Below are 54,561 nucleotides of genomic sequence, written 5' to 3'. Positions count from 1 at the left end.
GCCCAATCAAAGGGCGCTGTCGCACGGTAGGGTGTCATTTGCGCGGCAATCCATCGGCCAGATGCAGCCACGGCAGCATCTCATCGGTGTGGACGTGGCTTTTAGCGGCATAGATCGTGGGGTCGTCCAGCAAAGCGGCATAGAAATGAATCTCTCCCGGGTAGCGATCCGACCGATAGGCCACTTGGGAGCCGCAGGTCGCGCAGAAATCCCGCCACACGCCGGACGATGAGGCATAGGTGGCGGGCGCGGCCCCTGTCCATGCCCAAGCCCCATGCGCCACGCCAAAGAATGAGGTGAACGCCGAGGAACACGCCCGCCTGCAGCTTTCACAATGACAGTGGCTTTGCCACAACGGCGCGGCGGTGCAGCGAAACCGCGTGGCACCGCAAAGGCAATGGCCGGAATAGGGCGGGGTCATGGGCAGGCTCCTTCACGATGAATTATTCCGTCTCACCGCGCACGGGTCAATGGCGCAGAGTTGATCTCGTCGACCAATATCTTGGGGATAAGCGCCCATCCTATGCCATATCCAGCGGCCACAAGTTGACACGCAGCATCCCCGGCCCGAAACTGCCCCTCCAACGGAATCAGGACAAACGCCTTTGCGCTTTACCAAGCTGCGGCTGAATGGCTTCAAAAGTTTTGTGGACCCGACCGATCTGGTCATCCACGACGGGCTGACCGGGGTGGTCGGCCCGAACGGCTGTGGCAAATCCAATCTCTTGGAAGCGATGCGCTGGGTGATGGGCGAAAACCGCCCCTCGGCGATGCGCGGCGGCGGGATGGAGGATGTGATTTTCAATGGTGCCGCCACCCGGGGGGCGCGGCATTTTGCCGAAGTGGCGCTGGTGCTGGACAATTCCGACCGCCTCGCGCCCTCGGGTTTCAACGATGCCGACACGGTTGAGATCACCCGCCGGATCACCCGCGATGCAGGCTCGGCCTATAAGCTGAACACCAAGGAAGTGCGCGCGCGCGACGTGCAGATGTTGTTTGCTGATGCCTCGACGGGGTCCCACTCGCCTGCTTTGGTGCGGCAGGGGCAGATTTCTGAACTGATCAACGCCAAGCCGAAAGCCCGGCGGCGGATTCTGGAGGAAGCCGCTGGAATCTCGGGCCTTTATGCCCGCAGGCATGAGGCGGAACTGAAGCTGGCCGGTGCAGAAGCCAATCTTCTGCGTGTCGATGACGTACTGGAATCGATGGCCCAGCAGTTGTCGCAGCTGACCCGCCAGGCCAAACAGGCCGCGCGCTATCGCGAGATCGGCGAAGAACTGCGCCGCGCCGAAGGCCAACTGCTCTACCGCCGCTGGCGTGAGGCTGAACTCGCCCGCGCCGAGGCCGATGGCCTGCTGCGCCAGCGCTTGACCCAAGCTGCCCAAGCCGAGGCCGCCGCGCGTCTGGCCGCCAAGCAGCGCGAGGCCGCCGAGGATGCGCTGCCGCCGTTGCGTGAGGAGGAGGCGATTGCCGCCGCCATCCTGCAACGGCTTATGGTGCAGCGCGACCAGTTGGGCGACCAAGAGGCCCGCGCCCGCGCGATGATCGAAACGCTGCGAGGCCGCATCGCCGAACTTGACCGCGATGCCGAGCGCGAATCCAGCCTGAACCGCGACGCAGGTGAGACGATCGGGCGGCTGGACTGGGAAATCGAGCAGCTTTTGCGCGTGCATGACGGCCATGAGGATCGGCTGACCGAAGCCGCTGAGGTGGCGCGCGAGGCTTCGGCGATTCTGACCGACCGCGAAGGCGTTTTGTCTCAGGCCACCGAGGATGCTGCGCGGTTGGCGGCGCGGCATCAGTCGATACAGCGGATGTTGGCGGACAGCAAAGCCACGGTGCAGAAGGCCGAACACGAGGCCGCGCGGGCGGCAGAGGCGGTTCTGGCGGCAGAAGCCGCGTTGGAAGCAGCCACGGAAGCCTTTGAAGCGGCGGAGGAATCGCAGGTTTCCGCCGCTGAAGCCGCTGAAGCTGCCGAGGAAGCTCTGCTTGCCGCCGAAGATGCGCGGGGTGAGGTGCAGGGTCGCGAGGCCGAGGCCCGTGCGGCGCGCTCCGAGGCCGAGGGTGAGGCGTCTGCTCTGCGCGCTGAAGTTGCGGCCCTGACTCGTCTGGTGCAGCGCGAAGCACAAGCGGGGCATCAACTGCTCGATCTGCTGGTGGTCGAAGCGGGCTTGGAAAAGGCCATCGGGGCGGCTTTGGCAGATGATCTGCGCGCACCGGAAGTGGCGGCCGATAAACCCTCGGGCTGGGTTGCTCTGCCCGATTACGCCACGCCGCAAAGCCTGCCCGTGGGCAGTGCGCCGCTGTCAAACCATGTGCAGGCCCCTGATGTTCTCGCCCGTCGTATGGGGCAAATCGGCCTTGTGAACCGCGCCGACGGCCCGCGTTTGCAAGCCGATCTGCAACCGGGCCAGCGCCTCGTTTCCCGCGAAGGTGACCTCTGGCGCTGGGATGGCTTTCGAGCGGGAGCCGAAGATGCGCCCTCCGCCGCCGCTTTGCGCCTGCAACAGCTGAACCGGTTGACCGCCTTGAAACGCGATCTGGAGGAAGTTGCTGCGCGTGCGGAAGGGGCATCGCAGGCCCACGCCCTGCTGCAAACTCGCCTCGCCGACCTCGCCCGTGCCGACCAGACCGCCCGTGATGCCCGCCGCACCGCCGATACCCGGGTGTCCGAGGCCAACCGCATGGCCGCCCGCGCCGAAGCCGACAAATCCATTTCTGGCGGTAAGCTAGACGCCGCCCGCCTGTCAGTGGATCGCTATGAAGGTGAGGTCGCTGAGGCGCGCGAACGGTTGGAATCCGCGGTGGCTGCCGAGGAAGACCTGCCCGATCTCGACACCGCTCGTGAGGGCGTCGAGGCCGCCAAGCTGGCGGTGGAGGCCGCCCGCATCACCATGATGTCGCGCCGCTCTGCTCATGATGAGTTGCGCCGCGAAGGCGAGGCGCGCGTGCGTCGGCGTCAGGAAGCGGTGAAGGAACTGTCAGGCTGGAAACATCGGCTGGACACAGCGGCGAAGCGCATCGCGGAGTTGGCCGAACGCAAAGCCGAGACGCAAGAGGAGCTGTCAGAGGCCTCTGCCGCGCCGGAAGAAATCGCCATCAAGCGTGAAGAACTCAGCGATGCGATCACCGAGGCCGAGGTGCGTCGCGCGGTGGCCGCCGATGCGTTGTCCAGTGCCGAGGCCGCCCTGCGCAGCGCCCGCGACACCGAACGCGAGGGCGAGCGGTTGTCAGGGGACGCCCGCGAAGCCCGCGCCCGCGCCGAGGCGCGCACCGAAGCCGCGCGTGAAACCGTTAACCTTGCCGCCGAACGTATCGCAGAAGAACAGGGCGCTACCCCCGATCAGCTTCTCGACACGCTGAAAGTCGACCCCGACAAGATGCCGGATGCCGAGATTTTGGATACCGACGTGCAACGCCTGAAGCGGCAACGCGAGGCTTTGGGCGCGGTCAACCTGCGCGCCGAAGAAGATGCGAAATCGGTTTCCGATGAATACGACGCGCTGGCGCAGGAAAAAATTGACCTCGAAGAAGCGATCAAAAAACTGCGCTCTGGCATCGCGGGCCTGAACCGTGAAGGCCGCGAACGCCTGCTGACCGCGTTCGAACAGGTTAACGCCAACTTCGCGACTTTGTTCACCCATCTGTTCAATGGCGGTGAAGCGCGGCTGGTTCTGGTTGAATCCGACGACCCACTAGAGGCTGGGCTGGAGATTATGTGCCAACCGCCCGGCAAGAAACTCGCTACCCTGTCGCTGCTGTCGGGGGGCGAGCAAACCTTGACCGCTTTGGCCCTGATATTCGGCGTCTTCCTCGCCAATCCCGCGCCGATCTGCGTGCTCGATGAGGTTGACGCGCCGTTGGACGACGCCAATGTCACCCGGTTCTGCGATCTGCTGGATGAGATGACGCGGCGCACCGAAACCCGCTTCCTGATCATCACCCACCATGCGGTGACGATGGCGCGGATGGACCGCTTATTTGGTGTTACCATGGCAGAACAAGGTGTTAGCCAGTTGGTTTCGGTCGATCTGAAGCGTGCCGAGGCATTGGTCGCCTGATGGAACAGCTGCTGCGCGAGGCTGGTTTTACCGGGGTAGAGGTGGTGGACGGCGTGATTTACGCCCGCAGCGACCCGACGTTTCCCGAATTTACCGCCACGCAGAGCGGTCGCGATTGGCTGTTTGCGCAGGCGTGGCCGCTGCGCGCAACGCCTGCGCAAATCGCGCAATGGACCGCCCAGCACCCCGATGCACCGATGGATATTTACCAAGGCGAGACCCGGATTACCCTCCGCGCAACCCCAGAAAACCTCACACTTTGGGCCGATCTGACCCGCGCCATGGTCGCTCAATGTGTCGCATGGCGGCGCGCCACCCGCCAACGCGATGAGGGCATGTAGCGCTAAAGGTTAACGCAGCACCTGCAAACGATCCCCCAAAGCCACCTCGCCATCGACCTCAACCGAACACAGAATCCCGCGCAACCGCAGGGTCGGGCTGGCGCGCACCCAATCATAGGCATCGGTGCCGTAGCGCACCTTCCACTTCGCGCAAGAATCGTTCCACACATCCGAGACCCGCAGCACCGCCGTGCCCGCCCGAATAAGCGTCCCAACCGGCAGATTGGCCTCTGACATCTCCAGATCCGCCACAATCGGATCGCCCGGATGCGGCTGGTTGCGGTCCTGCCAGACCAGATCCATCACCCGGCTTTGCAGAATCGAGACCTGAATCCGCGGATCGGGGCTGCCATCCGCCATCCGCATCCAGGGCGTCGTCATCCAGCGTTCGCCCGGAATGCCATCGGCTTTGGTCATGCGGATCCGATCCGGAAAAGTCCGCTGGCCAAGCGCAGGCCGCAGACAAAGGCCGCGAATCGGGGCATCGGTCTTCGGTGCCGCCTGCACGTGCGGCAGAGCATCCTGCAATTCGGTCAAAGTAATCATGCGATGCTCCATATCTCTGCGCCCCGAAGTCCCGCGTGTAGGGCTCTTTTCGTCCTATCGGCCTGCCGTTTGCGACATTTTCGCAACGTAAGCGGGGCATTTCTACATCGTATTCTCAGCGTGTCACAAAATTAAGCAGTTCGCAGGCAATCTTAACAGCAGTGATGGAGGCGATGATGCTGGAGTTCTTGCCGCAGGATATTCGGGACGGGTTGGATGCAGCCCGCAAACGTGAGTTTGCCCGGAAATCGCGCCTGCGCGTGCAGGTCGGCGAGGCGGTATTTCCGGTTACGCGCTTCTGGCATGACGGTTTCGCCTTGGATGCAGCCCTCACCCCGCATCTGCGCGGTCTGGTCGATGTCTACGATGGCTCGCGGCATATTTTCCAATGCCTGATCGTGGCTTCACTGGTCGAGAATGGTGATTTAGTCTGCGATTTCAAGAGAATGACCTTGGTGTCAGATCGCGCCCCACTGGATTACTATCGCGAGGAAAACGCACCCGTGGCCCTGCTGCCAAGGGCCTGAGGTCTGGTGCGGCGCAGCCGCCGCACCCTTTGCGTGACAGTTCCGCTATTGCAGATCGGCAAAGGCCGCTTGCAACCGCTGCACCGCCTCAACCACCACCGCGCGCGGGGTGGCGAGGTTAAAGCGCAGAAACGACTCACCGCCGGCACCGAAGGGCGTGCCATGATTGCTGGCGATTTTTGCCTGCTTTTGCACCCGATCAATGAATTCAGATTGCGCCATGCCGGTGCCGGCAAAATCCACCCAAGCCAGATAGGTCGCCTCCAGCGGCATCGAATTCAGGCCGGGGATCTGGTTAATACCCTCGTTGAAAATCTTGGCATTGCCGTCAAGGTAAGCACAAAGTTCGTCCACCCAGGCCGCACCTTCGGGCGAGTAGGCGGCCGTCGCCATGAACATCCCGAACGAGTTAGGCGAGATCCCCATCGCGTTCATCCGCTCGGCAAAGCGGGCGCGCAGTTTCGGGTCTGCGATGATCACGTTGCCAGAATGTGCGCCCGCGATGTTGAAGGTCTTAGTGGTCGCCGTCATCATGACCAAACGTTCACTTATCTCCGGTATTGCTGTCATCACCGTGTGTTTCTGCCCCGGCATCACAAGATCATGGTGAATCTCATCCGACACCAACAACAAGTTGTGGCGAATACAAAAGTTCGCCACGCCTTGCAATTCGGCCAAAGTCCAAACCCGCCCGCCCGGATTATGCGGCGAGCACAAGATCAGCATGGTTTCAGCGCCGGTCATCTGGGCATCCCAGGCGGCGAAATCCATTTCATAACGCCCGTTCACATTGGCGAGCTTGCACTCAACCACCTGCCGCCCCGCGCCTTTGATCACCCGCGCGAAGGCGTGATAAATCGGGGTGAACAGCACCACGCCGTCGCCCGGTTTTGTAAAGGCATCGACGCACATCGCGGTGCCATTCACCAATCCATGCGTGGTGAAAATCTGATCCCGCTCCACCGACCAGCCGTGCCGGGTCTGCATCCACCAGCGAATCGCATCAAGATAGGCTGCATCATCACCGTAATATCCGTAGACGCCATGCGCCATCATGCCTTCGAGGGCCGTTTGCACGCAGGTCGGCGGACGGAAATCCATATCCGCCACCCACATGGCGATGCCGTCCTTGGCCGGCACGCCGTAGAAGGCCTCCATCGAATCCCATTTGACAGAATGTGTTCCAAAGCGATTGATTGGGGTGTCGAAGGTCATGGCTATCCTGCTGCGTTTCGGTATTTCGTTCTAGTTAAATTAAACTAATCAGAAAATCATCCCTACTTGTTGGTATAAATCGGAAATATATGCCAATAAATCATAATTTATCGGGAAAAATTACCACTGCATAGGCTTGGATGCCATTTTCAATGAATCCCCACCGCCCTCTTGCACGATTTGCCCCCGCGCCGTAAATCCCAAAGATGATCCGCGATATCCTGATCCATCCCGATCCGCGTCTGAAGAAGCCCTGCGAGCCAATCGCAGCGGTGAGTGCCGAGATTTCTGCGCTTGCGTCGGACATGTTTGAAACCATGTATGAGGCGCCGGGAATTGGTTTGGCCGCACCGCAAATTGGCGTGATGAAGCGTCTGATTGTGATGGATTGCATCAAAGATGGCCCGCCCGAGCCGATGGCGCTGCTCAATCCGCAGGTTTTATGGTCGTCGGAAGACCTTGGCAGTTACGAGGAAGGCTGTCTGTCGATCCCCGATCAATATGCCGAGGTGAAGCGACCGAGTTCGGTGAAAGTCGGCTGGATGGACCTTGATGGCGTCCCGCAGGAACGGTTGTTTACCGGCCTATGGGCAACCTGTGTGCAGCACGAAATTGATCACCTGAATGGCAAACTGTTCATTGACTATCTTGGTCCGCTGAAGCGACAGATGATCACCCGTAAGATGGAAAAGTTGAAAAGAGAACGCGCGCGGTCAGGTTCGGAGTACTGATGGCGGTGCTGCCAATCATTTGCTGGCCAGATGCACGGTTAACGACTGTTTGTTCAGAAATTAACGGCGATGTATCGGCTTTGGCTGCTGATATGTTGGAAACCATGTATGCCGCACCCGGTCGTGGGCTGGCGGCACCGCAAGTCGGAGTATTACTGCGGCTTTTCGTGATGGATAGCACATGGAAAGACGGCACCTACGCCCCGCGTGTTCTCATTAATCCGGAACGGCTCTGGACCTCGCCGGAAACTACAATTGGGCCCGAAGGTTGTCTGTCTTTGCCGGGCATCACCAGCCAAATTTCACGACCAACTTCGGTGCGGATGCGCTGGCTTGACCTTGCCGATGTCGTTTGTGAAGAAACGTTCATAGGCTTTGCGGCGATCTGTGCTCAGCATGAGCTGGACCATCTGAACGGTGTTTTAACGCTGGATCACCTCGATCCAGCCGCCCGCGCCTTAGCTGAAAGTGCCCTGACATGACGGCTCGAGCCTGCCTACCATACCCGCATCCCTGCCTGCGCACACCAGCCCATCCCGTCGCCGAGATCACCGATGAGATCCGCGCGATCTGGGCCGATATGGTGGATACGATGGATACGATGCCCGGTTACGGGCTGGCTGCGGTGCAGATTGGCATGCCGCACAGCTTGGCCGTGGTTGATTGTTCCGAGCAGCGTGGCCAGGCCATTCTGATGGCAAACCCGCAAATTTTACACGCCTCAGGACAATTCCGTGAGCATGAAGAAGCCTCGCCAAATCTGCCCGGTGTATCGGCTGTTGTGCGCCGCCCGCGCGCCGTGACGGTGCGGTTTCTCAACGCGGAAAATCAGCTGGAAGTTCGTGATTTCGTCAACCTTTGGGCGACTTCGGTGCAGCATCAGATCGACCATTTGGCGGGCAAAATGTTCTTTGACCACCTCTCCGTAGTGAAGCGCAAAATGCTGATCGCGCGGGCCGAAAAGCTGCGGAAACGCTCATGAAAATCATCTTCATGGGCACACCAGAGTTCTCCGTGCCGATCCTAAAGGCACTATACCTACACCATCAAATCATTGCGGTATATTGCCAGCCACCCAGACCTGCTGGACGTGGCAAAGCCGACCGTGCGAGCCCAGTGCAGCAATGCGCCGAAGCCTTGGGGCTGCCGGTTTTCCACCCCGTATCGTTGCGCTCTGCCGAGGCGCAACAGGCCTTTGCCGCGTTAGATGCGGACCTCGCCGTCGTTGTCGCTTATGGGCTGATCCTGCCGCAAACTGTACTCGATCAGCCGCGCCTTGGTTGTCTGAATATCCATGCCTCACTGCTACCACGCTGGCGCGGGGCCGCCCCTATTCACCGCGCAATTATGGCAGGTGACACCGAGACCGGGGTTTGCATCATGCAGATGGAGGCTGGTCTTGACACAGGCCCTGTTCTCGCGCGCGAAGCAACCGCAATCGGTACAGAGGAGACGACCGCAGATCTGCATGATCGCCTGTCAATGATCGGAGCCAAGCTGATTGAAGCCGCGATTGATCAGCTGCCCCTGCAGGGCATCCCGCAATCCGAACAGGGAGTCACATACGCGACCAAGATCGACAAGGCCGAAGCACGGGTTGATTGGTCTAAGCCCGCCGCAATGGTTGATCGCCAAATCCGCGGTCTGTCGCCGTTCCCCGGCGCTTGGTGTGAGATCAATGGCGAGCGGATCAAGCTGCTGCGCTCACGCCTCACCACAGGTTCGGGCGGAGCTGGGCAGGTGCTGGACCGGCTGCGGATCGCTTGCGGTGATGGAGCCGTCGAAATCACTCTGGCGCAGCGCGAGGGCAAACGACCGATGTCGGCAGCTGACATCCTGAATGGGCTAAAAATGCCCGAAACGCTCACCTGATCCTGACAGAAACTGGCGGGAGCCTTGGTTTATGCTGGCGAGACAGGGGAGCTTGCTATGGATCATGAACAAAAATTCTGGATCGTCACAGTCTCGGCGGATCATGCTGAAAATGGTATGAACTGGGGGATCGTTCAGGCCTGTCATGGTAAATCGGCACCTCTGCGACGGATGGCGACCGCTGATGGCGTGGTGATCTATTCCCCCAGAACCAAATTTCATGGCGGCGAAAGCCTGATGGCATTCACAGCGATCGGCCGGGTGACGGGTGATATGCCCTATCCCTATGAGATGCCGGGCGGCTTTGTGGCGTGGCGACGCGGTGTGCAGTGGCAACCTGCCGCAAAGATCCAGCCCATTCGTCCGCTGCTCGGTCATCTGGAACTGACGCGCAACCAGCCGAGTTGGGGCATGGTGTTTCGCTATGGTCTGGTCGCGTGCAGCCGCGCGGATTTTGTGCAGATCGCCCGTGCGATGGTTCCGGCAGAACAAGCCATTCCATTTTCGCCAATCGTCCCCATATAGACGGTATGGGCGAAGGAGGCGGGTATGGGTTTGGTGTTCTTGCTGATCATCGGAACGGCTGCTGGTTTTTTGGCAACCCGGATGATGCGTATTGATGCGGATGTGCCGACGACGGTGGTGATTGGCATCGCAGGCGCATTGATTGGTGGATTTTTGTTGCGCAGTCTGGTGGTGATCACCGGCTGGTTGGCAGGGTTTGTTGGGGCGATCCTTGTCGCTATCGTGCTGATATGGCTTTATAAAACCTATATCGTGAAATAGTTAGCCAAGTCGCTTGATCGCCTCGCCCAACCGAAAGCCCTTGCCGCCGCCTGCATCCCACAACATCCGACCCTGCCACGCCGCAAAGATCAGCGCCGCCGTTTCTTTCGCCTTGGCGCTGACGTCCAGACGCGCTGCAATCGCCTGCTCAACCTTATAGCGCCACGCTTTTGCACGCCCGATCAGGTCCGGATCGCGCAAGCTCAGCGTCAGCAACGCGCCCGGATCAATCGGACCGACAAGTGATTTCAGCAGGCCCGGCAGACCTTTGTTTAAGGCTGCGGCATCCAGAGTTGCGGCTTCAACCAAGCCATCTAACTCCTGCCAAGCTTGAGCAATCGCGCTTAAGATCATCTCATTGCAACTGCCAAAACGTTGCACCAAAGTGGTTGGCGCAAGCCCGGTCGCCGCAGAAACTGTCGAAAACGTCACCGCCTTTTCGCCATTTTGCAGCAACAGGGTCAGTACCTGCTGGAAAACATCTCGGTCCGATATCAGCTTTGTGCGTGCCATAATCTCAATATGACTCAGACATCATGAATTGCAAGTGAAACGCGAATGGCTATTCATCATCGTTCGGGTCTTCCCCCGCTTTGTCGATCCGCTTCACCCCAGCTTGTCGCTTCAACATCTTCCGGCTTGTCGCGGTCAATCCGGTTTCCTTCAGGACCTTCAACTGGCGATAATGCACCGTGAAAATCTCACGATCCTCAGGAAGGGCGTCACCTCGTAGCTTTCCGCCAAGGATAAAGTGTTGTTCTTCTGGTAGAATATTCCATTTCAACCCCGATTGCTGGATCGCGAGCGGCATCGAGATTTGGTCAAGATAGGGCCGCTTTCCCGGCACATCGGGATGCGCGTCGATGGTCTGCGCGATGTCCATCCAGACCTGCGGAAAACTGCGGCCATCTGGACTGCGATGTTGTTCGGGGAAGCTGAACAAACCAGAACTAAAATACGGTATGCGCTGACGCTCCCCGGATTGTCGCATCAATTTGATACGCTCCTCTGGAATTGCCATGCCGCAAACCGAATAGATCAGGTTCCAATCGTCGGTTTTCCCCCAGTTCATCGAAGCTGCGGGCGTCAGAGAAACCGATCCCGCTAGGGTGATATTCTCAACCCGGTTCGGGCGCAGGCAAAGAATATCGCTGTCGAAGAACGCCGAAAACTCGGTATCGCGCGGTTCCATCGTAGCGAGGATTTTGTTGCCATGCGGATAGGCCGGGGAAAATCGCCCCTCGACCACGAAGGGGCGCACCTCGCAACCCATCCGGCGCAGCACTTCTTTGACATTCGGCGAGACTTGATCAAGCTTAACATCAGGGCAATAGCCGACCAGCGCGATCTGATCGCCAAACTGTTCGCGCAGTGACGCCGCAAGATAACATGCCATCACCTCATAGTCGGGTGGCTCAACGATGAAAAATACGGTCAGTTTCGGGGTCATATACCTGCTCTGCGGGTGAGAATGCGACGGTTTTGGCAGATTAAGCCGCATCACATCGCAAAGTCACGCGTTTGAGCTGAGTTTTGCTGCAAATTCCTCGGGTTTCGTTGCTAAGATGGAAACAATTGTCTGCTAAGACACAGTTCTACGCAGTTTTCTGCATTGGCCTTGCTGGCAGATTCCGGCTTGACCTATGGTGATCTGCAATCGGAGAGGAGCGGCGGGCCAGAGGCTTCGCCGCGTAGCGGCAGGGCAGGGCGTGACGTCGAAACAAGCTAAACAGCCAGAAGGCATTATGCCGCTCGCCGGGCGTCCGAAGGGGGCTGGTGCGCGCTGGGGCAGTGTTGAATTTCCGCTGAAACGCCATGACAGCCCGCATGGTCAAGTGACCGCAGTTTCGATGATGAAGGACGAGGGCGCTTATGTGATCGAATGGGTTGCGCATCATCTGGCGGTCGGGTTTTCTGATCTGGTGGTCTATACGAACGATTGTTCAGATGGCACCGACGACATGCTGATCCGGCTGGAGGAATTGGGGCTCTGCCACCATCGCCGTAACGTGATTCCCGAAGGCATCCGCCCGCAACCCTCGGCGCTGAACTATGCGCAGGACGAACCCGTTGTGCAGCAATCCGACTGGGTGATGGTGTTTGACGCCGATGAGTTTCTGTCGATCAGATACGGCGATGGCACCCTCGACAGCCTGCTGGCGGCCACCAAAGCTCAGGGGGCCAATGGTATCGTGGTGACCTGGCGAATATTCGGCTCTGGAGGGGTGGTGGATTGGTCGCGCGCCCCGGTGACGGAACAATATCTATGGGCAGCACCGCAGGAATGGAACAAGGGCTGGGGGGTGAAGACGCTGTTCACTTTCAGCGCCGATAAGTGGAAACTGGGCATCCACCGCCCGAAAATGAAGACGAAATGGCATGAAACCGCGTTTCCGGACGAGGTGAAATGGCTGAACGGCTCGGGCCGCGAGATGGAGGATTACTTCAAATTTCGCGGCTGGCGTTCGATCACCCGGACTGTCGGTTATGACTGGGTCCAGCTCAATCATTACGCGGTGAAATCGGTGGACAGCTATGCCATTCGCAAGATGCGCGGCAATGTGAACAATAAGGCGGATAAGTACAATTCCGACTATTGGTCGCTGCAAGATCGCAATGAAGTGCGCGATGACACGATGCTGCGCTACACCGAACAGCGCAATGATATCATCACGCAACTGCTGCAAGATCCGGTGCTGAACCGGTTGCACCACGCGGCGATTGCCCGGGCCGAAGGGCGTTTGGCCGAGCTGCGCCAGACCGAGGCCTATCACCAACTGGTTGTCGATCTGGCCAAAGCCTCTGACGTGCCGATCAGCCAGATCGTCGCGAAACCGCCGCAGGCACGCGACAAGGAAAAGATCGCAGCCCTGATGTCGGATGTGGAAAAGCGACGCGGTGCCAAGGCGAAGACCGAACGGCAGGCCGTCCCGAAAGACCCGGTTGAGGCGGTGCCGATGGGATCGTATCGGTCGGGAAGGATTGATCTTTCGCAAGGTGCGAGCGCCGAAGTTTACCCTAATCACAGCATGAAGCTGCCCTCGGATCGGCGGGTCTTCACGGATTCGGCGCTGGCTCTGATCCAGTCCGGCAAGTTTGAGCGCGGTCTTGCGCGCCGGATGCCACAGGTCTTGGCTGAGCAGGCCAAGGTGTTGGAGATTGGCTCTGCGGTGGGCTTTCTGGCCGGGCATTGCGCCAACATAAGGCCAGACCTGAGCCTCTATCTGCAAGAGGATAACGATGGCCTGCGGCAGATGCTGGGTGTGGTTTGCGCGCTGAGTAACCGCACTTTCAGCAATCGCTTTGTCTTGATGGAACAAGGCCTTGGTTCTGATCCGGTGGTAGGCGCACTGGCGCTGATCACGGCGTTGCGCCCGGATGCTTTGTTGCTTTCAGACTCGCAACTCGGCACAGAAGTGCTGCAAAAATTGCTGCCGATGTTGCCGGTTCCGGCCCCGACGCAAATCTTTCTCTACGGGCGGCTGTTGGAGCAACATCACGCGCGTTTGCTGGAAGTAGAGGCCGTGCTGGCGGCACTTGGCTATGTGCCGGACTACGGATTTGATGCCAATATCGCGCGCGGTTTCCGGCTCGGCGCACCAGTCGATCCAGACGACCCAAGTTAACCAACGCCCGCCGCTGGACAGAGGCGCGACCCTGCGGCATTGTTCCATAAAACGAAACAAACGAGGCAGTACCCATGTCCACCCACGTTCGCAGACCCGTCGCCTCGCTTTGGATTGGCGAAAAGCTGCATTATCTGAACCAGCTTTGCCTGCTCAGCCATGTCGCACAAGGCCATCCGACCACGCTTTATTGCACCGATAAGGTGACGAATGTGCCCGATGGCATCATCGTCAAGCCTGCGACAGATATCATGGCGATTGACATGGATATTGTGCGGCAGACCTCGGAAAGTTTTTTGTCGAACGTGTTTCGCTACAAGATGATCGAGAAAACCGACGCGGTCTGGATTGATTGCGATGCGTTTTGCCACAAGCCATTCCCGGATGAGATGCAGAATATTTATGCAGGGCATGGCTTTAGGGGGGCTTTGAACTGTGGCGTTGTCTATATTCCACCGCAAGGCAAACTGATCAAGCAGTTGCTGGATTACTACGAAAACCTGCCCGCCGCCCCGGCGTGGTTCAACAAACAGCAGCGCAAGCGGATCGAAAAGCAAGACAGCAGCCTGCCGCAAGCCGTGCGGATTTATAATGTCGAGCGCACCGCTTTTGGCCCGCAGGCCTTCACCTATTTCGCGCAACAGACCGGCGATTTTGAAAAGGCGTTGACGTCGGATTACCTTTACCCGGTGCCGTTCCAGTTGAACGACGTGTTCTACGACCCCTACGGTCGGGTTGAGGGGCATTTCACCGACAACACGCTGTCGGTGCATCTCTATACCAATGGCACCAAGCCCTATTGGCGGAAAAATCCGCCGATGCCGAACTCTTATGCGGCGCGGATGTGTGCGCAGATTGGCGTCGATGCATCCAAGGCGCTGGAGGAATGAGCGAGGCGGATGAAGCGCTAGAGCCGCAGGTCAAGAAGGGCAAAAAAGACAAAGCGGTCAAGCCCTTACCTTCAACCCCCGATGAGATTGAGGCGCTGATCCGCCGTCAAAAACGTAACCAGCGCAAGGCTTGGGCGGAAGGCTATATGACCGCGATCACCGCGATGTTGCGGCCCGGCGATCTGGTGATGGATTGCGGTGCGAATATGGGGGTGGTGACGGCAGTGCTGGCGGCGACAGGGGCGGATGTTCTGGCCTATGAGCCTGATCCCTATGCGTTTTCTGTTCTTGAACAAAAATTCGGAAACACCCCGAACGTCACTTTGATCAATGCCGCTGTTGGGGTGGGGGCGGGCACCATTCGCCTGATGCGGGCGGATAATTTCGGCGACAATCCCGATGGTGCTTCGGTAAAAAGCACGATTCTGGACGGTGGGCGGCGGATTGATACGGAAAACGCGGTGGAGGTGACTTTGCTCGACTTCCCGACGCTGGTGCGAGAGCATGTAGCGGCGCGTGGCGAGATTGCTTTCATCAAGATGGATATTGAGGGCGCAGAACTCGACATCCTCGAAACGCTGGATCGTGAAGATTTGTTCACAAACATCCGCGCGCTGGTGGCGGAAACCCATGAGCGCAAGTTCAAGGACCTGCGCGACCGCTACAAAGCCCTGCGCGAGGTAGTGGCTGCGAAGTATCCGGCGGGGAAAGTCAATCTCGACTGGATTTAGCCGCAAGAAAAGCACCTTCAAAGTTCGGTAGATGTTAAAATGATTTCAAGGTATTAGGCTGGGATGCAGACGGCTTGGCAAAACTTCGTTGCGCGTCAAGAAGTGCTGGTGGCCCTGCGGTTTTCTTATTTCGGCACTTCGGGCTGGAAAAGCGATTTTTCAAAAGATAAGGCGCTGCTGTTTGATCAGGATAGGCTGATCATGCGGCTGGGCCTGTTGCAAAGTCTGCCCCTGCCCGCGCTTGCGGCGCAGACGGATCAGAATTTTCACCTGATGATACTGTCGAGTTACGCCATGCCGCGTTGGGCGCAGCGCAGTCTGGCCGAGATTTGCGCCGAAACTCTGCCCGCTGGCCAGTATACCATCACCCCGCGCCGATTTGGTGTCGCCCACAAGCATCTCGCGCAGTTTATCGCGGCGCGTTATCCGGCAGGTTCGGATCAGCCGACTGCGGTGCTGCAAACCGTTCTGGATGATGATGACGGATTTTCCACCGATCTGATCGCCACAGCGCGGCGTGGGATGGCAGAATTGCCGCCGCTCATTGATCCCGACGATCTGCGTTTCGTCTCGTTCAGTCGAGGCTATGGCCTTGATCTGTCATCGAAACGTGCGGAGACCTATGCGCTTTACCATCATCGCTATCCGTTCATCAATTTGGGCCTGACGATGGCGGGGGATCGTAAGGGCCGCAATATCTTTGCAATCCGCCACCGCAAGACACCGCTGGACTATCCGCATCGCCTGATCGGCGGTCAGCCGATGTTTGTGCGCTCGGTGCATGAGGCGAATGATTCCCGCGTTGAGGTCAGCGCGAAATGGCGCGCAGTGCCCGATTGGCGGCAGGATGCCGATGTGCGCGCCCGGTTTCCCTATCTGCCGGCGCTATAGTTTCACTGGCTTGAACGGTGCCATCCCAGCCCGCGCCAATTCATCCGCGCGCTCATTCTCGGCATGTCCGGCATGGCCTTTGATCCAGCGCCAGACCACTTTGTGCTTGGCTTGCGCCGCGTCAAGCCGTTGCCACAGATCGACATTTTTCACCGGATCTTTGCCGGAGGTTTTCCAGCCGTTACGCTTCCAGCCGTGAATCCATTCGGTCACGCCGTTCTTCACATAGGCAGAATCGGTCACAATCGTCAGCTCGGACACCCGCGTCAAAGCCTCTAGGGCCGAGATCGCAGCCAGCAATTCCATCCGGTTGTTGGTGGTATGCGCCTCGCCGCCCGACAGCGTGCGTTCCTTGATCACAGCGCCGCCTTCACGCGCCAGCATCAAAACACCCCAGCCGCCGGGGCCGGGGTTGCCCGAACAGGCCCCATCGGTATAGGCAAACAAATCCGGCATGTCAGACACTTTCCCGCAAGATGCGCGGCACTTTGAATTCGATGTTTTCTTGTGCGGTTTCAATCAGTTCAACGGTGGTGTCAAACCGTAAACGGAAGGCATCGATCACCTCGTTTACCAAGACTTCCGGCGCAGATGCCCCCGCTGTGACGCCCACCGAAGTCACACCTTCCAACGCCCGCCAGTCAATCTCAGACGCCCGCTGCACGAGTTGCGCATAGCCACAGCCTGCCGAGCGCCCCACCTCCACCAACCTGCGCGAGTTCGACGAATTCGGCGCGCCAATCACCAAAAGCGCGTCAATTTTGCCCGCAATCGCCTTCACCGCCGCTTGCCGATTGGTGGTGGCGTAACAGATGTCTTCCTTATGCGGCCCGACGATTGCCGGGAACCGTGCCTGCAAGGCCGCGACAATCCCCGCCGTGTCATCGACCGACAAAGTGGTCTGGGTGATATAGGCCAACCGCGCCGGATCGCGCACCATCAGCCCCGCCACATCCCCGGCGGTTTCCACCAGCAGAACCTCGCCGTCCGGGAGTTGTCCCATCGTGCCAATGGTTTCCGGGTGGCCTTGATGGCCAATCATCACCATTTGCAGGCCCGCCTCGGAATGACGCTGCGCCTCGTTATGCACTTTCGTCACCAGAGGGCAGGTGGCATCCACCGCGATCATCTGACGGGCTTCTGCTGCCGCTGGCACCGATTTTGGCACACCATGCGCCGAGAAGATCACCGGGCGGTCGACCGGGCAGTCATCCAGTTCCTCGACAAACACCGCGCCCTGCGCCCGCAGCGCATCGACGACGAATTTGTTATGCACAATTTCATGCCGCACATAGACTGGCGCGCCCCATTTTTGCAGCGCGAGTTCGACAATCTTGATGGCGCGGTCAACACCAGCGCAAAAGCCGCGCGGGGCGGCGAGGTAGAGGGTTAACGGCGGCAGGGTCATCGGGCTACTCATGTTTGGGCTAGACCTAAGCTGCCACGCGGGCCTCGTCTAGTCTTGCGCCTCAAAGTAATACGGCCCCGCCGCAAGATCGCGCAGATGTTGCGCCATCCGCGCCGCTTCCGCCCGGTCGGCGAAGGCCCGGACCGGAACCACAATCGCGGAGTCAAAGTTCAGCACGAACAGATGCGTCGGGGTTTCCAACACCTGCCCGATCAACTCGGGCGACAGATACCAGCACTCAAGCGTCAAAAGATCGGTGCCCGCGACGCAATCTATCCATTCCTCAAACTCTGCCTGCATTGGCGCGGGCACCATCCGCCGTGCCCGCCTGTGCTGCCACAGGTTTATCCCCAGCAAAACCAGCGCCCATTGCAGTGCCATCACAGCGAGAAATACCGTCCAAGATCGCCAAGACGCCTCAACGCCTTTGATTCCTTCCGGCAGCAGGCCAAACACCGCCCCACCCGCGATAAACCACGCCCCCAACGCCCATTTCGCCCGGCCCGACCATTCCCGCTTTAACCGCAGATAGGCCAAAGCATCCGCTGCACTCAGCGTGTAGGTCCACCGCTCCAACAGCCCGCCATCGAAATCCCGGCTTGGCCGCATAGCGAAAGCCGAGGCAGTTTCCCGCCCCGGCTTTTCATCAACCACACCAGAAGTCTGGGGAACTTCCGTCACTTCACTTCACGTCAACCGCCACTTCGTCACGCTCAAGCCGCGGCTCGCGCGGTGGGCGGCCGATCACGTCGCGCAACTCATCCAGCTCGATGAAATTGTCGGCCTGGCGGCGCAACTCATCGGCAATCATTGGCGGTTGGCTGCGGATGGTCGAGACCACCGAAACCCGCACGCCTTGGCGCTGCAGACTTTCCACCAAGGGCCGGAAATCGCCGTCACCCGAAAAGATCACCACATGATCCACGCGCGGTGCCAGCTCCATCGCATCGACTGTCAGCTCGATGTCCATGTTGCCTTTGACTTTGCGGCGACCTTGGCTGTCGGTGTATTCCTTGGCCGGTTTGGTGACCATGGTGAAGCCATTGTAGTGCAGCCAGTCGACCAGCGGGCGGATCGGCGAGTAATCGTCATTCTCCAGCAGGGCGGTGTAATAGAACGCCCGCAGCAACTTGCCGCGCCGCATGAACTCTTGACGCAGCAGCTTGTAGTCGATGTCAAACCCAAGCGCCTTGGCGGCCGCATAAAGGTTCGATCCATCTATGAACAGCGCAAGCCGTTCGTCCTTGTAAAACATAAGTCTTCCCCTCGAAAACAAATCGCCTATCGCGCTATCGTGAGTGGTCTACCTAATGTAGATGGTCGGCGGCGAATAAGATTGAATAGCAGGGTCGCCAACCGACGAGCAAGCCAATCTGTTGTGAGGATAGCAGCAACCATGTTAACAGAAAAGCACGCTCTGGTTGCATTTGGCGCAAACCTGAATTTCGGCGAGATGTCGCCAAAGTCAACAATTCTTGCCGCTATAGCGGAACTTGACCGTGTGGGGCTGCCCGTGACGCGGCTGAGTACCCTGTATCAAACGCCATGTTTCCCCGCCGGGGCAGGGCCGGACTATGTGAACGCCGCAGCCGTCGTGACGTTGCGTCATTTCATGTCAGCGTCCGACATATTAGCTTGTTTGCATACGGTAGAAGCAAAATTCGGCCGCGAGCGCGTGCAGCGTTGGGGGATGCGCAGCCTTGATATTGATCTACTGGCCTTGGGCGAATCAGTTTTGCCGGATGCCGAAACCTATCTGAAATGGAAAAATCTTCTTCCCGACGATCAACGGAGCCTTGCGCCCGATCAGTTGATTCTGCCGCATCCGCGTCTGGCCGAGCGCGCTTTCGTTCTGGTGCCGCTTGCCGATGTGGCCGCCGACTGGCAGCATCCGGTCACCGGCCTGACCGTGGCGCAGATGCTGGCAGCCCTTCCCGCGAAAGATCGTGCCGAAGTTATCCCCCTGCCTTTAGACTGATCTGGGCATCCGCTTGATTATCCACTTGTCAAGCCGCAGCATCGCGCCTAAATAGACCGCTTCAAAGCCCCTCCCCTACTGGAGTCTTTCATGGCCCGCGTGACGGTTGAAGATTGCGTCGATAAAGTTCCGAACCGGTTCGAACTTGTCTTGCTTGCGGCCCATCGGGCCCGCGAAATCCAGGCCGGCTCTGCCGCGACTGTGGATCGTGACAACGATAAGAATCCGGTGGTGGCCCTGCGCGAAATCGCCGAGGAAACCCAGTTGGCCGATGCCCTGCGTGAGCGGATGATTGAAGGTCACCAGACCCAGATCGAAGTTGACGAGCCGGAAGAAGATCAGATGGCTCTCTTGATGTCCGGCGAAATTGATCGCCCGATGCAGGACGATATGTCAGAAGAAAAGCTGCTGCGCGCACTTATGGAAGCGCAAGGCGAGCTTTAATTACGGGAATTCCCGAATTGCGGGGCGGTGATGATTGACGTTGAAGACCTCATCGCCCTGGTTAAAAACTACAATCCGCGTTGCAATGCCGAGCTGATCCGCCGGGCTTATGCCTACGGCGCTGCCATGCACGAAGGTCAGATGCGCAAATCGGGTGAGCCGTACTTCACCCATCCGGTCGCCGTCGCAGCCATCCTCACCGAACAGCAGTTGGATGATGCCACCATCATCACGGCGCTGTTGCACGACACGATTGAGGACACCAAATCCACCTATGCCGAGGTCGCCAAGCTGTTTGGCGAGGAAGTGGCGGAATTGGTCGATGGCGTCACCAAGCTGACCAATCTACAGCTTTCCAACACCGAATCGCAGCAGGCGGAAAACTTCCGCAAGCTGTTCATGGCGATGTCGAAAGACTTGCGGGTGATTTTGGTCAAGCTGGCCGACCGCCTGCACAACATGCGCACCATCAAGTCGATGAACCCGGAAAAGCAGGCCAAAAAGGCCCGCGAAACCATGGAAATCTATGCACCGCTCGCGGGTCGCATGGGGATGCAGTGGATGCGCGAAGAACTTGAAGACCTCAGCTTCCGCGTTCTGAACCCAGAGGCCCGCAATTCGATCATCCGTCGCTTCCTGACCCTGCAACGCGAATCTGGCGATGTGGTGCATCAGATCACCGCCGACATCCGCGCCGTGCTGGAAAAGGTGCAGATCGACGCCGATGTCTATGGCCGCGCCAAAAAACCCTATTCGATCTGGCGCAAGATGCAGGAAAAGGATCTGGCGTTCAGCCGCCTGTCTGACATCTACGGCTTTCGCGTCATCTGCGCCTCGGTCGCTGACTGCTACCGCATCCTTGGTGTGATCCACCAGCGCTGGCGCGCGGTGCCGGGCCGATTCAAAGATTATCTCAGCCAGCCGAAAACCAACGGCTACCGCTCAATCCACACCACGGTGTCGGGCCGCGACGGCAAGCGCGTCGAAGTGCAAATCCGCACCCGTGAGATGCACGAGGTCAACGAGGCGGGTGTGGCCGCCCACTGGTCCTACCGCGAAGGTGTGCGCGCCAAGAACCCGTTTGCCGTCGATCCCGCCAAATGGATCGCCGCGATGACCGAACGGCTGGATGAGGGCGATCACGACGAATTCCTCGAAAACGTCAAGCTTGAGATGTATTCCGATCAGGTGTTCTGCTTCACCCCGAAGGGTGATGTGGTGCAACTGCCGCGTGGGGCGACGCCCCTAGACTACGCCTATTCGATCCACACCCGCATCGGCAATTCCTGCGTCTCGGCCAAGATTGACGGCATCCGCGTGCCTTTGTGGACCCGGCTGAAAAACGGCCAATCGGTGGAAATCATCACCGCCGAAGGCCAACGCCCCCAAGCGTCTTGGATCGACATTGTCACCACAGGCCGCGCCAAGGCGGCGATTCGCAAATCCCTGCGCGAAGAAGATCGCGGCCGTTTTGTACGGCTTGGTCAAGAACTTGCCCGCGCTGCCTTTGAACATGTTGGCAAAAAGGCCACAGATAAAGCCCTCCGCACGGCTGCAAAAATGCTGGGAATGCCGGATGAGGCGGAGCTTCTCGCAGCCCTCGGTTCGGCAGAATTGACCGCTCGCAAGGTCGTTGAAACCCTCTACCCTGAACTCATCCAGCATGGCCCGGATGAGGTTGAATCCGCCCGCGCCGTGATCGGTATGCCCGATGATCAGACCTTCCGCCGCGCACCGTGCTGCCAACCGCTTCCGGGCGAACGTATCGTCGGCATCACCTATCGCGGCCAAGGTGTGTTGATCCACGCGATTGATTGTCCGGCACTGGAAGAGTTTGAAGAACAGCCCAACCGCTGGGTTGATCTGCAATGGCACGCAGGCCGCCACGCCGCCGTCAACACCGTTGCGCTGGATGTCGCCATCTCCAACGACCAAGGCGTTTTGGGTCGGATCTGCACCTTGATTGGCGAGCAGAAAGCCAACATATCCGATCTGCGGTTCACAGAACGTAAACCGGATTTTTACAGACTTATCATTGACGTGGACTTGCGCGATGTTGAACACTTGCACATGGTGATGACAGCCCTCGAGGCGGAAACCGATGTCGCACAAGTGTCGCGGCATCGTGATATGACACGCAAACCCTGACGGGCTATCCGCAGGGTCACTGGGCAAGAAGGAATCGGGCCGCTCTATGGTTTTCAAACGTCGGCAACCGCTGGGATGGCTCGCTTGGATGCGCGAGATGGTCTACCCGAAGGGTGGCTTCAAACGCGCGACCCGCTACGTCATCCACCGGATGAGCCGATTGCCCGATGACCCCCACCGCATCGCCCGCGGCGTGTTTGCGGGCTTTCTGATTGGCTTTCTGCCACTCCCCGGCCTGCAATTCGTCGCCGCTTGGGCCGCTGCCCGCCTTGTGCGCGGCAACCTGTTGGCCGCCTTGCTTGGCACATTCAACACCAACCCCTTGACCACGCCCTTCTTCGCGGTCTTTGCGATGACCTTCGGCCATTGGATCATGGGCGTGCAAGAGCCACTCACGGCCGAGGCCATTGGCGGCGCTTTTGCTCATGCCGGTGGCGATCTGTGGCGCAACATGGTCGCGATCTTCACCCCGGAAACCATGCATTGGGGCGGCTTGATCCGCTTTTGGCATGAGATTTATGTGCCGTATTTCATCGGTGCGTTGCTGCCCGGCATCGTGATATCGGCCATCGCTTATTATCTTACGATCCCAATCGTGATGACCTACCAAAAAGCTCGTGCGGCCAAGGCCGACGATCGGCGCGAGCGTCGCCACCGTCTGAAACTCGCGGTGTCTGAAGCCAAAAACCGCCTGCTGCACCGCACCGAGAAAGACGGTGAAAGCCGCGTTCTCGGAGATGACAGCAGCACGGGCGCAAAGTAATCTGATCAAAACCACAAAGGACGCAGGCGATGGCACATCTCGCGCGGCAACGGCTTGGCATCAACATTGATCACGTCGCCACCGTGCGCAACGCCCGTGGCTCGGCTTGGCCCGACCCTCTGCGCGCCGCTTTGCTTGCCGAAGCCGCCGGGGCCGATGGCATCACCGCCCATCTGCGCGAAGACCGCCGCCACATCCGCGACGCAGATATGGACGCACTTGCCGCAGGCATCGGCATCCCGCTGAACTTCGAATGTGCCGCAACCGACGAGATGGCCGCGATCATCCTACGCCTGAAACCCCACGCCGTCTGCCTCGTGCCGGAAAACCGCGCCGAACGCACCACCGAAGGCGGCCTTGATGTGGCCTCCGACGCCAACCGGCTGACTGATTTCATCACTCCCCTGCGCGAAGCGGGCTGTCGGGTGTCGATGTTCATCGGCCACGCGCCCGCCCAGATCGAGGCCTCCGCCCGCATCGGTGCCGCCGTGGTTGAACTCCACACCGGCCACTATTCCGACCTGCAAGCCGAAGGCCGCATGACCGAGGCCGAAGCCGAACTCGACGCCCTGCGCAAAGGGGCCGCCTATGCCCACAGCCTTGGCCTCGAAGTCCACGCCGGCCACGGTCTGACCTATGATAACGTCACCCCCATCGCCGCCATCCCCGAAGTGGCCGAGCTGAACATCGGCCATTTCCTGATCGGCGAGGCGATCTATGTCGGGCTTGAAGCCGCTATCAAAGAAATGCGCCGTCTGATGGATGCGGCGCGCGCAATCCCGGCCTGAAGGCCGGGACGCGCTGCTGCGGTCACTCGGTGACGGTCAGAACCGTCCACATCCCACCGACAAAGTGGTTGGGAATGTTGCAATAAAGCAAATACAGCCCCGGTGTCAGATCAACCGTCAACGCACCGCTTTTGCCTGGATCAAGCTCGGCAACCTCGCCCAGATGCCCGGCGGTTTCTTCATCGACCCGGTTCTCATCGGCAAGATAGGGCAGGTCGACATCGGTCGACTTTATCGGCGAGACGATCATTTCGTGGATGATGTCCTTTGAATCATTGACGACCTCAAAGGTGATCCTTCCGGGAGCAATCGTTGCTGTGTCGATCTTTATCCCCATCATGGCCATCGCCATATCGCCGCCGGACATGGCTTTTCCCATGCCCAACATCATTTTACCGTTCATCATTGCCGAGTCCGGTCCTTTGTCCCACAGCGAGACATGCACCGTGCTATCGGCAGCGAAAGCGGTCGTTCCGCCGAACGCCGTGAACAGCGCGGCAGCGAGGGTAAAAGCAGTGCGTCTGGAGACTCTCATCACTCAATCCTTCTGTGCAAAGGGTCAAACGGCCCCCGCTTATTCTCCGCCTGATCCCGGCGCGGCGCATTGATCTGAATCAGCCCCTATCTTTACCACATTGCTGCCGGCGCCTGTGCTGTCGACTGGACAGCGCGGGCTTGCGGCTCTACCTTCAGAGTTCATTTTCATCAGGGATCTGTCGCGTTGAAGCAGTTGTACGCCGGGCCCGAGGGGCAAAGATGATCCTTGGCATCGGTTCTGACCTTGCAAACATCGACCGGATCGAGGCCGCCCTCGCCCGTCACGGCGACCGTTTCAAAACCCGCGTCTTCACCGAACGCGAGCAGAAAAAGGCCGAAAGCCGCCCCCGCGCCATAGCCGCCACCTATGCCAAACGCTGGGCCGCGAAAGAGGCCTGTTCCAAGGCGCTCGGCACCGGCCTGCGCATGGGCATCTCTTGGAAAGACATGGCGGTGTCAAACCTGCGCTCGGGCCAGCCGGTGATGCACCTCACCGGATGGGCCGCTGAACGCCTCGCGCAAATGACCCCGCCCGATCATCACGCGATCATTCACGTCACTTTGACTGACGATCACCCTTGGGCGCAGGCTTTCGTGGTGATCGAAGCCCGCCCCGGCCCCGCGCCAACTTGACTCCGGCCCCCCCGGCGCGCATGTAGCGGCAAATCTGAAGGAAGACGAACATCATGGCGAAAAACGAAAGCGGCATTGTCGAGACGATCAAAACCGTCGTCTACGCATTGCTGATCGCAGGCGCTTTCCGCACCCTGCTGTTCCAGCCGTTCTGGATTCCGTCCGAGTCGATGAAAGACACCCTGCTGGTCGGCGATTTCGTTTTCGTCAACAAGATGGCCTATGGCTATTCCAAATACTCTTGCCCCTTCGCTTTGTGCCCAATCTCAGGCCGCATCTTCGCGTCCGAGCCCGAGCGCGGCGACGTGGTGGTGTTCCGCCATCCGGTCAATGGCTCTGATTTCGTCAAACGCCTGATTGGTCTGCCGGGTGACAAGATCCAGATGAAGCAAGGCGTGCTCTACATCAACGGCGCGGTCGTGCCGCAAGTGCCCGATGGCACCTTTGAAGAAGTGATGGAGCCGCAAGGTCCGATGAAATCCCGCCCGCGCTGCAGCAATGGCGCGGTGGGCGACGGTGCGATCTGTCAAAAAGAGCGCTTCCGCGAAACCCTGCCAAATGGCGTCGTGCATGACGTGATGAACATCGAAAATGATGGCTACGCCGACAACACCGATGTCTTCACCGTGCCCGAGGGCGAGTATTTCTTCATGGGCGACAACCGCGATAACTCCCAAGACAGCCGCTTTGCCCAAGCCGTCGGTGGCGTCGGCTTCGTGCCCGCCGAAAACCTGATCGGCCGCGCCGACCGGGTGATCTTCTCCTCCGCAGGCACCTCGATGCTGTTCTTCTGGACCTGGCGTTCTGATCGTTTCTTCAAGGCGGTGGAGTGAAGCTCGCAGCCGATCTCAAAGCCTTCGAGGCGCGCATTGGGCACACTTTCCGCCAGCCAGACCTGCTGCTGCGCGCCGTGACGCACGCCTCGATCTCCTCGACCACCCGCCCCGACAACCAACGCCTTGAATTTCTTGGCGATCGAGTGCTTGGCCTTGTGATGGCCGAAGCCTTGCTGGGTGCCGACATCGCCGCCTCCGAAGGCCAACTCGCCCCCCGCTTCAACGCTCTGGTCCGCAAAGAGGCCTGCGCGGAGGTCGCCCGCGAGGTGGGCCTCGGCGATGTGCTGAAACTTGGCCGCTCGGAAATGCTCTCCGGTGGTCGCCGCAAAGAAGCCCTGCTCGGTGATGCGATGGAGGCGGTGATCGCCGCCGTTTACCAAGACAGCGGCTTTGACGCCGCCCGCGCCCTGATCCTGCGGCTTTGGGGGGCCCGGATCGGCGCTGTCGAACAAGACGCCCGCGATCCCAAAACATCGCTGCAAGAATGGGCGCAAGCCCGCGCCATGCCGCCACCGATTTACACCGAACAGGGCCGCGAAGGCCCAGACCACCAGCCGATCTTCACCGTTGAAGTCCGACTGGAAAGTGGCGAGGCTGAACTTGCCCGCGCCGGATCGAAACGTGTGGCCGAACAAGCCGCAGCCCGCGCCCTTCTGGCCCGGATGGAGACTTCTGATGACTGAAGACAGCAAACTCACTGGCCGGATGCCCGATGGTCCCGGCACCCGCGCAGGTTTCGTGGCGCTGATTGGCGAACCAAATGCCGGCAAATCCACCCTGCTGAACCGCATGGTCGGCGCGAAAGTGTCAATCGTCACCCATAAAGTGCAAACCACTCGCACTCGTATTCGCGGCGTGGCGATGGAGGGTGTCGCACAGATCGTGTTTGTCGACACACCGGGCCTGTTCCGGCCTCGCCGCCGTTTGGATCGCGCCATGGTCAAAGCGGCTTGGGGCGGTGCCGCTGATGCCGATCTGATCGTGCTGTTGATCGAAGCCAACCGGGGCCTCACCGAAGGTGTGGCCACCATCATCGACCGCATGAAAGACCAAGTCCCGCAAGGTCAGGCCGTGGCTTTGGCGATCAACAAGATCGACAAGGTGAAAGCCGAGGTGCTGCTGGCTTTGGCCGAGAAAATGAACGAAGCCTTCCCGTTTGCGAAAACCTTCATGATCTCGGCTGAAAAAGGCTACGGCGTCAAAGACTTGCGCGAATGGTTGGGCGAGCAGATCCCCGATGGCCCGTGGTTCTACCCCGAAGACCAGATCGCCGATCTGCCGATGCGGATGATCGCCTCGGAAATGACCCGCGAGAAGCTGACGCTGCGGCTGCACGAAGAGCTGCCGTATCAGCTGACCGTCGAGACCGAGAAATGGGAAGACAAGCCCGACGGCAGCACCCGGATTGACCAGATCATCTATGTCTCGCGCGATGGCCACAAAGGCATCGTGCTGGGCAACAAGGGTGAGACGATCAAATCCATCGGCCAAGCCGCCCGTGCCGATATCTCGGAATTCCTCGGCCGCACCGTGCATCTGTTCCTACAGGTGAAAGTACGGGAAAACTGGCAGGATGAACCCGAGCGTTATTCCGAAATGGGTCTGGATTTCAAAGACGGCGAGGCGTGACGTAGGCGGAATTCGCAGTCGAATTCCGGCACGAAATTTGTCGCAAATTTCGGTTTCGTGGTTTGAAAGCGGGCGTTGGTTGATCCGTTGAACCCTCCGGGGGGAGTATTTCAGAAAGAGCAACGATGAGTGCGCGTCTCACCTCTGATCTATGGGTTTCCGCCTATCTGACCCGGCTGCGGCTGGCGGATATTCCGGTCTATGTCACCGCCAAAGGCGACCCGACGGCAGGGGCGGTGATTGTGAAAGTCGCCCTGCTGAGCGGCCAAGCCCGCGCCTATCAGCGCTCGTTTGATCTGATGGCCGATACCCGGGTCTGGGTGGTTCTGGCGGATGGTCCCGAGCCAGAGGTGGATGCCCTGCTCTCGCGTCAGCGCAGCCGCGACCCTGATCTTTGGGTGATTGAACTTGAGGATCGCCAAGGCCGCACCCTGCTGGATCAGCCGGGTTTGGCCGAGTGAAGGATGCGCGCCAGTGCCGCGACGGCGAGGCTGAGCAGCACCAACGCCACCACCAGCGCACCGATGTTGCGCACAACATGTGGCCAGCCCAAGGCGTCCGCGTTCAGGAACGGATAGGCCCAAGCCCCGGTCTTTTGCCCCCGGATCATCGCATAAGCCGCATATATCGCGGGCCAAATCAGCCACTGCGGCACGTCGCGCCAGTGCACATTCTTGGGGGCAAAGCCCAACCACCACGCGGCAAAGCCCAAAGGCATCACCGTATGCAGCCCCAGATCCGCCCACCAGCCAAGACCTTCGGTCGGAAATTGGCTGGCCAGCAGTGCGTGATACAGAATCCCCACCGTTGTAATCGCCACCATCAGCCCCGCCGCGCGCGAGGCGGAAATCTGCCAGCCCTTGGTGATTGCCAAAAGATGCGCCACCAGCAAGGCATTGGTTAGAATGGTGAAATAGGCGGCCATCGCCCAAATTCTGTCCACCGCCAAGCTAAGCCCGGTCAGCGCATCAAACTGCGCGCGCAGGGCGGCAAGGCCAACTATGGCAAGGGCAAAGGCGGTCAATCGGGCCAGCATCCGCGCAATCTGCCGCAAAACCCAAGGATGGCAAGCCTTGCTCTGCCGTGACGCTGCGTCGATACTGCGGCGATGGAATGGCGCGATCAGGGGGCGGTGATCTCGGTGCGGCCGCATGGCGAGACATCGGCGATCATCGAGGTATTCACGGCGGCGCATGGGCGTCATGCCGGCGTGGTGCGCGGCGGTGCCTCGCGCCGGATGGCGGCGGTGTTGCAACCCGGCAGCCAAGTCGATGTGGTCTGGCAGGCGCGGCTTTCGGAACAGATCGGCAGTTTCAAGGTTGAGCCGCTGCGCAGCCGGGCCGGGGTGCTGGCGGATCGGTTGAACCTTGCGGGCCTCAACGCGATCTGCGCCATGCTGCACATCGCTTTGCCCGACCGCGAATCGCATCCGGCACTTTACGCCCGCTCCATCGCCTTGCTGGATGCACTGCAAACCCCCGGCTGGCCGCCTGATTATCTGCGATGGGAGCTAAACCTGTTGGAGGAACTCGGCTTTGCCCTCGATTTCAGCCAATGCGCCATCACTGGCAGCCGCGAGGATCTGGCCTATGTCAGCCCGAAAACCGGACGCGCGGTGAACCGCGATGCTGCTGGCGAATGGGCGGGACGGCTGTTGCCTTTGCCGCCGGTTTTGCTGGGGCAGGGGCCCGCCAGCCCGGTTGAAATTGCCCAAGGCCTTGCGCTGACCGGGCATTTCCTGAACCGCGCTTTGGAACCCACATTGAACGGCAAATCACTGCCCGAAGCGCGTGCGCGATTATTAGCCATCTTGGCGCAACAATAGTCGCGGACAGCCTAACCGCCGTCGCCAGCAGCACAGACCTCCGCCGCCAGACCAAGCCAAATACCCGCATGGCCCTGCGGTATCAGTCTTTGGAGTTGAAACACTCCTCCAGCCCAAAACTCCAGCATTTCGCTTTGCTTGCGGGGCTTGAGGCTGCGGTGCGCGGCACGCTGATTTCCACCATTCCGATTGCAATCTATGACGCGTTCGGCTCGGCGCAGAACCTGTCCACGGTCTATTTGACCGCAGGCATCATCACCCTGTTCTGGGGCCTGATGGTGCCGCGCCTGACCCAGATCTGGCCGCGCCGCTGGGTCTATTCGGCGGGCTGCGTGTTTTATCTGATCGCGATGGTGCTGTTCGTTCTGGGCACACAATGGTCGGTGCAACTGGGCATCCTGATCATGTCGATGGCCACGGTGACCTGCTTTGTCTGCTTCAACGCCTATGTGCTGGATTATGTGCCGCGCGCCGATCTCGGCCGCACCCAAAGCCTGCAAATGGTCTATGCCGCAGCGCCTTGGGCGATTGGCCCGATGGCGGGCGTCTATATGCGCGCGCTTTGGGCGCCGTTGCCGTTCATCGTCGCCGCCATCTTTGCGGTGATCCTGTTCGGGGTGTTCTGGTATCTACGGCTTGGGTCGGGCAAACAAATCACCCGCGCCAAAGGCCCTGCGGTCAATCCCTTAGCCTATTTGGGCCGTTTCTTCCGTCAACCGAGGCTGATCGCCGGCTGGCTGTTCGCGGTGATCCGCAGCTGTGGCTGGTGGGTCTATGTCGTCTATGTCCCAGTGTTCTGCATCGAATCCGGCTTGGGGGACAAACTCGGCGGCTTCATGCTGTCGGTGTCGAACGCCACGCTGCTGCTGTCGCCGTTCATGGCCGCATGGGTGCGCAAACGCTCGGTCCGAGTCGCCCTGCGCCGCGCCTTGGCCTATTGCGCCATCCTGTTTTGCGCCGCCACCATCTTCGCCTTTGCCCCCACGCTCACCATTGCCTGCTTGTTCCTCGGCTCATTCGGGCTTGTGATGCTCGATGTCGCCGGAGGTCTGCCGTTCATGATGTCCGTCAAACCCTCGGAACGCGCCGAGATGGCCGCCGTCTATTCCAGCTTCCGCGATGTCTCGGGCATCGCCACCCCCGGCATGGCGTGGCTGGTGCTGTGGGTCGCCCCGTTGAACTTCATCTTCGCCGCCTCGGGGCTGGCCTTCGCCGCCGCCTATGTCATCGCCAGCAGCCTGCACCCCCGCCTAGGCATCCTACGCCCCTCGCGTGGCCGCCCCTAATCCAACAACCGCCGCGCAATCACCTGCGCCTGAATTTCCGCAGCCCCCTCAAAGATGTTCAAAATCCGCGCATCGCACAGAATCCGCGAAATCTGATACTCCAGCGCAAAGCCATTGCCACCATGGATCTGCAACGCATTGTCTGCGCTGGCCCAAGCCACCCGCGCGCCCAATAGCTTCGCCATCCCAGCCTCCAGATCGCAACGCTTGCCGTGATCCTTCTGCCATGCGCTGAAATAGGTCAGTTGCCGGGTGATCATCACCTCAACCGCCATCATCGCCAGCTTCCCCGCCACGCGTGGAAATTCGATCAGCGCCTTTCCGAACTGCTTGCGATCCGTCGCATAAGCCATGCCCACTTCCAAAGCATTCTGCGCCACGCCAATCGCCCGCGCCGCCGTCTGGATGCGCGCACTTTCAAAGGTCTGCATCAACTGCTTGAAGCCTTGCCCCGGCACTTCGCCCAACAGGTTCTCGGTCTTCACCTTAAAGCCATCAAACGCCAGCTCGTATTCCTTCATGCCGCGATAACCGAGCACCTCAATCTCGCCCCCGGTCATCCCCGGAGTCGGAAACGGCTCGGCATCCGTCCCCGGCACTTTCTCGGCCAGAAACATCGACAAGCCGCGATAATCTGTCGTCTCCGGGTCAGTGCGCGCGAGCAAGGTCATCACATGAGTCCGCGCTGCATGGGTGATCCAAGTCTTGTTCCCCGTGACCTCCCAAGCCCCATCCACCGCAACCGCGCGGGTGCGCAACGACCCCAGATCGCTGCCCGTATTCGGCTCGGTAAACACGGCTGTCGGCAAAATCTCCCCAGAGGCCAGCTTCGGCAACCACTGCGCCTTCTGCGCCTCGGTGCCACCGCACAAGATCAACTCAGCGGCAATCTCAGAGCGCGTCCCCAACGACCCAACCCCAATATAGCCCCGCGACAACTCCTCAGACACCACCACCATCGAGGCTTTCGACAGTCCAAAGCCGCCAAATTCCTCCGGGATCGTCAGCCCAAACACCCCCATCTCGGCCAAAGCCGTGATGATCTCCATCGGGATCAATTCATCGCGCAGATGCCAGCCATGCGCGAACGGCACCACTTTCTCATCGGCAAAGCGGCGGAACTGGTCGCGGATCATCTCTAACTCATCATCCAGCCCAGTGACCCCAAATGTCGCCCGACCGTGATTGCCGCGCATCAACGCCACCAGCCGCATCCGCGCCGCAGGACTATTCCCCTCGGCCATCAACACAGCCGCAGCAAGCCCCGGCACAGCAGAAATCCCCAAATCCCCCAGCCGCGCCATCTCGCCCTGCGATATCGGAATCCCGCCATGTATCTGGCTCAGATACTCGCCAAAGCCGATCTGAAGGATCAGCCCCTCCATCTCGCCGAAGCGACCGTCCTCAGCCAACCGCCCCGCCCAAGCCCGCAACTGCCGCAAAGCTTCGGTGTAGGTCGCCAGCCAAGACAGGCTGTGCGCCGCAAACTGATGCTCTTCCATCGCGGTGGCAGAGACCTTGCCCGCTACCGTCACCAGCCCGCGCAGAGCTTCACGCCCGCGTTCAAACAGTGCCTCAACTTCCGGCAAAGCTTCGGCGGTCAGCCCCAGCAGATCGGTCATAACACCAGAGTTCTGATCCAAAGCCATCCCCGTTCTCCGCACATGCTGCATCTGCGAAAGGGGTAATCTCTTCGCAGCCGCAGCGCAACATTAATTCGATAAGATGCCATAAATTGATTTAAAATGTCGCATGTAATTTTGACGTGCGATCCGTCCCCCCCTGCATTAGACAAAGCCTGCAAGGAGAAAACCGCATGGAATATCTTATGGCTGGCCTGACGCCACTGGCTTTTCTGGCGGCGCTGGCCATCACCTGTTTCGCGGGCTTCGTCAAAGGCGCGGTTGGCTTCGCGATGCCGATGATCATGATTTCCGCCTTCTCCAGCTTCCTGCCGCCCGAGACTGCCCTCGCGGGCCTGATCCTGCCCACCCTGATCTCCAACCTCACCCAAGCCTTCCGCCAAGGCTTTGCCCCGGCTTGGGAAACCGTGATCAGCTATCGCCGGATGCTGATTGCCACCGTGATTTTCATCGTGATTTCAGCCCAGTTCGTTCGCGTGATCCCGCAAGACCTGTTCCTGCTGCTGCTCGGCCTGCCGATCACCGCCTTCGCCGCGCTGCAACTCGCCGGGGTCGGCCTCGCCCTGCGGCTAGAGCATCGCAATCGCGCCGAGTGGATTCTGGGTGCCATCGGTGGGCTCTATGGCGGGGTCTCTGGCGTCTGGGGGCCGCCGCTGCTGGTCTACCTGCTGTCGATCAAAGCCGACAAACTGGAGACCGTCCGCGTGCAAGGTGTGGTGTTCCTGATCGGCGCCGCGGTCCTGCTGGCCGCCCATCTGCACTCCGGCGTGATGACCGCCAGCACGATGAGCTTCTCCGCGGCGTTGGTGCTGCCCGCCATGCTCGGCCAATCTCTGGGAGTCGCGATCCAAGACCGCCTCGATCAGTCAAAATTCCGCCGATGGACGCAAATCCTGCTGGTGCTGACTGGCCTCAACCTGATGCGGCGGGCGGTCGGCCTCTAACCCCAGTTTCCCTAAAATTTATCTAAAATTTGCTTTCATCTTGGCTCAAATATCCCACAGGGGTCTGGGGGTGTGAAACCCCCAGCCGCCCATGCAGCAAGCCAAAGCTTAACAGAACCTGAACAGCAACCTGTAAGTCTTTGAACTCAAAGTATTTGAAAAAGGTCCCAACGCGGGACCCTCCCGTTTCAGCCAATCGCCGCTGCTTTCACGTCAGCATCAATGAACGGCACATACTGCGCGAAATTATCGGCGAACATGCCCACCAATTTCTGCGCCTGCGCATCATAAGCCGCCTTGTCGCTCCAAGTCGCGCGCGGGTCCAGCAGGGTCGCATCGACCCCCGGCACAGAAACGGGAACCTCAAAGCCAAAGTTCGGATCGCGGCGGAACTCCCCGGCCGAAAGCGAACCATCCAGCGCCGCCGTCAACAAAGCCCGCGTCGCCTTGATCGGCATCCGCTTGCCCTCGCCAAATTTGCCCCCGGTCCAGCCGGTATTCACCAGCCAGCACGATGCGCCAAACTTCGCAATCTTCGCCTGCAACAGCTTGCCATACACCTCCGGCCGGCGCGGCATGAAGGGTGCGCCAAAGCAGGTCGAGAACGTCGGCGTCGGCTCGACAATCCCGCGCTCCGTCCCCGGCGTTTTCGAGGTGAAGCCGGACAGGAAGTGATACATCGCCTGCGCCGGGGTCAGCCGGGCGATCGGCGGCAGCACCCCATAAGCATCGCAGGTCAGCATGATCACATTCTTCGGATGCCCGCCCATCCCGGTTTCCGACGCGTTCGAGATGTACTCCAACGGATAAGCGCAGCGCATGTTCTCGGTCAGGCTGCTGTCGGTGAAATCCAACTCCAGCGTTTCGGGATCGAACACCATATTCTCGACCACGGTGCCAAACTTCGAAGTCGTGCCGTAAATTTCCGGCTCGGCTTCCGCCGACAGGTTGATCGTTTTGGCATAGCAGCCGCCCTCAAAGTTGAAGGTGCCGCGATCCGACCAGCCGTGCTCATCATCGCCGATCAGAATCCGCGACGGGTCGGCCGAAAGCGTGGTCTTGCCCGTGCCCGAAAGCCCAAAGAACACCGCCGAATCCACCGGATTGCCGATCGCATGGTTGGCCGAGCAATGCATCGGCATCACGCCTTTTTCTGGCAGCAGATAGTTCAGCAGCGTGAACACCGCTTTCTTATTCTCGCCCGCATAGGCGGTGCCGCCGATCAGGATGATCTTGCGCTCAAAATTCAGCGCGATCACGGTAGAGGTCCGGCAGCCATGCAGCTTAGGATCAGCCTCAAACGACGGGCAGTTGATCACTGTCCATTCCGGCACGAAAGCGTCCAACTCCGCCCGCTCAGGGCGACGCAGCATGTGGCGGATGAACAGCCCGTGCCACGCCAGTTCCGTCACCATCCGCACATCCAGACGGTAAACGGGGTCGGCTCCGCCGAACAGGTCCTGCACGAAATACTCGCGCCCCTGCATATGCGCCAACATATCCGCGTACAGCCGATCAAACGCCTCGGGCGCCATGGCCGCGTTGTTTTCCCACCAGATCGAATCCTCGACCCCGGCGGTGCGGACCACGAATTTATCCTTCGGCGAACGCCCGGTAAACTGCCCGGTGGTGCACAAAAACGCCCCACCCTTGCCCAGTTTCCCCTCACCGCGCGCCACGGCAGCTTCGACCAATGCAGGCTCGATATAGTTATAATAGACGCGCCCCAGCCCGCTGATGCCTTGATTTTCCAACCGTTGCGATGGGTTCACGCGTCCATTCGTCATCCTGCAAGCTCCCGTTCCCGCCAAGCTAGGGCGGTATAGTTTCCAACCCGTAATGCCCAAAGCTTGGGCATTTCTGCGAAAACCCAAGATTTGGGTCTCGTCCCTTTGCTATAACATACGGATTTTGCACGGAATAGGACGCGAGGTCACAGTTAGCGCAACCAAATTCGGGTTAGCGCAACCAAAATGGAGCCGATAGGAAAACTGCGTCATATTAGTCATTCATTTGGAAATTTAGCGCCTGATGGAGTCTCAAGCCATGGGTGATTCGCAGTTAGCAGTTGCTAACGAGGCGCGGAAAACGGAATATGTGTCAAAAATCAGGCAAGCAAATTAGGCAAGCCGAGCAGTATAGGGAAGCCCAAACATGGCAAGGATCGCCCTTGTAGACGACGACAGGAACATCCTGACGTCGGTTTCTATGACTCTTGAAGCCGAGGGGTTTGAGGTCGAAACCTACAATGATGGCCAGTCTGCGTTGGATGCCTTCAACCGCCGGATGCCCGATATGGCGGTGCTCGACATCAAAATGCCGCGGATGGATGGCATGGATTTGTTGCAGCGTCTGCGGCAGAAATCCACCATGCCAGTGATCTTCCTGACCTCAAAAGATGATGAGATTGACGAAGTGCTTGGGCTGCGGATGGGGGCTGACGATTACGTCAAGAAGCCGTTCAGCCAGCGGCTGTTGGTCGAACGTATCCGGGCCTTGCTGCGCCGCAACGATGCGATTGCAACGGGCGAAGTTGCCGTCACCGAAGAAACCAAGATTATGGAACGTGGTCACCTGCGGATGGACCCGCTGCGGCATTCCGTGGCTTGGAAAGGCCGCGATGTCTCGCTGACCGTGACCGAGTTCATGCTGCTGCAAGCCCTCGCACAGCGCCCCGGTTTCGTGAAAAGCCGCGATCAGTTGATGGATGTGGCCTACGACGATCAGGTCTATGTCGACGACCGCACCATCGACAGCCATATCAAGCGCTTGCGCAAGAAAATGCGCTCGGTTGACGATGACTTCGCGGCGATTGAGACGCTGTATGGCATTGGCTATCGCTACAACGAAGAGTGACCGCTAGGCCATGACAGCGGCGCAAAACATATCCATGAAAGACGCGACCCCGGCGAAAAAGCCGGGAGAGTTGCTGTTGGGCGAAGACTGGGTCTCACCCGAGGTTGTGGCCGATAGTGCTTTGTCCGAAGGCCGCGGGCGGCGTGGCATCGTCTCGCTGAACCGCTCACCTTTGGCGCGCAAGATCATCGTGTTCAACCTGATGGCGTTGGTGATTTTGGTAGCAGGCGTTCTATTCATGAACCCGTTCCGCGATAGTCTGGTGTTGCAGCGCGAAAAGGCCTTGGTGACCGAAGCGCAGTTGATTTCCAACGTGGTGGAATCGGTCGCGATTAACGCAAATGGCAGCCTGCCTGTGAGTTTGGCAGGCTTGGCCGTGGCGCCGGGCGTTGAGGTTTTTGTATTTGATCCCAAAGGCCTGCTGGTGACGCACAGCATCGGTCAGGCCCGCCCCGGTGATGCGTTGCGCGATGAGCGCAAGACCATCATCACCGACTTTCTCAATGGTATTTGGGAGGCTGTCTCCGGCCTTTTGGGCGCCGGAAACCACGTTCCCTCCGCCGCCAATGGCGAGGCGATGGCGCGTGATCTCTATGCCCGCGCGTTGACGGGCGATGTGGCGGTGAACACCGGGCGCGGCGTGGACGGTGGCGCGCAGTTCTCCGTGGCAAGCCCCGTGCGGTTTGGCGGCGCGGTGATTGGGGCCGTGGTGCTGACCTCGGCTGAGGGCGAGATTGACCGTCTGGTCCGCTATGAGCGCGAGCAGATCCTACAGATGTTCGTCATCGCGCTGTTGGTGTCCATCGGCCTGTCGCTGGTGCTGGCGTCAACCATCGCCAACCCGCTGTCGGATCTCGCAGCCGCAGCGGAACTGGGCCGCGACCGCGATGCACGCAAAATGTCCCCCGGCCGGGTGCGTATCCCCGATCTCGCCGCCCGCCCAGACGAAATTGGCCGTCTGTCGGTGGCGATGCGCGGCATGGTGGCGGCGCTGTATGACCGGATCGACGCCAATGAGCAGTTCGCAGCGGATGTCGCGCATGAGATCAAGAATCCCCTCGCATCCCTGCGCTCGGCTGTCGGCTCGATGCGGATGGTCAAGAAAGAAGAACACCGCGAGAAGCTGCTGAACGTCATAGAACATGACGTGCGGCGTCTGGATCGACTGGTGTCGGACATCTCCAACGCCTCGCGCCTCGACAGCGAATTGGTGAAAGAGGAGGAGGAGGAGTTCAACCTGGTCAAAACCCTCGCCAATCTCACCGAATATCTCGGCGACCAAGCACGCGAGAAGAACGTTGAATTCATTACCGATTTCCCCACAGAAGCCATCAAGATCCACGGGCTGGAAGGCCGCCTCGCGCAAGTCTTCGTCAATCTGATCACCAATGCCGTGTCGTTCTGCGACGATGGCGATGCGGTGCGGGTTTGGGCGCGCAGGCGCGAAAACCGTGTGCTGATCGTGGTCGAAGACACCGGGCCGGGCATCCCGGAACAGGCGCTGACCAAGGTGTTCAAGCGCTTCTACTCCGACCGCCCGCCGACGCATTTCGGCAACAATTCCGGCCTTGGCCTGTCGATCTCCAAGCAGATCGTTGAAGCCCATGGCGGCGTGATCTGGGCTGAAAACATCCGGCCCACCAACGCCGATCCCACCTCTGACCCGCTCGGCGCGCGGTTTGTGGTCGGTCTGCCGGTGTGACCAGCCAGTTGATGCACGCCAGTTGCGTGGCAGTGAACGGGCATGGCGTGTTGATCATCGGTGCCTCGGGTACGGGCAAATCCGCGCTGGCGCTGCAACTGATCGCCTATGGGGCGGCACTTATATCCGATGATCAAACCCAGATCACCCTGCAACACCAACAGCTTATCGCCACCTGCCCACCGCAGCTGTCGGGCATGATCGAAGCCCGCGGCGTGGGCCTGCTGCACTCTCCCCCCCACCCCAGCGCCCCAATCAGCCTCGTCGTCGACCTTGACCAAACCGAAACCCACCGCCTGCCGCCCAAACGCATCACAACTTTGCTGGGCGTGTCGCTTCCCCTTGTCCTCGGCGCAGAAAGCAACCATTTTCCAGCTTCGGTCTTGTGCTATCTGAAGGGGGCAAGGCTGGAGTGAGGCAGGCGTGACAGTGAATACCGAACTTGGCCAAACGGTGGGCTATACCGAACCCGGACCAGAGCATCAACTGGTGCTGATCACTGGCCCCTCGGGTGCGGGGCGAACCACGGCGATTCATGCGCTGGAGGATCTGGGCTTTGAGGTGATCGACAACCTTCCGCTCTCGCTTGTCCCCCGGCTGATCGACGGCCCCAGCCTTGGCCGCCCCATCGCGCTGGGTCTAGATGTGCGCAACCGTGACTTTAATACCACGGCGTTGATAGAGCTGATCGACACCCTCACCCGCGACCCCCGCGTCGGCCTTGAGCTGATCTATCTCGATTGCGATCCGAATGAACTGATCCGGCGCTATTCGCAAACCCGCCGCCGCCATCCGCTGGCCCCGATGGAGACCCCGACCGAAGGCATCGCGCGGGAGATTGATCTGCTGACCCCGGTGCGGGTGCGCGCCGATCATCTGATCGACACCACCGAGATGTCACCGCACGATCTGAAAGCTGAAATCGGTCAATGGTTTAACCGTGACGCGACGGCACATATGGCGGTTTCGGTGCAATCTTTCAGCTACAAGCGTGGACTGCCGCGCGGTCTTGATATGGTGTTCGATTGTCGCTTTTTGACAAATCCTTATTGGCAAGCTGATTTGCGCGACAAAGATGGCCGCGATTCTGCCGTAGCCGCCCATATCGAAACCGATCCGCGCTTTGCGGATTTCTTCCAAAGGTTGCAGGGTCTTGTTCTGATGCTGCTTCCAGCCCATCTTGCAGAGGGTAAAGCGCATCTGTCGATTGGCTTTGGCTGCACTGGCGGGCAACATCGCTCTGTTGCAGTTGCAGAAAAACTAGGCAAGGTGCTTGCAGAAGCGGGCTGGCCGGTGTCAAAACGGCATCGTGAATTGGAACGCAGGGCAGCAACTTTACCTGCCGTGGGATTGAGGTAAGACGCGTGATCGGTATCGTGATCGTGGCACATGGCGGCTTGGCGCGGGAATATCTTTCCGCTGTCGAACACGTGGTTGGTCCGCAGACCTCCATGCGGGCGATAGCGATTGAGGATGACCATGACCGCGCCGCCAAACAGCGCGAGATTTGTGACGCCGCCGATGCGGTCGATCAGGGGCAGGGCGTGGTGATGGTGACCGATATGTTTGGCGGCTCGCCGTCGAATCTGTCGCTGATGGCCTGTGCGGCCTCTGAACGCCGGATCATCTACGGCGCAAACCTGCCGATGCTGATCAAGCTGGCAAAATCCCGCGAACTCCCTGTCACCGAGGCCGTCGCGGCGGCGCTCGAAGCGGGCCGCAAATACATCAATTCGCTGGATTTGGGCGGGGGGGCCTAAGAATATGGCCGCAGAAACCCTGCAAATCGTCAATGAAAAGGGCCTGCACGCCCGCGCTTCTGCCAAATTCGTCGAGGTGGTTGAGGAATTTGACGCAACGGCACAGGTCACCAAAGACGGAATGACGGTGTCCGGCGACAGCATCATGGGGCTTTTGATGTTGGCAGCCTCACGCGGAACCTCTATTGAGGTCTCTACCAGTGGGCCAGCCGCTGCGGCGCTTGCCGAGGCTCTGGCGGCTCTGGTGGCCAATCGCTTCGGGGAAGAGTTCTGAAGCGCGGTTCGGGGAAGGCTTAGGCTTCGTGACAGACATGCCACAGACAGAGACCGTCAACGCGACGCCGCCCACGGCCAAGCGCGAATATGACATGCGGCGGCTGTCCTATGCGGGCACCTTCAGCAATCCGTTCAAAGCTGGGGCGATTCGCGCGATTGAATGGCTGACGGCAAAGATCACCCTGCTGCGGTTGATCCGCGATTTTGAACGCTCTGGCGCACCGTTCGGCTCGCCGTTCTGGCCCAAGGCGATCAAGCAGATGGGGATTCGCATTGATACCCCGCCGGAAGAAATCGCGCTGATTCCCCCGACCGGGCCGTTGGTGGTGGTCGCCAACCATCCGCATGGCTTGGTCGATGGCATGATCATGGCCGAAATGGTCAACCGGGTGCGGTCGGATTTCAAAATTCTGACCCGCAGCCTGCTGACGGGCATTCCCGAAGTCGCCGAGTTTATGATCCCGGTGCCGTTCCCGCATGAAGAAAACGCCCGGCAACTCGGCCTAGAGATGCGCATAGAGACGATGGCGCATCTGAAGGCTGGCGGCGTGATCATCGTGTTTCCGGCGGGTAAAGTGGCGATGTCGGAAGGCTTCTTTGGCCCGGCGATTGAGGCCGAATGGAACGTTTTCACCCATAAGATGATCCAACGCTCGGGGGCAACGATCCTGCCGATCCACTTCACCGGGCAGAATTCGCGCAGCTTCCTGATCGCCAACAAGCTGTCGGATACGCTGCGACAGGGCTTGCTGTTGTGTGAGATCAAGCGGGCTTTGTTCAAACCGCAGCGCCCCTATATTGGGGCACCTATTCCGGCAACCGAGTTGGACAAATGGGAAGGCAACCCGCGCGGTTTCCTTGCGTGGCTGCGCCAGCACACATTGGATTTGGGCAAAAAGCCGTAAGGTTTGGCTTAGGCTAAATCGGGGGGCTTGGCGGCGGAAGTGTTAAAACTTCCTTAATGCCTCCCCTGTAACCCATTGATTTCGTTGGGCCGACATTTTGTCCACGCGTGGACACTCACCGCGTCGGAACCGGAACCTCACCGCGATAATCATAAAATCCGCGCTGAGTCTTCCGCCCCAACCAGCCCGCCTCAACATATTTCGACAGCAGCGGGCAGGGCCGATATTTCGTATCCCCCAGCCCCTCATGCAGCACATTCATGATCGCAAGGCAGGTATCCAGCCCGATAAAATCCGCCAATTCCAGCGGCCCCATCGGATGATTGGCCCCCAGTTTCAAGCTCTCATCAATCGACTTCACCGAGCCCACGCCTTCATAGAGCGTATAAACCGCCTCGTTGATCATCGGCATCAAAATCCGGTTGACGATGAAGGCCGGGAAATCCTCAGCAGACGCCGCCGTCTTGCCCAGCTTGCCGACCACCGCCAGCAGGGTATCATAGGTCGGCTTATCGGTCGCAATGCCCCGGATCAGCTCCACCAGCTGCATCACCGGCACCGGGTTCATAAAGTGGAACCCCATGAACTTTTCTGGCCGATCCGTCCGGCTGGCCAGTCGGGTGATCGAAATAGATGAGGTGTTTGAGGTCAGAATGGTATCCGGCCCCAGATGCGGCAACAGCCCGTCAAAGATCGCGTTCTTGATGGCTTCCTTTTCCGTCGCCGCCTCAATCACCAAATCCAACGGCCCTAGATCGGCCAGCACCGCTGTGGTCTTGATCCGCGCCATCGCGGCGGCTTTATCCTCGGCCGCCAGCTTGCCACGCGAGACCTGCCGCTCCATATTCTTGTCGATGGTGGCGATAGCCTTGTCTAGCATCTCAGGGTTCACATCGTTCAGCAGCACATCATATCCGGCCATCGCGAACACATGCGCAATCCCATTGCCCATCTGCCCCGCCCCAACGATGCCCACCGACCGGATTTCCATGCCAACGCCCCTTTAACCTGCTCGCGGCACAATACGCAGCCTAAGGGGGCAGGCGCAACCCTGCGGCGGTTCAGAACAATTCGCCACAAATGCCAGCATTAGCAATTTGGAAAGGCGATTCGGGCAAAGTCGGTGTTGGGTGTTAAGACGAATGGGTGGGCTATGGCGTATGTGTTTCCCGGCGAGGGGTCGCTGGACTATTTTCCATGCCGATATGGCAGCTCGCGGGTTTTGTTCCGTGGGCCAAGGCGAGATATTGAGCGGGCCTATGTCGCGGTTTTGGGCGGAACCGAAACCTATGGCAAGTTCGTGCCTGCGCCTTACCCGGATCTGATTGAGCTGGAACTGGGGCTGCCAGTGGCCAATCTTGGCTGCATGAACGCGGGACCGGATGTGTTCATCAATGAGGTGGCGGTAACAGAGATCGCAGCCCAAGCCTCGGTGACCGTGATGCAGCTGCTCGGTGCGCAGAACCTGTCGAACCGTTATTACGCGGTGCATCCGCGCCGCAATGATCGGTTTCTCGGCGCGACGCCCTTGCTGCGGGCGATCTTCCCACGGGTGGATTTCACTGAGTTTAACTTCACCCGGCATATGCTGATGTCACTGCAAAATGCCTCGGCGGATCGGTTTGAGGTCGTCGCAGAAGAACTACGCGCCGCATGGGTGGCGCGGATGAAGCTGCTGCTGTCGCGGTTGGGGCGGCGGGTGATTCTGCTCTGGGTGTCGGATCAAGCGCCACCGTCGCCCACCCGCAGGGTCGATCTGGCGCGCAATCCCTTGCTGATCGACAGTGAGATGATCAACGCCATTCGCACGCCCACCGCCGCCTATGTGCAGGCAGTGATCAGCCACGCGGCGCTGTCGCAGGGTGTCGATGGCATGGCTTTCGCGCCAATGGAGGCTCCTGCGGCGGCGGGCCTGCCGGGGCCTGCCGCGCACCGCGAGGTTGCCGATTTGCTGATGCCTGAAATCCACCGGCTGATATGAAAAAGGGCGCCCAACGGCGCCCTTTCCAATTCAGTTTCCGAAAGTTTACAGCTTCTCGATCAATTCCGGCACGATCGTGAACAGATCGCCCACCAGACCGTAATCCGCCACTTGGAAGATCGGGGCTTCTTCGTCCTTGTTGATCGCGACGATGACTTTGCTATCTTTCATCCCGGCAAGGTGTTGAATAGCCCCGGAAATCCCGACCGCCACATACAACTGCGGTGCCACGACTTTACCGGTTTGACCAACTTGCCAATCGTTTGGCGCATAGCCAGAATCGACCGCCGCGCGCGAAGCGCCAACGGCCGCGCCCAGCTTGTCGGCCAGTTTCTCGATCAGATCGAAGCTTTCCTTCGAGCCAACACCACGGCCACCCGAAACAACGATGCCTGCGGAAGTTAGTTCCGGGCGATCCGAAGTCGCGGTTTTGTCCTCAACCCAAGCCGATAGCCCAGCCTCACCCGGCCCGCCGATTTTCTCAACAGCCGCCGAACCATTCGACTCAACAGCAGTGAAAGTTGCGGTACGGACGGTGAAAACCTTCTTCGCATCCACTGACTTCACGGTCTGTACCGCGTTGCCGGCATAGATCGGGCGCTCAAACGTATCCGCATCAATCACGGCGGTTGCGTCCGAGATCACCATCACGTCAAGCAAAGCCGCCACACGCGGCAGCACGTTTTTGTTGAATGCGGTGGCCGCGCCGCAGATATGGCTATAGCCCCCCGCCAGCGACACCACCAAAGCGGCGGTCGATTCCGCCATGCCGTGGCAATAGGCGTGATCATCGGCGAACAACACTTTGGAAACGCCGGATAATTTTGCAGCTTCAGCAGCGGCGGCATCGCCGCCCGTGCCAGCAACCAACACATGCACGTCGCCAAGCGAAGCTACAGCGGCCAAGGTTTTGGCCACGGCATCCGTCGCCAAAGCGCCTTCGTTTACATCAGCAATCAGCAGTACGGCCATCAGATCACCCCCGCTTCGTCTTTAAGTTTAGCAATCAGTTCGTCGACCGAGCCGACTTTGACGCCAGCCTTGCGGCCTGCGGGTTCAACCGTTTTCACGATGTTCAGACGCGGGGTGACATCAACGCCGAAATCCGCCGGAGTCTTAATCGCCAGCGGCTTGGCCTTGGCTTTCATGATGTTTGGCAGCGAGGCATAGCGCGGCTCGTTCAAACGCAGATCGACCGAAACGATGGTCGGCATTTTCACCGAAATCGTCTGCAAACCGCCATCAACTTCGCGGGTGACCACGGCTTTGTCGCCGTCAATCGCCAGTTCAGACACAAACGTCGCTTGGCTCCAGCCCAGCAGTGCCGACAGCATCTGCCCGGTGGCATTCATATCGTTATCAATGGCTTGCTTGCCGCAAAGCACGATCCCCGGTGCTTCTTCGCGCACCACGGCGGCCAGCAGCTTGGCAACCGACAAAGGCTCAATATCGGTATGCACGTTATCGGTGGCTTCGATCAGAATGGCGCGGTCTGCGCCCATCGCCAAAGCAGTGCGCAGGGTTTCCTGGCTTTGCTTGACGCCGATGGAAACCACGACAACCTCGGTCGCCACGCCCTTTTCCTTCAGCCGGATCGCTTCTTCGACAGCGATCTCGTCAAACGGGTTCATCGACATTTTCACATTGGCCAGATCAACCCCGGAACCGTCCGCTTTCACGCGCACTTTCACGTTGTAGTCGATCACACGTTTGACAGGTACAAGAACCTTCATCGCGCATATCTCCGTTCAATGGCCCGAAGGCCGCCCAAGCTCTCGCCGCTGTCATATATGGTTGAGCGCGTCGGTAACAGACCAAAACCGACGAAACAGCGCGGTCAGACGTCGCGTCTAACGCGTGAGGCCGGGCACCCAGAGCACGTCATCTTTACCGTCATTATTCGCGATCCGGCCCGCAACAAAGAACCAGTCCGACAGACGGTTGAGGTATTTCACCGCTTCCGGGTTGACCGCCTCGGAGGCCGCCAGTTCCACCACCAACCGCTCAGCCCGCCGACACACCGTCCGGCACAAATGCAGTTGCGCCGCCAAAGCGCTGCCCCCCGGCAGGATAAAGCTGCGCAACGGCGTCAGGCGCGCGTTCATCGTGTCAATTTCAGCCTCCAGCCGCACCACTTGTGCTGCGATCATCCGCAAACGCGGGTAGGGGGCTTCGGCATCGTTCTCCATATCCGGGGTGCAGAGGTCAGCGCCCAGATCGAACAGATCGTTGGAAATCCGCTGCAATGCCGCGTCGATATCGCCGTTGGAATGTTGCCGCGCCAGCCCCACCGTCGCATTCGTCTCATCCACCGTGCCATAAGCGCTGACCCGCGCCGAGTGCTTCGGCACCCGCGCACCATTACCCAAAGCAGTTTCACCCTTGTCGCCGGTTTTGGTATAAATTTTTGACAGAACAACCATCAGTTGCCCCCTTTGCTGCGGTAATAAGCGTAGCCGACGATGATGATCACTGCGCCAGCCTGCGCGATAATCCGATAGCGCATCAAACGGTTAGAGTGTTTGCGGTGAAATTCGCCGCCCTTGGCGAAGCTGCCGATACCAATCATCAGGATGATCAGCACGACGAAACAGGCAAGCACGCCAAAGATGAAAATCGGGTCGCTGAGCATGGTGAGCTCCTTTCGCTTTGCCTTGATTTAGGCGTTTGCCAATAAAAAGCGAACTGGAAAACGTAACCTACCCCTTCGCAATCACCCAATCCAGCAGCCGCGTCGGCAGAATCCTCCGGGCAAATCCCATCAGATGCGTCGGCGTTGTGACAAAATACCGCGCTTTGGGGCGGGCGGATTCCAGCGCATGGATCAGCTTTTCTGTCACAGCCGAGGCGGGCAACTCCCAGCGATCCTTTGGGCCGGCCTGATAAAGCCGCCCCCGCAACGTGGCATATTCCGCAGCGCGTGCCGAGTTTTGCCAATCAATCCAGCGCTCAAAATGCGGGATAGCCTTTTCGCGGATCGAGGTGCCAATCGGCCCCGGTTCGATCAGGATCACCTTGATGCCGGTATCGGCCATCTCGATGCGCAACACATCGGTCAGCCCCTCCATCGCGAATTTCGTCGCGACATAAGCGCCGCGCCATTTCAGCGCTACCAGCCCAAGCACCGAGGAACAGTTGATAATCCGCCCGCCGCCCTGTGCGCGCATCAGGGGGATCACCCGGCGCGTCAGGTCGTGATAGCCAAACAGATTGGTCTCAAAGATTGCGCGCAACGCCCCGCGCGGCAGGTCTTCCACAGCGCCGGGGCAGGCAAAGGCGCCGTTGTTGTACAAAGCGTCCAGCTTGCCCTCGGTGCGCGTCACCACCTCGGCCACCGCAGCCTCAACACTCGCCTCATCGGCATAATCCAGCACGAAACTTTCCAGCCCTTCAGCCCGCAAGCGCTCGCAATCAGGTTCTTGCCTGCAAGTGGCAAACACCCGCCAGCCCCGCGCCTTCAAACCGCGCGCGGCGTCCAGCCCGATGCCCGATGAGCATCCCGTGATCAGAATCGTGCGTTCCATGCCTGCTGCCCCTTTTTGGGTTTGCCCCTTCGTAGGGGCTGCGGCAGGTTTCGACAATCATTCAGTTCAGGATTAGCGTTCCGTTCAAAATCACTCGGTCAGCAAACGCGTGGCGATATAGCCCTCAATGCCGTCGCCCTCGATTCGGATCAGCGACCAGCCATCCGCGCCTTCGCCTTGCGCCACCACCAGCACAGAGTCGCCGCGCATCAACCGACCGACCACATCATAATCCTTGCCGGGGCCGGATCGCACATTGGCGGATTTCGCGTTCACCACCATCAGCACGCCCGGTTCAGCTGCGATGGGCTCTGCCACGACGGGCGCAGAGGAGGTTTCCTCCACAGCCGGAGTGACCATCAGCGGCGCTTCGGGGACGAAAGCCGCTTCTGTCACAGGTATAACCGCAGGCGCGGCAACCACTGCAGGTGCATCCGCACCAACCACCGGGGCATCAGCCACAGGGGCTGCCACAACCCGTGGCTTTTCAACCAAACCAAAGCGCTGCTGACCGCGATCAGCGCCGCCGAAATACATCGCTGTAAAAAGCCCCGCACAAAGGAAAAAAGTTAGTTTAAACATCGCACAGGCACTCCACTGAAGAGCAGCAGCCATAGCACGATCTTACGCGTTTTGGGGTGGAAAAAACAGCGATTCTTCCCCCCAAATCGTGCCACCCCCAACCGCGCCTTGCGTTTTCCGGCTGGACCAGCCCCCGGGCCCGCACTACACCACATCCATGTCCGACGCCGAAAATGATCCCAAGATAGAGCCCATCACCCTTGCCGAGCCTTTGGCCCGCGCGATTGGTGAACGCTATCTGACCTATGCTTTGTCTACTATCATGCACCGGGCCTTGCCCGACGCCCGTGATGGCCTGAAACCGGTTCACCGCCGAATCCTTTATGCTATGCGCGAGTTAAAGCTTTCAGCGACCTCCGCGTTCCGTAAGTCTGCAAAAATATCCGGCGACGTGATGGGAAACTATCACCCCCACGGCGATTCCGCGATTTACGACGCGATGGCGCGCCTCGCGCAAGATTTCAACGTGCGCTATCCGCTGGTCGATGGCCAAGGCAACTTCGGCAACATCGACGGCGATAATCCCGCCGCCAGCCGGTATACCGAAGCCCGCCTGACGGCGATTGCGGAAACCCTTATGGAGGGTCTGACCGAAAACGCCGTCGATTTTCGTCCGAACTACGATGGCACGCTGGAAGAACCGGTGGTGATGCCGGCCGCCTTCCCGAATCTACTGGCGAATGGCTCCAGCGGCATCGCGGTCGGCATGGCCACCAACATCCCGCCGCACAACCTTGAAGAACTGATCCTCGGCTGCCATGCGATGATGGCTGACCCAGAGATCACCGACGAAGCGCTTGTCGAGATCATCCCCGGCCCCGATTTCCCCACCGGCGGCATCATGATTGAACCCCGCGCGACCATGCTGGAAGCCTACCGCACCGGGCGCGGCAGCTTCCGCACCCGCGCGAAATGGCATGTCGAAGATCTGGGCCGTGGCACCTGGCAGATCATCATCACCGAGATCCCGTATCAGGTGCCGAAATCCCGGCTGATCGAAAAGCTGGCCGAACTGATCCAGACCAAGAAAATCCCGCTGCTCGCCGATGTGCGCGACGAATCCGCCGATGATATCCGCATCGTGCTGGAGCCGCGCTCACGCACGGTTGAAGCCGATATGCTGATGGCGGCGCTGTTCAAATCGTCGGACCTTGAGGCGCGGTTCAGCCTAAACATGAACGTGCTGATCGACGGGCGGCAGCCGAAAGTCTGTAGCCTCAAGGAAGTCCTGCGCGCCTTCCTCGACCACCGCCGCGATGTCCTGAAACGCCGCAGTCAGCATCGGATGGAGAAGATCGACCACCGGTTAGAGGTGCTCGAAGGCTTCATCATCACCTTCCTGAACCTTGATCGCGTCATTGATATCATCCGCTATGACAATGACCCCAAGGCCGCGTTGATGGCCGAACACTGGGGCAAGCCGCACAAACGCGCGATGTCCGAGAAAGATTACGTTCCGCCGAAACCCGGCGAGGGTGAGCTGACAGAGGTGCAGACCGAGGCCATCCTGAACATGCGCCTGCGCTCGTTGCGCCGCTTGGAAGAAATGGAACTGATCGCCGAGCGCGACGCTTTGATGGCCGAACGGGCGGGGCTTGTTGACCTTTTGGAAAGCGATGCGTTGCAGTGGACTCAGATCGGTCTTGAGCTTGACGATATCCGCAAGAAGTTCGGCAAAGACACCGTTCTGGGCAAGCGCCGCACCGCCTTTGCTGAAGCGGGCGATGTCGAGGAAGTGTCCTTTGAGGCGATGATTGAGCGCGAACCGATCACCGTAATCTGCTCGCAAATGGGCTGGATCAGGGCGTTGAAGGGCCATGTCGATCTGGCAACCGAGCAGAAGTTCAAAGATGGCGATACCGCCCGCTTTGCCTTCCACGCCGAGACCACCGATAAAATCTTGCTGATCGGCGCGAATGGCCGCTTCTACACCCTGATCGGCGTCAACCTGCCGGGTGGGCGCGGCATGGGCGAACCTGTCCGCCTGATGGTCGATCTGCCAAACGATTCCGAGATCGTCGATCTGCAAATCTTCCGCGCCGGTGAAAAGCTGTTGGTGGCATCCTCGGCAGGGGATGGATTTGTTGTCACCTCGGATGAGGTGCTGGCGCAGACCCGGGCGGGCAAGCAGGTGCTGTCCTTGAGTGCGGGCGTGAAGACCGCGATTTGTCGCAAGATTCAGGGCGATCATGTTGCCGTGGTGGGGGATAACCGCAAGGTTCTGGTGTTCCCGCTGGCGGAATTGCCTGAGATGGCCAAGGGCAAGGGTGTGCGGCTGCAAAAATACAAAGATGGCGGGCTTTCGGATGCCACCACTTTTGTTTTGGCCGCAGGGCTGGCTTGGAAAGACCCGGCGGGGCGGACCCGGACCGAGACCGATCTGGCCGAATGGATCGGGGCGCGGGCCTCGGCGGGGCGGATGGCGCCTCGGGGGTTTCCACGCGATAATCGGTTCAACTGAAGGGGCGGTCCGTGCGCGGACCGTTCACCCCAGTAAATGATTTCAAAGGCTTATGTTTTTGCGTTAGGGTGGCGTTAACTTTTTCGGTGCAATCAAAGCCCCTGGTGCCGCGATCACTTGTGCGGCCAAAGCCGCCCCTTGCTGAAGACTCTCGGGCATCGAAGCCCCCTGCATGCGTGCCGCGAGAAACCCCGCGTTGAAGCTGTCGCCTGCTGCGGTGCTGTCCACGACGCTCTGCGGCGCGGGCTGCATTTCACAGGCGGAACCCTCCCAAGTCTCGACCATGCCCCCGCCGTTTTTCACCACCACACACCCCACGCCCAACGCGCGATAGCGCGCAATCGTCACCGAGGGGCTGGCATCGCCGAACACCCGCGCGTCTTCGTCGAAGGACGGCAGCACGATGTCGGCACCCCGCGCGGCAGCCGTCACCCAGTGCCGTAACTCGGCCACCTCTGGCCATAGCCGTGCGCGCATATTTGGATCGAAGGCCACCAGCGCCCCGTTTGACCGCGCTTGCGCCACAGCCGCCAACAACGCCGCGCGCCCAGAGGCGGGCAGGATCGCCAAGGTGATCCCGGAAAACACCACCAGCGCCGCTCCCGCAAGGCCGTGCGCCAAAGCAACCGGATCATCTGCCAGCCGCCGCGCGGCGGAACTGTCGCGCCAATAGCTGAAGCTGCGTTCGCCATTCTGCAAGCTTATCAGATAGATGCCGACCGTCGTCTCTGCCCGCTGCGCCACATGTGCGGTGCCAATCCCTGACGCTTGCATAAACGCCAGCATCTGATCCGACAGCGCATCCGTCCCCACGGCGCTCAGGTAATCGACCGTCCAGTCGGCAGGCAGGCAATGCCGCAGATACCAAGCGGTGTTAAACGTATCCCCCGCAAAACCCTGCCGCAGCAGACCATCCCCGGCCGACGACAGTTCCACCATACATTCGCCAATCGCCAAGACCCGCCTTGCCATCATATCCCCCATATCAAGACCAGAATGATCGGCCAGCGCAGCCTGTGCAAGTGCGGCAAGCCTTGAACCGCGCCCGCGCACCCGTTACCCTGTGCAACGGTGCAGCAGTAGGAAATCCAGCATGGCGCAGCGTCTTCATCTTGTGTTTGGCGGCGAGCTTGTCAGCCCGCAAAAGAACGTCTTCAAGGATGTCAGCCAGATTCACATCGTCGGCATGTATCCCGATTATGCGACGGCGTTTTCGGCATGGAAGGCGGAAGCGCAACGCACGGTCGACAACGCTCATATGCGCTATTTCATCGCGCATATTCACCGGTTGCGCGAAGAAGGCGTACCAGGATCTCTGACCGAGGAGATGGGCGCGTAAGCGACCGTTTTTATGGCACTATCCCTAGGCCGCACGCTTTACAATCTGACCGGACGGCGCGCGGTTGGCCCCGATATTGCGCGACCCGCCCGCCCACCGGGCGATCTGATATGGCTGCATGCGGCAGAGATCGGCTGCTCGCGCGGGTTGCGGCAACTGGCTTTGCGACTGGTCGAGGAATTGGGCGTCACGGTGCTGTTGACCTGCCCGGAAGCGGTGCCACTGACCGCGGATATGCTGCATCAGCAGCCACCTTTCGACACACCCACTGAGGCCCGCGCGTTTCTGTCGCATTGGGCCCCGGCTTTGGTGATTATGGCGGAAGGTGAATTGCGCCCCGCGCTGCTGTTTGAGGCGGCCGAACGTGGCCTGCCGGTGATCATGGTGGATGCCCGCGCGCCCTATCTGATGAAGGGGCGCGAGGGTTGGTATCCGGGATTGATGCGGTCGGCGCTGCAATCTTTCGCACAACTTTTGGCGGTGGATGAGGCGGCGGCGCGGGCGTTTCGGCGCGCCGGGGCGGCAGCGGTCGCGGTGGCGGGGCGGATGGAGGAGCCTTCGGCGGCGCTGCCTTATCATGAACCCGAGCGCGCGATGTTGGCCGGGTTGATGGCGACGCGCCCGGTGTGGCTGGCAGTGGATGTGCCTGCGGCAGAGGAAGCGGCGGTGATTGCAGCGCATCGCGCGGCGTTAAGGTTGGCGCATCGGTTGCTCTTGATCTTGGTGCCGCAGGATGTGTCGCGGGCGGCGGAACTGGCGGTTTTCATGGAGGTATCGGAGGGCTGGACCGTGGCGCAGCGCAGTCTGGATCAGGAACCGGATGCGGAAACCGAGGTTTATATCCCTGATTCTGCTGCAGAATATGGGCTGTGGTATCGCTTGGCTCCGGTCAGTTATATGGGCGGGTCGTTGCTGGGCGAGGGCTGCGCGCGCAACCCAATGGAGCCAGCGGCTTTGGGATCGGCGATTGTCTATGGGCCAAGGCCGGGCGGCTATGGCTCGGTTTTCGGGCGTTTGGGCGCGGCGCAGGCGGCGCGAGCGGTGGGGTCTGCGGGTGATCTGGGCGATGCTTTGAGTGATCTGCTGGCCCCAGATCGGGCGGCACGGCTGGCGCAGGCGGCTTGGACCCTGGCCTCGGATGGGGTTGAGGTGACGGATCGGGTGGTCGCGTTTGCGCGTGATGTGCTGGATGGGGGAAGCTGATGCGCGCGCCGGGGTTTTGGTCTAACGCGCCGGAAAGACCGGGGGTTTGGGCGCGGGTTTTGGCTCCGTTGGGGTGGATCTATGGCTGGGCTACGGCGCGGCGTTTGCGGGGGGCGGGGTATAGGGCTGCGGTGCCAGTGATTTGCATCGGCAATATCAACGCGGGCGGGACCGGGAAGACGCCGATGGCGATGGCTTTGGTGGAGCGGTTGCTGGCGCGCGGGCGGCGGGTGGCGGTGGTCAGCCGGGGCCATGGTGGGTCTTTGGCGGGGCCAGTGCAGGTTGATCCGGTAAAGCATCGGGCGGAACAAGTCGGGGATGAGCCGCTGTTGCTGGCGGCGTTTTGTGACGTGTGGGTTTCGAAAGATCGCGCGGCGGGGGTTCGGGCGGCGGAGGCGGCGGGGGTTGACGTGGTGTTGCTGGACGACGGGTTTCAGAATCCGTCGGTGATGAAGGATCTGTCGATCGTGGTGGTCGATGCGGTGGTAGGGTTTGGCAACGGGCGGTGTCTTCCTGCGGGGCCGTTGCGGGAGCCTGTCTCGGTGGGGTTGGCGCGGGCGGATTTTGTGTTGGCGATTGGGGATGCCGGGTTTTCTGTGGAAGGGGTGTCGTTGCTGCGCGGGCGGTTGGAGGTGCTGGCGATGGGAATGGGCTGGGCGGGCGAGCGGGTGCTGGCTTTCGCCGGGATCGGACGGCCCGAGAAGTTCTTCGCGACGCTGCGGGCTGAGGGCGCGGTGGTGGTGCGGGGCGAGGCGTTAGACGATCATCAGCCGCTGTCAGAGGCTTTGTTGACCCGGTTGGAAGTGGAAGCTTTTGCCAAGGGGGCGCAGCTGGTGACGACGGAAAAGGATGCGGTCCGGCTGCCCGAGGCGTTCCGGGCGCGGGTTTTGACTTTGCCGGTGCGGTTGCGGATTGAGGATTGGGGGCCGTTGGAGGCGGCGTTTGATCGGTTGGGGATTTGATTTGTCCACGCGTGGACAGGTTTTGGGATATGTGAAATCAAGGGGTTAGGAGGGGGTCGTTTAGGGTTTGTTAACCTTTGAACCCTTCGACCATAGCGGAGTATCAGGCCATGTCGAACATTGAATCGCTTTTTGTCACGCGGCTGTATCGCGCGGCCTTGGCCGAGCAGGGCAAGCCGATTGATCTGGAGGAGTTGGAAAACTCTTGCCTCGCTATCGCCGAGGATGATGAAGCCGGGCAGAATTGGTGCGAAAAGCACGGCTATCCGGGCTATACCAGCTATGCCTCGCTGGATGATCTGCCGTGGCGGTTCCCGATTTTCAAAGCCTTGGTCAAGGTGCTGGATAAGCATGTTGAGGGCTTTGTGAAGGATGTGCAGTTTGATCTGGGCAATAAGAAGATCAAGCTGGATTCGTTGTGGATCAATATCTTGCCGCAGGGCGGGGTGCATAGCTCGCACATCCATCCGCACAGCGTGATCTCGGGGACCTGCTATGTGACGATGCCGAAGGGCACTTCGGCGATCAAGTTTGAAGACCCGCGGCTGCCGATGATGATGGCCGCCCCGCCGCGCAAAGCCAAGGTGCGGGATGAGTTGCGGACCTTCGTGTATCGCGCACCCGAGGCGGGGGAGATTTTGCTGTGGGAAAGCTGGCTGCGCCATGAAGTGCCGATGAATATGGCGGAGGAGGATCGGATCAGCGTGAGTTTTAATTATGGGTGGGGGTGAGGGGAAATAAGCTTCACTTTTCATCAGTTGAATAATTCGACTTGGCCATAGGCGCATCAATAATGGTAAATCACATCATAAATCGAGCCGACGAAGCTAAACTTTTCGAATTGGAAAGTTCAGCTGAGTATCAAGGCTGTATTGATATTGTGTCACAAACGATTGCGACTATTGGTGCAGAGCTTGATGAAGATTTGAAGTACGAGCTAGGGGCCACATATCTCCGGCTTGCATTATATTACTCAGCCATTGGAAATAACGGGTGCTACTCAACTTTGATGGATCAGGCAAAAGCTATTCTACCTCAAGCAGATCAGCTAGGCTCTGGACCTATTAAATCGCTTGCTGTAGCGGCAAGTCATTGATTCACTGGTGGCACCAAGGGGGTGCTGCCATGACCGAGATGATCCTGCTTTCCGAAGCTCAGATGGCGCGGATATCGCCGTTCTTTCCATTGTCTCACGGCATCCCCCGGGTGGATGACCGGCGGGTGATCAGCGGCATCATCTTTGTCATCCGCAACGGCCTGCGGTGGCGCGACGTTCCGCCAAGCTACGGGCCACACAAGACAATCTACAACCGTTTCATCCGCTGGAGCGAGTTGGGCGTGTTCGGACGCATCTTCCTGGAACTGGCAAAAGGCGGCGGCGAGACAGCCGAGTTGATGATCGATGCCACTCACCTGAAGGCGCACCGCACAGCAGCCAGCCTGCTCAAAAAGGGGCTCTTCCCCGGTATATCGGACGCACCAAAGGCGGGTTGAACTCGAAGCTGCACGCTGTCTGCGACAGCGAAGGCCGCCCGCGCAGCCTGTTTCTGACCGCAGGCCAAGTCAGTGACTACACCGGGGCGGCGGCCTTGCTGTCAAGCCTGCCCCCGACGAAGGCGCTCCTTGCCGACAAGGGCTACGATGCCGACTGGCTGCGAGACGCCCTTGCAGATCGGAAGATCGAGGCCTGTATCCCATCAAAATCCAACAGGAAAATCCAGACACCGCACGACAGACTGCTTTACCGCAAGCGGCACAAAATCGAAAACATGTTCGGCAAACTCAAGGACTGGAGGCGTATCCACACCCGCTACGACCGCTGCGCCCACACTTTCATGTCAGCCATCGCCATAGCAGCCATCGTCATCTTCTGGATATGATCAATGAGTCCTGAGCCTAGTTCAAAGGAGGCATTTGATAAATGGGGAGAA

General features: G+C 59.7%; 63 protein-coding genes (1 of these 63 only partly in view). 41 read left to right on the top strand and 22 right to left on the bottom strand.

All coding sequences use genetic code 11. The features are described from left to right. Positions 1–38, bottom strand: the beginning of a protein-coding gene (locus tag AKV04_RS19945; RefSeq protein ID WP_054008158.1) for a GNAT family N-acetyltransferase. It extends 421 nt beyond the left edge of the window; 38 of the gene's 459 nt are visible here — the first part of the coding sequence; its start codon is at positions 36–38; its stop codon lies off the left edge, out of view. Then, positions 35–421 (bottom strand): GFA family protein, encoded by a 387-nt coding sequence (locus AKV04_RS19940; protein ID WP_054008157.1) that lies wholly within the window; start codon positions 419–421, stop codon positions 35–37. Before AKV04_RS19940 ends, AKV04_RS19945 begins: the two co-directional genes overlap by 4 nt. Positions 422–605: 184 nt before the next feature. Between AKV04_RS19940 and smc the strand changes: the two genes are divergently transcribed. Both smc and AKV04_RS19930 read left to right on the top strand, forming a co-directional pair. Then, complete coding sequence (gene smc, locus AKV04_RS19935; RefSeq protein WP_054008156.1) at positions 606–4,061, top strand: chromosome segregation protein SMC; 3,456 nt, start codon at positions 606–608, stop codon at positions 4,059–4,061. Then, entirely contained in the window at positions 4,061–4,402 is a 342-nt protein-coding gene (locus AKV04_RS19930; RefSeq protein ID WP_054008155.1) for a hypothetical protein, read from the top strand. Before smc ends, AKV04_RS19930 begins: the two co-directional genes overlap by 1 nt. A gap of 9 nt (positions 4,403–4,411) precedes the next feature. Here AKV04_RS19930 and AKV04_RS19925 read toward each other — a convergent pair whose 3' ends face one another. Further along, positions 4,412–4,948 (bottom strand): MOSC domain-containing protein, encoded by a 537-nt coding sequence (locus AKV04_RS19925; RefSeq protein WP_054008501.1) that lies wholly within the window; start codon positions 4,946–4,948, stop codon positions 4,412–4,414. A 176-nt stretch (positions 4,949–5,124) separates the two neighbouring features. On the opposite strand from AKV04_RS19925, the gene AKV04_RS19920 reads away from it, so the two are divergent. Next, positions 5,125–5,475 (top strand): hypothetical protein, encoded by a 351-nt coding sequence (locus AKV04_RS19920; protein WP_054008500.1) that lies wholly within the window; start codon positions 5,125–5,127, stop codon positions 5,473–5,475. A 45-nt stretch (positions 5,476–5,520) separates the two neighbouring features. Here AKV04_RS19920 and AKV04_RS19915 read toward each other — a convergent pair whose 3' ends face one another. Further along, a complete protein-coding gene (locus AKV04_RS19915; protein WP_054008154.1) occupies positions 5,521–6,690 on the bottom strand; it encodes a MalY/PatB family protein in 1,170 nt (389 codons plus the stop codon). 206 nt (positions 6,691–6,896) lie between these two features. Between AKV04_RS19915 and def (AKV04_RS19910) the strand changes: the two genes are divergently transcribed. From def (AKV04_RS19910) to AKV04_RS19885, 6 genes are read left to right on the top strand one after another with little or no spacing between them, the layout of a single operon-like run. Further along, entirely contained in the window at positions 6,897–7,421 is a 525-nt protein-coding gene (gene def, locus AKV04_RS19910; RefSeq protein WP_054008153.1) for a peptide deformylase, read from the top strand. Beyond that, on the top strand, positions 7,421–7,903 hold the full coding sequence (gene def, locus AKV04_RS19905; protein WP_054008152.1) for a peptide deformylase: 483 nt from the start codon (positions 7,421–7,423) through the stop codon (positions 7,901–7,903). The genes def (AKV04_RS19910) and def (AKV04_RS19905) overlap by 1 nt, the downstream gene beginning before the upstream one ends. Further along, on the top strand, positions 7,900–8,403 hold the full coding sequence (def, locus tag AKV04_RS19900; protein WP_054008151.1) for a peptide deformylase: 504 nt from the start codon (positions 7,900–7,902) through the stop codon (positions 8,401–8,403). Before def (AKV04_RS19905) ends, def (AKV04_RS19900) begins: the two co-directional genes overlap by 4 nt. After that, on the top strand, positions 8,400–9,293 hold the full coding sequence (fmt, locus tag AKV04_RS19895) for a methionyl-tRNA formyltransferase (RefSeq protein WP_054008150.1): 894 nt from the start codon (positions 8,400–8,402) through the stop codon (positions 9,291–9,293). Before def (AKV04_RS19900) ends, fmt begins: the two co-directional genes overlap by 4 nt. A 57-nt stretch (positions 9,294–9,350) precedes the next feature. Next, complete coding sequence (locus AKV04_RS19890; protein WP_082351761.1) at positions 9,351–9,818, top strand: EVE domain-containing protein; 468 nt, start codon at positions 9,351–9,353, stop codon at positions 9,816–9,818. A 24-nt stretch (positions 9,819–9,842) separates the two neighbouring features. Next, complete coding sequence (locus AKV04_RS19885) at positions 9,843–10,079, top strand: GlsB/YeaQ/YmgE family stress response membrane protein (protein ID WP_054008149.1); 237 nt, start codon at positions 9,843–9,845, stop codon at positions 10,077–10,079. On the opposite strand, the gene AKV04_RS19880 is transcribed toward AKV04_RS19885, so the two are convergent. Beyond that, positions 10,080–10,592 carry a hypothetical protein gene (locus AKV04_RS19880; protein WP_054008148.1) on the bottom strand — a complete coding sequence of 171 codons (513 nt, stop codon included), beginning with the start codon at positions 10,590–10,592 and terminating at the stop codon, positions 10,080–10,082. It abuts the gene before it with no gap. A gap of 49 nt (positions 10,593–10,641) precedes the next feature. Then, complete coding sequence (locus tag AKV04_RS19875) at positions 10,642–11,529, bottom strand: hypothetical protein (protein ID WP_054008147.1); 888 nt, start codon at positions 11,527–11,529, stop codon at positions 10,642–10,644. Between the two features lie 295 nt (positions 11,530–11,824). On the opposite strand from AKV04_RS19875, the gene AKV04_RS19870 reads away from it, so the two are divergent. From AKV04_RS19870 to AKV04_RS19855, 4 genes are all read left to right on the top strand, one after another. Further along, the gene (locus tag AKV04_RS19870; RefSeq protein ID WP_054008146.1) at positions 11,825–13,705 is read left to right on the top strand and encodes a glycosyltransferase family 2 protein; all 1,881 of its coding nucleotides are present in this window, start codon (positions 11,825–11,827) and stop codon (positions 13,703–13,705) included. A 74-nt stretch (positions 13,706–13,779) separates the two neighbouring features. Continuing rightward, the gene (locus AKV04_RS19865; protein ID WP_054008145.1) at positions 13,780–14,595 is read left to right on the top strand and encodes a hypothetical protein; all 816 of its coding nucleotides are present in this window, start codon (positions 13,780–13,782) and stop codon (positions 14,593–14,595) included. Continuing rightward, the gene (locus AKV04_RS19860) at positions 14,592–15,326 is read left to right on the top strand and encodes an FkbM family methyltransferase (RefSeq protein ID WP_082351760.1); all 735 of its coding nucleotides are present in this window, start codon (positions 14,592–14,594) and stop codon (positions 15,324–15,326) included. The genes AKV04_RS19865 and AKV04_RS19860 overlap by 4 nt, the downstream gene beginning before the upstream one ends. A 63-nt stretch (positions 15,327–15,389) precedes the next feature. After that, the gene (locus tag AKV04_RS19855) at positions 15,390–16,217 is read left to right on the top strand and encodes a glycosyltransferase (protein ID WP_054008144.1); all 828 of its coding nucleotides are present in this window, start codon (positions 15,390–15,392) and stop codon (positions 16,215–16,217) included. Here AKV04_RS19855 and rnhA read toward each other — a convergent pair. The 4 genes from rnhA to AKV04_RS19835 are packed head-to-tail and all read right to left on the bottom strand — an operon-like array spanning position 16,212 to position 18,880. After that, the gene (gene rnhA, locus AKV04_RS19850; protein ID WP_054008143.1) at positions 16,212–16,673 is read right to left on the bottom strand and encodes a ribonuclease HI; all 462 of its coding nucleotides are present in this window, start codon (positions 16,671–16,673) and stop codon (positions 16,212–16,214) included. The two genes, AKV04_RS19855 and rnhA, sit on opposite strands and share 6 nt — an antisense overlap. A 1-nt stretch (position 16,674) precedes the next feature. Next, on the bottom strand, positions 16,675–17,625 hold the full coding sequence (gene ispH / locus AKV04_RS19845; protein WP_054008142.1) for a 4-hydroxy-3-methylbut-2-enyl diphosphate reductase: 951 nt from the start codon (positions 17,623–17,625) through the stop codon (positions 16,675–16,677). A gap of 48 nt (positions 17,626–17,673) precedes the next feature. Next, positions 17,674–18,306 (bottom strand): hypothetical protein, encoded by a 633-nt coding sequence (locus AKV04_RS19840; protein WP_156317702.1) that lies wholly within the window; start codon positions 18,304–18,306, stop codon positions 17,674–17,676. Between the two features lies 1 nt (position 18,307). After that, positions 18,308–18,880: a LabA-like NYN domain-containing protein gene (locus AKV04_RS19835; RefSeq protein ID WP_054008140.1), complete on the bottom strand. Its 573-nt coding sequence runs from the start codon at positions 18,878–18,880 to the stop codon at positions 18,308–18,310. Between the two features lie 81 nt (positions 18,881–18,961). Here AKV04_RS19835 and folK point away from each other — a divergent pair, with 81 nt between their 5' ends. The 5 genes from folK to AKV04_RS19810 all read left to right on the top strand — a co-directional run bounded on the left by folK (position 18,962) and on the right by AKV04_RS19810 (position 23,746). Further along, positions 18,962–19,603, top strand: a complete 642-nt coding sequence (gene folK / locus AKV04_RS19830; RefSeq protein ID WP_328287161.1) for a 2-amino-4-hydroxy-6-hydroxymethyldihydropteridine diphosphokinase — start codon at positions 18,962–18,964, stop codon at positions 19,601–19,603. A 90-nt stretch (positions 19,604–19,693) separates the two neighbouring features. After that, complete coding sequence (gene rpoZ, locus AKV04_RS19825) at positions 19,694–20,047, top strand: DNA-directed RNA polymerase subunit omega (RefSeq protein ID WP_054008138.1); 354 nt, start codon at positions 19,694–19,696, stop codon at positions 20,045–20,047. Positions 20,048–20,077: 30 nt separating this feature from the next. After that, positions 20,078–22,195 carry a RelA/SpoT family protein gene (locus AKV04_RS19820; protein WP_054008137.1) on the top strand — a complete coding sequence of 706 codons (2,118 nt, stop codon included), beginning with the start codon at positions 20,078–20,080 and terminating at the stop codon, positions 22,193–22,195. A gap of 46 nt (positions 22,196–22,241) precedes the next feature. Then, positions 22,242–22,958, top strand: a complete 717-nt coding sequence (locus AKV04_RS19815; RefSeq protein ID WP_082351759.1) for a DUF2062 domain-containing protein — start codon at positions 22,242–22,244, stop codon at positions 22,956–22,958. Positions 22,959–22,987: 29 nt separating this feature from the next. Then, complete coding sequence (locus AKV04_RS19810) at positions 22,988–23,746, top strand: pyridoxine 5'-phosphate synthase (RefSeq protein WP_054008136.1); 759 nt, start codon at positions 22,988–22,990, stop codon at positions 23,744–23,746. A 22-nt stretch (positions 23,747–23,768) separates the two neighbouring features. On the opposite strand, the gene AKV04_RS19805 is transcribed toward AKV04_RS19810, so the two are convergent. Continuing rightward, positions 23,769–24,281, bottom strand: a complete 513-nt coding sequence (locus tag AKV04_RS19805) for a hypothetical protein (protein WP_202905661.1) — start codon at positions 24,279–24,281, stop codon at positions 23,769–23,771. Between the two features lie 221 nt (positions 24,282–24,502). On the opposite strand from AKV04_RS19805, the gene acpS reads away from it, so the two are divergent. From acpS to AKV04_RS19780, 5 genes are all read left to right on the top strand, one after another. After that, a complete protein-coding gene (gene acpS / locus AKV04_RS19800) occupies positions 24,503–24,916 on the top strand; it encodes a holo-ACP synthase (RefSeq protein ID WP_054008135.1) in 414 nt (137 codons plus the stop codon). Positions 24,917–24,969: 53 nt separating this feature from the next. Beyond that, positions 24,970–25,749: a signal peptidase I gene (gene lepB / locus AKV04_RS19795; protein ID WP_054008134.1), complete on the top strand. Its 780-nt coding sequence runs from the start codon at positions 24,970–24,972 to the stop codon at positions 25,747–25,749. Then, complete coding sequence (gene rnc, locus AKV04_RS19790; RefSeq protein WP_054008133.1) at positions 25,746–26,435, top strand: ribonuclease III; 690 nt, start codon at positions 25,746–25,748, stop codon at positions 26,433–26,435. The genes lepB and rnc overlap by 4 nt, the downstream gene beginning before the upstream one ends. Positions 26,436–26,457: 22 nt before the next feature. Further along, positions 26,458–27,381, top strand: coding sequence for a GTPase Era (gene era, locus AKV04_RS19785; protein ID WP_054008498.1), 924 nt, complete (start codon positions 26,458–26,460; stop codon positions 27,379–27,381). 125 nt (positions 27,382–27,506) lie between these two features. Further along, positions 27,507–27,842: a DUF1491 family protein gene (locus AKV04_RS19780; protein WP_054008132.1), complete on the top strand. Its 336-nt coding sequence runs from the start codon at positions 27,507–27,509 to the stop codon at positions 27,840–27,842. Here the strand turns inward: AKV04_RS19780 and AKV04_RS19775 are convergent. Continuing rightward, a complete protein-coding gene (locus tag AKV04_RS19775) occupies positions 27,821–28,417 on the bottom strand; it encodes a Pr6Pr family membrane protein (protein ID WP_054008131.1) in 597 nt (198 codons plus the stop codon). The genes AKV04_RS19780 and AKV04_RS19775 overlap by 22 nt on opposite strands. A 72-nt stretch (positions 28,418–28,489) precedes the next feature. On the opposite strand from AKV04_RS19775, the gene recO reads away from it, so the two are divergent. Both recO and AKV04_RS19765 read left to right on the top strand, forming a co-directional pair. Beyond that, complete coding sequence (recO, locus tag AKV04_RS19770) at positions 28,490–29,206, top strand: DNA repair protein RecO (protein WP_054008130.1); 717 nt, start codon at positions 28,490–28,492, stop codon at positions 29,204–29,206. 68 nt (positions 29,207–29,274) lie between these two features. Then, the gene (locus tag AKV04_RS19765; RefSeq protein WP_054008129.1) at positions 29,275–30,492 is read left to right on the top strand and encodes an MFS transporter; all 1,218 of its coding nucleotides are present in this window, start codon (positions 29,275–29,277) and stop codon (positions 30,490–30,492) included. On the opposite strand, the gene AKV04_RS19760 is transcribed toward AKV04_RS19765, so the two are convergent. After that, positions 30,489–32,141 carry an acyl-CoA dehydrogenase family protein gene (locus AKV04_RS19760; protein ID WP_054008128.1) on the bottom strand — a complete coding sequence of 551 codons (1,653 nt, stop codon included), beginning with the start codon at positions 32,139–32,141 and terminating at the stop codon, positions 30,489–30,491. The two genes, AKV04_RS19765 and AKV04_RS19760, sit on opposite strands and share 4 nt — an antisense overlap. A gap of 167 nt (positions 32,142–32,308) precedes the next feature. Between AKV04_RS19760 and AKV04_RS19755 the strand changes: the two genes are divergently transcribed. Continuing rightward, positions 32,309–33,079 (top strand): sulfite exporter TauE/SafE family protein, encoded by a 771-nt coding sequence (locus tag AKV04_RS19755; protein WP_054008127.1) that lies wholly within the window; start codon positions 32,309–32,311, stop codon positions 33,077–33,079. Between the two features lie 188 nt (positions 33,080–33,267). On the opposite strand, the gene AKV04_RS19750 is transcribed toward AKV04_RS19755, so the two are convergent. Next, the gene (locus tag AKV04_RS19750) at positions 33,268–34,866 is read right to left on the bottom strand and encodes a phosphoenolpyruvate carboxykinase (protein WP_054008126.1); all 1,599 of its coding nucleotides are present in this window, start codon (positions 34,864–34,866) and stop codon (positions 33,268–33,270) included. A gap of 367 nt (positions 34,867–35,233) precedes the next feature. On the opposite strand from AKV04_RS19750, the gene AKV04_RS19745 reads away from it, so the two are divergent. The 7 genes from AKV04_RS19745 to AKV04_RS19715 are packed head-to-tail and all read left to right on the top strand — an operon-like array spanning position 35,234 to position 40,578. Continuing rightward, positions 35,234–35,935, top strand: a complete 702-nt coding sequence (locus tag AKV04_RS19745) for a response regulator transcription factor (protein ID WP_054008125.1) — start codon at positions 35,234–35,236, stop codon at positions 35,933–35,935. Between the two features lie 10 nt (positions 35,936–35,945). Further along, positions 35,946–37,637, top strand: coding sequence for a sensor N-terminal transmembrane domain-containing protein (locus AKV04_RS19740; protein WP_054008124.1), 1,692 nt, complete (start codon positions 35,946–35,948; stop codon positions 37,635–37,637). Continuing rightward, complete coding sequence (locus tag AKV04_RS19735; protein WP_235815717.1) at positions 37,634–38,053, top strand: HPr kinase/phosphorylase; 420 nt, start codon at positions 37,634–37,636, stop codon at positions 38,051–38,053. Before AKV04_RS19740 ends, AKV04_RS19735 begins: the two co-directional genes overlap by 4 nt. Before the next feature lie 37 nt (positions 38,054–38,090). Continuing rightward, entirely contained in the window at positions 38,091–38,996 is a 906-nt protein-coding gene (rapZ, locus tag AKV04_RS19730) for an RNase adapter RapZ (protein ID WP_054008497.1), read from the top strand. A gap of 5 nt (positions 38,997–39,001) precedes the next feature. Beyond that, the gene (locus AKV04_RS19725; protein ID WP_054008122.1) at positions 39,002–39,397 is read left to right on the top strand and encodes a PTS sugar transporter subunit IIA; all 396 of its coding nucleotides are present in this window, start codon (positions 39,002–39,004) and stop codon (positions 39,395–39,397) included. A gap of 4 nt (positions 39,398–39,401) precedes the next feature. Further along, positions 39,402–39,671 (top strand): HPr family phosphocarrier protein, encoded by a 270-nt coding sequence (locus tag AKV04_RS19720; RefSeq protein WP_054008121.1) that lies wholly within the window; start codon positions 39,402–39,404, stop codon positions 39,669–39,671. A 37-nt stretch (positions 39,672–39,708) separates the two neighbouring features. After that, positions 39,709–40,578, top strand: a complete 870-nt coding sequence (locus AKV04_RS19715) for a lysophospholipid acyltransferase family protein (RefSeq protein WP_054008120.1) — start codon at positions 39,709–39,711, stop codon at positions 40,576–40,578. A gap of 115 nt (positions 40,579–40,693) precedes the next feature. On the opposite strand, the gene AKV04_RS19710 is transcribed toward AKV04_RS19715, so the two are convergent. Then, on the bottom strand, positions 40,694–41,569 hold the full coding sequence (locus tag AKV04_RS19710) for a 3-hydroxybutyryl-CoA dehydrogenase (RefSeq protein ID WP_054008119.1): 876 nt from the start codon (positions 41,567–41,569) through the stop codon (positions 40,694–40,696). A 162-nt stretch (positions 41,570–41,731) separates the two neighbouring features. On the opposite strand from AKV04_RS19710, the gene AKV04_RS19705 reads away from it, so the two are divergent. After that, entirely contained in the window at positions 41,732–42,559 is an 828-nt protein-coding gene (locus AKV04_RS19705; protein ID WP_054008118.1) for a DUF6473 family protein, read from the top strand. Between the two features lie 45 nt (positions 42,560–42,604). Here the strand turns inward: AKV04_RS19705 and AKV04_RS19700 are convergent, their stop codons facing one another. From AKV04_RS19700 to AKV04_RS19675, 6 genes are all read right to left on the bottom strand, one after another. Further along, positions 42,605–43,531, bottom strand: a complete 927-nt coding sequence (locus tag AKV04_RS19700; RefSeq protein WP_054008117.1) for an electron transfer flavoprotein subunit alpha/FixB family protein — start codon at positions 43,529–43,531, stop codon at positions 42,605–42,607. Continuing rightward, on the bottom strand, positions 43,531–44,292 hold the full coding sequence (locus AKV04_RS19695) for an electron transfer flavoprotein subunit beta/FixA family protein (protein WP_054008116.1): 762 nt from the start codon (positions 44,290–44,292) through the stop codon (positions 43,531–43,533). The genes AKV04_RS19700 and AKV04_RS19695 overlap by 1 nt, the downstream gene beginning before the upstream one ends. A 117-nt stretch (positions 44,293–44,409) precedes the next feature. Further along, positions 44,410–44,982: a cob(I)yrinic acid a,c-diamide adenosyltransferase gene (locus AKV04_RS19690; protein WP_054008115.1), complete on the bottom strand. Its 573-nt coding sequence runs from the start codon at positions 44,980–44,982 to the stop codon at positions 44,410–44,412. Further along, positions 44,982–45,191, bottom strand: coding sequence for a twin transmembrane helix small protein (locus AKV04_RS19685; RefSeq protein ID WP_054008114.1), 210 nt, complete (start codon positions 45,189–45,191; stop codon positions 44,982–44,984). The genes AKV04_RS19690 and AKV04_RS19685 overlap by 1 nt, the downstream gene beginning before the upstream one ends. A 67-nt stretch (positions 45,192–45,258) precedes the next feature. Continuing rightward, positions 45,259–46,083, bottom strand: a complete 825-nt coding sequence (locus AKV04_RS19680) for an SDR family oxidoreductase (protein ID WP_054008113.1) — start codon at positions 46,081–46,083, stop codon at positions 45,259–45,261. A gap of 90 nt (positions 46,084–46,173) precedes the next feature. Further along, positions 46,174–46,665, bottom strand: a complete 492-nt coding sequence (locus AKV04_RS19675) for an SH3 domain-containing protein (protein WP_162232918.1) — start codon at positions 46,663–46,665, stop codon at positions 46,174–46,176. 157 nt (positions 46,666–46,822) lie between these two features. Between AKV04_RS19675 and AKV04_RS19670 the strand changes: the two genes are divergently transcribed. Further along, entirely contained in the window at positions 46,823–49,126 is a 2,304-nt protein-coding gene (locus AKV04_RS19670; protein WP_054008111.1) for a DNA topoisomerase IV subunit A, read from the top strand. Between the two features lie 63 nt (positions 49,127–49,189). Here AKV04_RS19670 and AKV04_RS19665 read toward each other — a convergent pair whose 3' ends face one another. Beyond that, positions 49,190–50,098: a sugar kinase gene (locus AKV04_RS19665; protein WP_054008496.1), complete on the bottom strand. Its 909-nt coding sequence runs from the start codon at positions 50,096–50,098 to the stop codon at positions 49,190–49,192. A 121-nt stretch (positions 50,099–50,219) separates the two neighbouring features. On the opposite strand from AKV04_RS19665, the gene AKV04_RS19660 reads away from it, so the two are divergent. The 6 genes from AKV04_RS19660 (at position 50,220) to AKV04_RS25775 (ending at position 54,510) form a co-directional block, all read left to right on the top strand. Continuing rightward, entirely contained in the window at positions 50,220–50,465 is a 246-nt protein-coding gene (locus AKV04_RS19660; protein ID WP_054008110.1) for a DUF4170 domain-containing protein, read from the top strand. A gap of 12 nt (positions 50,466–50,477) precedes the next feature. Then, positions 50,478–51,668 (top strand): 3-deoxy-D-manno-octulosonic acid transferase, encoded by a 1,191-nt coding sequence (locus tag AKV04_RS19655; RefSeq protein ID WP_054008109.1) that lies wholly within the window; start codon positions 50,478–50,480, stop codon positions 51,666–51,668. Further along, positions 51,668–52,630 carry a tetraacyldisaccharide 4'-kinase gene (lpxK, locus tag AKV04_RS19650; RefSeq protein ID WP_054008108.1) on the top strand — a complete coding sequence of 321 codons (963 nt, stop codon included), beginning with the start codon at positions 51,668–51,670 and terminating at the stop codon, positions 52,628–52,630. The genes AKV04_RS19655 and lpxK overlap by 1 nt, the downstream gene beginning before the upstream one ends. Positions 52,631–52,740: 110 nt before the next feature. Beyond that, positions 52,741–53,361 carry a TIGR02466 family protein gene (locus AKV04_RS19645; RefSeq protein WP_054008107.1) on the top strand — a complete coding sequence of 207 codons (621 nt, stop codon included), beginning with the start codon at positions 52,741–52,743 and terminating at the stop codon, positions 53,359–53,361. 62 nt (positions 53,362–53,423) lie between these two features. Beyond that, positions 53,424–53,726: a hypothetical protein gene (locus AKV04_RS26320; RefSeq protein WP_156317700.1), complete on the top strand. Its 303-nt coding sequence runs from the start codon at positions 53,424–53,426 to the stop codon at positions 53,724–53,726. A gap of 29 nt (positions 53,727–53,755) precedes the next feature. Then, positions 53,756–54,510, top strand: a protein-coding gene (locus AKV04_RS25775) for an IS5 family transposase (RefSeq protein WP_235815552.1) whose coding sequence is annotated in 2 segments (ribosomal slippage) — positions 53,756–54,089 and positions 54,089–54,510 — 756 coding nt in all. Because the reading frame shifts where the segments join, the coding sequence is not laid out codon by codon here. Positions 54,511–54,561 lie beyond the last annotated feature (51 nt).

It is taken from the genome of Cypionkella psychrotolerans (assembly GCF_001294535.1).
GTDB lineage: Bacteria > Pseudomonadota > Alphaproteobacteria > Rhodobacterales > Rhodobacteraceae > Cypionkella > Cypionkella psychrotolerans.
This window is presented reverse-complemented; position numbering and strand designations above follow the sequence as displayed.

Excerpts from the sequence above, each read along its gene's own strand:
- AKV04_RS19940 (WP_054008157.1), bottom strand. The coding sequence starts at position 421 with ATGACCCCGCCCTATTCCGGCCATTGCCTTTGCGGTGCCACGCGGTTT.
- AKV04_RS19930 (WP_054008155.1), top strand. The coding sequence starts at position 4,061 with ATGGAACAGCTGCTGCGCGAGGCTGGTTTTACCGGGGTAGAGGTGGTG.
- AKV04_RS19925 (WP_054008501.1), bottom strand. The coding sequence starts at position 4,948 with ATGATTACTTTGACCGAATTGCAGGATGCTCTGCCGCACGTGCAGGCG.
- AKV04_RS19920 (WP_054008500.1), top strand. The coding sequence starts at position 5,125 with ATGCTGGAGTTCTTGCCGCAGGATATTCGGGACGGGTTGGATGCAGCC.
- AKV04_RS19915 (WP_054008154.1), bottom strand. The coding sequence starts at position 6,690 with ATGACCTTCGACACCCCAATCAATCGCTTTGGAACACATTCTGTCAAA.
- def (WP_054008153.1), top strand. The coding sequence starts at position 6,897 with ATGATCCGCGATATCCTGATCCATCCCGATCCGCGTCTGAAGAAGCCC.
- def (WP_054008152.1), top strand. The coding sequence starts at position 7,421 with ATGGCGGTGCTGCCAATCATTTGCTGGCCAGATGCACGGTTAACGACT.
- def (WP_054008151.1), top strand. The coding sequence starts at position 7,900 with ATGACGGCTCGAGCCTGCCTACCATACCCGCATCCCTGCCTGCGCACA.
- fmt (WP_054008150.1), top strand. The coding sequence starts at position 8,400 with ATGAAAATCATCTTCATGGGCACACCAGAGTTCTCCGTGCCGATCCTA.
- AKV04_RS19890 (WP_082351761.1), top strand. The coding sequence starts at position 9,351 with ATGGATCATGAACAAAAATTCTGGATCGTCACAGTCTCGGCGGATCAT.
- AKV04_RS19885 (WP_054008149.1), top strand. The coding sequence starts at position 9,843 with ATGGGTTTGGTGTTCTTGCTGATCATCGGAACGGCTGCTGGTTTTTTG.
- AKV04_RS19880 (WP_054008148.1), bottom strand. The coding sequence starts at position 10,592 with ATGGCACGCACAAAGCTGATATCGGACCGAGATGTTTTCCAGCAGGTA.
- AKV04_RS19875 (WP_054008147.1), bottom strand. The coding sequence starts at position 11,529 with ATGACCCCGAAACTGACCGTATTTTTCATCGTTGAGCCACCCGACTAT.
- AKV04_RS19870 (WP_054008146.1), top strand. The coding sequence starts at position 11,825 with ATGCCGCTCGCCGGGCGTCCGAAGGGGGCTGGTGCGCGCTGGGGCAGT.
- AKV04_RS19865 (WP_054008145.1), top strand. The coding sequence starts at position 13,780 with ATGTCCACCCACGTTCGCAGACCCGTCGCCTCGCTTTGGATTGGCGAA.
- AKV04_RS19860 (WP_082351760.1), top strand. The coding sequence starts at position 14,592 with ATGAGCGAGGCGGATGAAGCGCTAGAGCCGCAGGTCAAGAAGGGCAAA.
- AKV04_RS19855 (WP_054008144.1), top strand. The coding sequence starts at position 15,390 with ATGCAGACGGCTTGGCAAAACTTCGTTGCGCGTCAAGAAGTGCTGGTG.
- rnhA (WP_054008143.1), bottom strand. The coding sequence starts at position 16,673 with ATGCCGGATTTGTTTGCCTATACCGATGGGGCCTGTTCGGGCAACCCC.
- ispH (WP_054008142.1), bottom strand. The coding sequence starts at position 17,625 with ATGACCCTGCCGCCGTTAACCCTCTACCTCGCCGCCCCGCGCGGCTTT.
- AKV04_RS19835 (WP_054008140.1), bottom strand. The coding sequence starts at position 18,880 with ATGTTTTACAAGGACGAACGGCTTGCGCTGTTCATAGATGGATCGAAC.
- rpoZ (WP_054008138.1), top strand. The coding sequence starts at position 19,694 with ATGGCCCGCGTGACGGTTGAAGATTGCGTCGATAAAGTTCCGAACCGG.
- AKV04_RS19820 (WP_054008137.1), top strand. The coding sequence starts at position 20,078 with ATGATTGACGTTGAAGACCTCATCGCCCTGGTTAAAAACTACAATCCG.
- AKV04_RS19815 (WP_082351759.1), top strand. The coding sequence starts at position 22,242 with ATGGTTTTCAAACGTCGGCAACCGCTGGGATGGCTCGCTTGGATGCGC.
- AKV04_RS19810 (WP_054008136.1), top strand. The coding sequence starts at position 22,988 with ATGGCACATCTCGCGCGGCAACGGCTTGGCATCAACATTGATCACGTC.
- AKV04_RS19805 (WP_202905661.1), bottom strand. The coding sequence starts at position 24,281 with ATGAGAGTCTCCAGACGCACTGCTTTTACCCTCGCTGCCGCGCTGTTC.
- acpS (WP_054008135.1), top strand. The coding sequence starts at position 24,503 with ATGATCCTTGGCATCGGTTCTGACCTTGCAAACATCGACCGGATCGAG.
- lepB (WP_054008134.1), top strand. The coding sequence starts at position 24,970 with ATGGCGAAAAACGAAAGCGGCATTGTCGAGACGATCAAAACCGTCGTC.
- era (WP_054008498.1), top strand. The coding sequence starts at position 26,458 with ATGCCCGATGGTCCCGGCACCCGCGCAGGTTTCGTGGCGCTGATTGGC.
- AKV04_RS19780 (WP_054008132.1), top strand. The coding sequence starts at position 27,507 with ATGAGTGCGCGTCTCACCTCTGATCTATGGGTTTCCGCCTATCTGACC.
- AKV04_RS19775 (WP_054008131.1), bottom strand. The coding sequence starts at position 28,417 with ATGCTGGCCCGATTGACCGCCTTTGCCCTTGCCATAGTTGGCCTTGCC.
- recO (WP_054008130.1), top strand. The coding sequence starts at position 28,490 with ATGGAATGGCGCGATCAGGGGGCGGTGATCTCGGTGCGGCCGCATGGC.
- AKV04_RS19765 (WP_054008129.1), top strand. The coding sequence starts at position 29,275 with ATGGCCCTGCGGTATCAGTCTTTGGAGTTGAAACACTCCTCCAGCCCA.
- AKV04_RS19760 (WP_054008128.1), bottom strand. The coding sequence starts at position 32,141 with ATGGCTTTGGATCAGAACTCTGGTGTTATGACCGATCTGCTGGGGCTG.
- AKV04_RS19755 (WP_054008127.1), top strand. The coding sequence starts at position 32,309 with ATGGAATATCTTATGGCTGGCCTGACGCCACTGGCTTTTCTGGCGGCG.
- AKV04_RS19750 (WP_054008126.1), bottom strand. The coding sequence starts at position 34,866 with ATGACGAATGGACGCGTGAACCCATCGCAACGGTTGGAAAATCAAGGC.
- AKV04_RS19745 (WP_054008125.1), top strand. The coding sequence starts at position 35,234 with ATGGCAAGGATCGCCCTTGTAGACGACGACAGGAACATCCTGACGTCG.
- AKV04_RS19740 (WP_054008124.1), top strand. The coding sequence starts at position 35,946 with ATGACAGCGGCGCAAAACATATCCATGAAAGACGCGACCCCGGCGAAA.
- AKV04_RS19720 (WP_054008121.1), top strand. The coding sequence starts at position 39,402 with ATGGCCGCAGAAACCCTGCAAATCGTCAATGAAAAGGGCCTGCACGCC.
- AKV04_RS19715 (WP_054008120.1), top strand. The coding sequence starts at position 39,709 with ATGCCACAGACAGAGACCGTCAACGCGACGCCGCCCACGGCCAAGCGC.
- AKV04_RS19710 (WP_054008119.1), bottom strand. The coding sequence starts at position 41,569 with ATGGAAATCCGGTCGGTGGGCATCGTTGGGGCGGGGCAGATGGGCAAT.
- AKV04_RS19705 (WP_054008118.1), top strand. The coding sequence starts at position 41,732 with ATGGCGTATGTGTTTCCCGGCGAGGGGTCGCTGGACTATTTTCCATGC.
- AKV04_RS19700 (WP_054008117.1), bottom strand. The coding sequence starts at position 43,531 with ATGGCCGTACTGCTGATTGCTGATGTAAACGAAGGCGCTTTGGCGACG.
- AKV04_RS19695 (WP_054008116.1), bottom strand. The coding sequence starts at position 44,292 with ATGAAGGTTCTTGTACCTGTCAAACGTGTGATCGACTACAACGTGAAA.
- AKV04_RS19690 (WP_054008115.1), bottom strand. The coding sequence starts at position 44,982 with ATGGTTGTTCTGTCAAAAATTTATACCAAAACCGGCGACAAGGGTGAA.
- AKV04_RS19685 (WP_054008114.1), bottom strand. The coding sequence starts at position 45,191 with ATGCTCAGCGACCCGATTTTCATCTTTGGCGTGCTTGCCTGTTTCGTC.
- AKV04_RS19680 (WP_054008113.1), bottom strand. The coding sequence starts at position 46,083 with ATGGAACGCACGATTCTGATCACGGGATGCTCATCGGGCATCGGGCTG.
- AKV04_RS19675 (WP_162232918.1), bottom strand. The coding sequence starts at position 46,665 with ATGTTTAAACTAACTTTTTTCCTTTGTGCGGGGCTTTTTACAGCGATG.
- AKV04_RS19670 (WP_054008111.1), top strand. The coding sequence starts at position 46,823 with ATGTCCGACGCCGAAAATGATCCCAAGATAGAGCCCATCACCCTTGCC.
- AKV04_RS19665 (WP_054008496.1), bottom strand. The coding sequence starts at position 50,098 with ATGGCAAGGCGGGTCTTGGCGATTGGCGAATGTATGGTGGAACTGTCG.
- AKV04_RS19660 (WP_054008110.1), top strand. The coding sequence starts at position 50,220 with ATGGCGCAGCGTCTTCATCTTGTGTTTGGCGGCGAGCTTGTCAGCCCG.
- AKV04_RS19655 (WP_054008109.1), top strand. The coding sequence starts at position 50,478 with ATGGCACTATCCCTAGGCCGCACGCTTTACAATCTGACCGGACGGCGC.
- lpxK (WP_054008108.1), top strand. The coding sequence starts at position 51,668 with ATGCGCGCGCCGGGGTTTTGGTCTAACGCGCCGGAAAGACCGGGGGTT.
- AKV04_RS19645 (WP_054008107.1), top strand. The coding sequence starts at position 52,741 with ATGTCGAACATTGAATCGCTTTTTGTCACGCGGCTGTATCGCGCGGCC.
- AKV04_RS26320 (WP_156317700.1), top strand. The coding sequence starts at position 53,424 with ATGGTAAATCACATCATAAATCGAGCCGACGAAGCTAAACTTTTCGAA.